Source organism: Sphingobacterium endophyticum, from assembly GCF_009733535.1.
Classification (GTDB): domain Bacteria; phylum Bacteroidota; class Bacteroidia; order Sphingobacteriales; family Sphingobacteriaceae; genus Sphingobacterium; species Sphingobacterium endophyticum.
On record NZ_SMMI01000003.1, the window covers coordinates 461374 to 519044 of the forward strand.

The window sequence follows — 57671 nt, forward strand, 5'->3', positions numbered from 1 at the left end:
AGGAAAGGCAAAAGTGAAAGAAACTACAGTTGAATGGCAAAAGCATTATGCTGAAGACATGGGAAAAAGCAAAGAAGAAATTGCTAAAATCAATAAACCAAGAAAAGACATTTCTTTAGTTGCTGATGGTGTTCTTGTTGTAAAATAGATAAAAAGACTTATTTTGGAGGCTGCAAATAATATTGCAGCCTCATTTTTTTTATTAATCTAACGCTAATGTCGGTTTTTCAACCTGTTTCATGCCAAAGCATCAAGATAGGCTCAAGACTTTTGACCTTTGAGTCTCCCAAAGTTATGGGAATACTTAATCTTACTCCTGACTCATTTTATGATGGTGGAAAACATAGCACTGTAGAATTAGCTTTGATACAGGCTAAAAAATTAATAGATGAAGGTGCAGATATGATCGACATTGGAGCTTACTCAAGTCGGCCTGGCGCTATGGATATTTCTGAACAAGAAGAAATAGATCGAGCTATTCCTTTTATTGAAGCTTTCCGCCAATATTTCCCAGAAATGATACTTTCTATCGACACCTTCAGGGCGAAAGTTGCTGAAAATTGTGTAAAGGCAGGTGTACATATCATCAATGATATTTCCGGTGGTACTTTAGATGAAAATATGTTTGAAACTGTAGCCAAATTACAAGTACCATATATTCTGATGCATATGCGGGGAACACCCTCAACTATGCAAAAATTAACAGATTATAAGGATGTGGTCAATGATGTTGCTGAAAGTCTAGGTGTTCAAATTGCGAAACTGAGACAGTTAGGCGTAAAAGATATTATTTTAGACCCTGGTTATGGCTTTGCAAAAACTATTGATCAAAATTATGAACTCCTATTGCGTGTTAATGAATTGCATTATTTCGGATTGCCAATCCTCGGGGGTATTTCCAGGAAATCTATGATTTATAAAAAAATAGGATTAAAACCCAATGAGGTTCTCCCCGGAACTATTGCGTTAAACACGTTGTTATTGGAAAGAGGTGTGCAAATCCTCAGAGTTCATGACGTAATGGAAGCCAAACAATTAATTAACATATTTTACTAAAATTATTTTGAAGAAAACTAGAGATATCGTTACGATCGGGTTTGCTTTATTTGCCATGTTCTTTGGTGCTGGAAACCTGCTATTACCGCCCTACATCGGGATACAAATCGGAGATCATGTTTGGATTACCATTTTAGCTTTTGGATTAACTGGGATATTACTCCCTTTCTTTGGGATACTCTCTGTTGTTAATTCTGGAGAATCATTTCAAGACTTAGGAACTAGAATCAATAAATTTTTATCTCCGGTATTAGGAACGGTAATTATGTTGTGCATAGGACCATTAATTGCCATTCCAAGAACAGCAGCAACTACTTTTGAAGTGGGTATATTACCTTCATTTCCTAATTCAGCTCCTATCTGGACATCAATCGCTTTCTTTGCAGTAACTTGGCTATTGACCATATCACCCTCCAAAGTTGTAGATATCATCGGAAATTTCCTCACTCCATTATTATTGGTATTATTAATTTCTTTAATTGCATTGGGTATTTTTAATCCAATGGCCGATTATAACGACACAACCTTGAGTACTGCCGAATCTTTTACTTTAGGATTTGTAGATGGATATCAAACACTAGATGTTCTTGCCTCTGTAATTTTTGCAGGAATAATAATCACAGCTTCAATTTCAAAAGGATATAGTACGGTTAAATCTAAAAATCAAGTAGTAATTGCTGCAGGGATCTTGGCTGCTTCTTGTTTGTTTATTATATATGGAGGCTTAATTTATTTGGGAGCAACTTCAGGAATAGAGGATTTGGCTATAAAGAGGTCGGAATTATTGATCCTTATTTCTAGAGCCATAATGGGACCATTTGGAACCATCGCTATTGCCATTAGTATAGCATTAGCATGTTTGACAACTGCAATTGCCCTCACTTCGGCAGTTGGATCTTTCTTCTCAGAGTTGACTAATGGAAAATTAAGCTATAAATTATTGGTAACGATTTGCTGTATAGCATCATGTATTTTATCCATCACAGGTGTGGATAATATTATTTCCTTTGCTTATCCCATTTTGACTTTTATATATCCTATTGTGATTACATTGGTTTTATACACGGTATTTTTTGGACCATTTGTAAAAAGCAAAGAACCTTATGTAGCTGCACTAATTGGATCCAGCATAATTGCTGTCTTGTCCTTATTTAAGCAAATGAACCTGCTAAGCACAGAGACCATAGCTACTTTGAATCATATTCCATTTTTTGAATATGAGTTGGGATGGGTAGTTCCCTCATTTGTTTTGTTTTTGTTAGGTCTATTTTTATCTAACCGGAAGAAAGAAATCGTAAATTAAAAGTTTTTCAAAATAAAAACCCCTCATTCCAATATTCCTAATAATTAGTTTCAGAATATTAAAATTAGGGGTTTTATTATGTAATCTTTATTGTGTTATCTTACAATACTTCCTGCAGAGATATCGGTGTTAGGTCTTACAAAATCTAACCTTCCATCAGCATCTTCGGCCATAAGAATCATTCCTTGAGATTGAATCCCTTTAATTTCTCTTGGCTCTAAATTCACCAAAATCGAAACCTGTTTTCCAACAATTTCCTCAGGAGTGAAATACTCGGCTATTCCCGAAACAACTGTCCTCTTGTCAATTCCTGTATCAATGGTCAGCTTCAATAATTTCTTAGTTTTTGCTACTTTTTCCGCGGTCAGGATTCGACCAACACGGATATCCATCTTCATAAACTCGTCGAAATTAACATTAGCTTTTTGGGCTGCCTTTGGTGCGGCCAATGCATTGCTTGCTTTTGCATTAGCTAATTTTGTCAACTGAAACTCAACTTGCTCGTCTGTAATCTTATCAAATAACAATTGTGTTTCTCCTAATTGATGTCCCGACTCTAAAAGATCTGATTTGCCTGCCTCATCCCAGTTCTTTGCTGAAAGATTTAACATCTCGAAAATCTTAGTACTGCTAAATGGTAAAAATGGCTGTCCTAACAATGCCAAATTAGCTACGATTTGACCAGCTACAAACAATACTGTTTTTACTCTTTCTTCGTCATTTTTAATTACTTTCCAAGGCTCTTCATCAGCAAGGTATTTATTACCTAAACGTGCGGCATTCATAAATTGTGCTAATGCCTCGCGGAATCTATATTGAGATAAAGATTGTTGTATTAACCCCGGGAATGTTGATAATTCCTTAAGTACTTCTTGATCCGATGCTGTCAATGGAGAACCTAATAATACTTTGCCATCAAAGTATTTATGTGACAAGACCATAACCCTATTGATGAAGTTCCCTAAAATAGCAACCAATTCATTATTCACTCGCGCTTGAAAATCCTTCCAGGTAAATTCGCTATCTGATGTTTCAGGCAAAATGGAAGTTAACATATAGCGTAATTCATCTTGCTTCCCAGGAAACTCTTCCAAATATTCATGTAACCAAACAGCATGGTTTCTGGAGGTCGACAATTTATCTCCTTCCAGATTTAAGAATTCATTAGCAGGTACATTTTCAGGCAGAATATAGTCTCCATGTGCATGTAATATCGCTGGAAAAATAATACAGTGAAATACAATATTATCCTTACCAATAAAATGGATTAAAGTTGAATTGTCCTCAGGATTAACTTGTTGCTTCCAATAATGCTCCCAATTTTTCCCTTCATCAATTGCCCATTGTTTTGTTGCAGAGATATATCCAATAGGCGCATCCAACCAAACATAAAGCTTCTTACCTTCTGCTTCATCTAACGGAACATCTACACCCCAATCCAAATCTCTAGTCATTGAACGTGGTTGTAATCCTGATTTTAACCAAGATTGGCATTGACCAAAAACATTGGACTTCAATTCATCCTTCTTACCTTCTATTAACCATTTCTCTAACCATGGTTGATATTTATCCAAAGGCAAATACCAATGTTTGGTTTCCTTAAGAACAGGTGCTTTACCGCTTAAAGTAGATTTTGGATTAATAAGATCCGTTGGATTCAAAGAAGTTCCACATTTCTCACATTGGTCTCCATATGCTCCTTCATTTCCGCAATGTGGGCAAGTGCCTACAATATATCGGTCCGCTAAAAATTGATGATATTCCTCATCATAATATTGTTCTGAGTAACGCTCAATAAACTCGCCTTTCTCATAAAGGTTCAAGAAAAATTCTTGTGAAAGCTGATGGTGAATTGGTTCTGAGGTACGGTGGTAAATATTGAACGAAATCCCAAATTCTTCAAAACTATCTTTAATCTGCTGATTGTATTTATCAATAATTTGCTGTGGTGTAACACCCTCTTTTTTCGCTTTTATGGTAATTGCAGCACCATGCTCATCAGATCCACAGACATAAACAACATCTTTATTGTTTAATCTTAAAAATCGTACGAAAATATCTCCAGGGATATATGCTCCTGCAAGATGACCAATATGCAATGGACCATTGGCATATGGTAATGCCGAGGTGATGGTATAACGTTGTTTACTAAATATATCCAATGTGATCTAGAATTTATGTTTCTTAATAGCCTGTCTTGGCTTAGTCAACAAAGATAAGGCAAATTGAAGTATTCTGCTATCTCTTCTAACATTTTCATGCATAAACCAAAAAATAAAATTATTATTTCTTATTTTTCAATTCTTGATCTATGGTAATTATAGACTTTTTGAAATTAGGTACATTTGTATGCAAATAATTTAACTAACAAAGACACAGATGAAAAATTCAAGGACAGACTTAGGGCTTTTAATAATCCGAATCGGATTCGGATTAACAATGATCGCATTTCACGGATTACCTAAATTAATGGGTGGACCAGAAAAATGGACGGCAATTGGCAAATCTATGCAGAACCTAGGAATTGATTTTATGCCAACTGTTTTTGGATTTTCCGCTGGACTAGCTGAATCATTAGGATCTTTGTTATTGATGTTGGGATTATGGACTAGACCTGCAGCGACTGTTTTAGCGTTGACTATGTTTGTCGCAGCAGCGAACCACTTAGCAAAAGGGGATGGACTTTCAGGGGCTTCCCACGCCATTGAATTCCTTGTAGTCTACATTGCTTTCGCAGTAATGGGGCCAGGAAAATTAAGTATCGACAAAAAATAATCTTATTCTATATAAAAAGAGAAAGCCATCCTTTAAGGAATGGCTTTCTCTTTTTATATAGTAAAATTTTTTATCTAAAAACAGTTGCATGCCAACTATCTTTAAATGGAATTTCCCATTTTTCGTTGAATTCAGATTCAGTTTGTGCTAGATTATTAAAGACAATCGTATCAGCATTCACCTCTCCTTCTTTACAGAGCGCCTCAAAGATTTCACGAGAAACTAATTGAATATTATTTTCATTATCCCGATATGAAATGAGTGTACGATTAAATAATCCAATATTTAATTCTTCTTCCAATTCTTTTAAAATACGAACTGATTTATCGATTGAACAACCGGTCACCTGAGCAATTTCTTCATCGACTGTTAATACAATAAATAAATTATATTTAATTTCAGCTTTTCCAGCCAATTGGCTTCCATGTGCTGTCCACTCTACGATAAAAGAATCTAATTTAGATTGTGCCTCTTGTAGTTCCGGCTGAGTAAAAAATCGATCAGCCTGATAAATCCATACCTTTTTCATATCTCTATTCTTTAATGAGTGTAATATGGGGATATCATTATATATACGATAACTCCAGTTACAGCAACATACAACCACATCGGATAAGTTATTCTAGCTAACTTTTTATGCCGTTCATAGGCCCCTGCTATCCCTCTAACAAAAGTAAATAATACGAATGGAATTATGATAATGGATAAAATGATATGCGTCACAAGAATGAAAAAATACACATATCTAATAGTCCCCTCTCCTCCGAAAGATGTTGATTCAGATGTCATATGGTAAGCAACATACATGATCAAGAATGCAGAGGAAAAAACCATGCAGAGTTTAATTAGGTTCTCATGAAGCTTCACATTTCCTCTTTTAATTGCTGAAACGGCAATAACCAAACAAATGGCTGTTAATCCATTAATTGTTGCATAAATGGGTGGGAGAAAGCTTAATGGTTGTACATCATATCCCATCTTTGGCAAATTAATTCCAAACAAGGCTGCCACGGCCAAAGGAATAATGATGGATAAGGCCCAAATAATCCCTTTATACTTTTTTTCTTCTTCTGTCATTGCCATATTACTTCCGCTCTATTTTTAATGGGTTATTTCTAATCTCTTCTACTAACTGTACTTTAATTTCATCCTCGAGCCTATCAAGTTCAGACCGAAGGCTGATATCATAAAATCCTCTAATTCTTTTTTCAGAATCCAATAATACAAATTGATTGCTGATAACGAATTTAGAACTATCACCCTGTACAGGCATTGCTTCAATCAACATTGAAGATCTAGCAAATTCAAAAATATCAACACTTGGCTTATTTACAACAAACCAGTGCGGACTCATACCTTTTTTATAAGGCTCAATAAATTTTTGAAGATCTTCTGCCTTGTCATGGGGATCCACCGAAATAGAAAACAATTGAACTTTAGGATTTTCTTTAAACCGGGTGGCAATGCTGGACATATCATGAACCAACTGCTTAGATAAACCTTGGTCACGTGTATAGAATAGATGAACAACCGATACTGATGTGTCATTCCCTAAAAGAGTTACAGGCTTATTGTCATAATTCCTGAATTCTACCGGTTCTAACTGATGAAAAATTGTGTCCGGGATTTCCCTTCCCATCACACGGCGCATTTCACCAGAAAGCTTCTTTTCGCCAAATACAGGCAATTTAATGTACTCATTAGAGCCCATTTTATTGACCAGTATATATAAAAAACCTGGCACAAATAAAACAAGTGCCAGGATTATTAATTTTGATATATTCTTTGAACGAGTACTTTTACTCATTACTTATCTGTTTATTTATGAGGAAATATCGGTTGATGTGTAAATGAATCATGCAGGTGTCCTCCTTCTATCATCATTAGAACAATGAAATAGATAATAAAAAGAAATACAATTCCTACCGTCAAAATAAAACCAGATTTTTCAAATTTTAAGTGCATAAAGAATGCAACAATGTAAAAAGCCTTCACTAAAGTAAGAACAATATAAATTACATTAAGCATAGTACCTTTGTGAAGGATACCCCAGTGGTGCACAAAACCCAATGCAATTAAAAACTCTAATGCCGTTAATGCTAATAGAATAAAGAAAACACTCCAAATACGTTTCTTATCCATTCCTTCGCCATGCGCATGCGCATCGTGGCTTTCTATATGATCGTGATTACTCATGTTCGATAATTTTAAAAATCTTTATTAATTAGATTAAGTAGAAGAAGGTAAATACGAATACCCATACTAAATCCACAAAGTGCCAATACAAACCAACTTTTTCAATCATTAAATAAGAACCTCGGTTTTCAAAGGTATTATTTAAGGTCATGCACAATACAATAATGTTCAATAGGATACCAATAGATACGTGGAATCCGTGGAAACCAGTAATGGTAAAGAACAGATTAGAGAATTGTAAAGCTGCAGTATAAGAAATTTCTTTGGTGAAGTAAGGCTGTAAAGCTTCAATAATAGCATTCGGATCGGTTAATCCAGTTGCTGGGTTACGTCCAAACCAAAAGCCTTGATGGTGTAGGTGTGACCATTCTATAGCCTGACATCCTACGAACATCAAACCTCCTAAAATTGTCCACAACATCCATTTAACAACCTCCTGTTTAGAATTTCGATGTCCAGCTTCAACGGCAAGAACCATTGTCACAGATGACATAATCAAAATAAAAGTCATGATACCCACAAAAACTAGTGGCTGACCCGATTCTGCAATGCCCGGTATAGATTGGAAAATCTTATCGGCATCAATCCAAGTAGGTTGTGCATATTTTTGAGCACCATAATAAATCAAGAATGCAGAGAATGTAAATGCATCTGATACTAGGAAAAACCACATCATGATTTTACCATACTCTAGGTTCCAAGGTGATTTACCTCCGCTCCAAGGTCCTTCTTTTACCTTATCCAATTGCGATACTGTTGTACTCATTGTTTACTGTTATTGATTCAAAAGTAAGAAAACATAAATATATATCCATAATAGTCCTAGAAAATGCCAAAATATTGAGGCAAGATCCATCCGGAAAACATTGTTATCGATAGGGATGTTTTTTAACGCCCCAAGATAACATCTAACCAACACCAATATTCCGGCTATGATGTGGGCCAGGTGCAAACCTGTAAATATGTAAATGAACGATTGTGAAGCGTTGCTATTCACAAAAGTAATCCCTCTGTTAAATAATACCGACCAAGCTTCTACTTGCAACCAAAAAAACACGATACCTAATACAATCGTAATCAGTAAATATGTTTTCTGCTTCGAAATTTGACCAGCTTTTACCGCTTTAAAGGCCAAATACATTGTTAAACTGCTCAATACTATAACTGCGGTACTATAGATAAATACATGAGGTAAAATAGTTTTTATCCCTTTATCTACTCCGCTAGCTGTGTAAACTATAAACCCACTGGTCAGAGCGGCAAACATCATGAACATACCAATCATCCCAAGCCAAAGATTAAATTTCTTTGCCTTCCTTGATTTTAATAGTTCTTCGTTATACAACTCTTCCTTATCCATTGCAATCTGTAATTCCATTTTTTATTTAAAAGGTATAAAATCAAACAACAATACTAATTGGGTAAGTGGCAAATAGGCAAATGATGTAAACATAATTTTCTTTGCCGTACTTACTTCCATTTTTTGCAAGTGTTGAAATCCGTACCAAGTGAATAATAATCCTCCAGCTAATGATAATAGCGTGAAGACCCATCCTCCTATACCAAAGTACATTGGTAGAAAACCAACCGGAATCATTAAAACGCATGAAATAAAAATAAACCATGCTGATAACTTATCCGTTTTAGTCGTCGGTAATAACCTAAATCCTGCCCGCTTATAATCTTCATCCGTCACCCAAGCGATGGCCCAAAAGTGAGGAAACTGCCAAAAGAACTGAATTGTGAAGAGTACAAGTGGCGTAATGACAACGGCCGCTTCACTAACTTCTGAATACGCTAGTCCAAATCCTGCTGATTTAAACGCAGCATAATATCCTATCAATGGTGGCAATGCTCCCGGAATCGCCCCAACCCAAACTGCAATTGGAGATTTCTGTTTTAATGGCGTATAAACAAACGCATACAAGAAAATCGAAAACACTGAAAGCAATCCAGCAATAAAATTCAATTCTACCAAGATTAACGTTCCGGCAATTCCCATAAACACACTTAATATTAAAGCTTGTCCTGTGGTCATTCTTCCTGCTGGAAGAGGTCTATCCTCTGTACGCTTCATCAATTTATCAAGATCACGCTCGATGATCTCGTTAAATCCATTCGCAGCACCCGTAACCAAAAACCCTCCGATTGTTAATAATGCCCAATTAAACCAGATGATATCTCCTTGCTGTGTCGCTCCAATTAAAAATGAAATTGATGCAGAGAACACAACTGTTAGCGTAAGCCTCAGCTTGACAAGTTTGTTAAAATCTGAAATAAATCCCTTCATAATCAAAATATTTCCCTAAACAACTTCTTGATTTGTATTACCTACTGGTTTATTTAAGATCAACAATAAATAATATTGTGCTCCAACCAATAAGCTTGCTACAACCAAATGAACTGTTTGTGCTACAGCGGGAACATGAAACCTTGCCAATATAATCCCTGATAACATTTGAATACAAACCAATACCAATGAAATCTTAGCATACTTGAACTGAACTGTATTAATTAGTGCAGATGACCTAAGCTTGAAGTATAAAAATACGACCAGTGCTAAAGTAATGTATGCAAGTATTCTGTGAGTATGGTATGGCATTCCTATAGAATCAATCCATTCACTACGTTGAACTCCTTGTTGATTTAAATGATCGATAATCTCTCGAACATCTGTACCAAAAACCACCTGTATTACCAATATCAAAAGTGAAATAAAGGTAATCCAAGTAAAGCTTCGATCCGAATTTTTCAAGAACGTATTATTCCTTAATTTAATAGCCCAATAATAAGTTTGAATTGCTATACAAACAATTACTAAGGCTAATAACATATGAATGGTGATTACCCAAGGTGTAAGGTTCGTAGATACTACGATAGAACCTAACCAGGCTTGTATCACAACGACAATAAGATTAAGAACGCTCCATATTGCTATGGCTTTTTTCTTTTTCCAATAAGTAAAAGAATAAATTGCTGTAAACAGCATACAGAAACCGGCTAAAACTCCAGTTAGACGATTAATATATTCAGTCCAAGTTTTTGCAGCATTAAATTCCTCATGCTCAACAATGGTATCATCATGTCGAATCTGATCTGCTAAATGTGAATACCCAAAGGCTTCAATCATTTTGGCAAAACGCTCATTCTTCTTGATTCTCCCCTCTACATAATGCTGTTCATAGCCTTCAGGCAATTGTGAAACATCTGTAGGAGGAATAATTCTGTTGAAACATTTTGGCCAATCCGGACAGCCCATTCCTGAACCTGTACTACGGACAATACCTCCTGCTGTTATTACTAAGAAAAGAACGATAATCGTGATCTTGTTTATCCGTAAAAAACGCTTTTCAGCTGCTGGATACATAGATCTCTCCTTTTACATTTATAAAGTCTAAAGAGAGGTAGGTATTAACCTACCCTTCTTCTTCTCTGTTATGCTCGCGATTGTAAGCCTTTTGTGCTTCAATACCCGCTTCATTTCCATCCCAGTCATGTAATAAGTTTGAACTCATCGTCTGTGAAAGTGGTGTACTTTGAGGAATAAAGTCCGCATCATTTCCTGGCTTACTGTAATCATATGGCCAACGGTAAACGGTAGGAATTTCTCCTGGCCAGTTTCCGTGAATATGTTCTACTGGAGTAGTCCACTCCAAAGTGTTCGAATTCCAAGGGTTTTGTGGAGCACGCTTTCCGCACCAAATTGATGAGAAGAAGTTCCACAAGAATGCTACTTGTCCAATTGCCGAAACTATCGCTGCCCATGTAATTAATAAGTTTACAGAAACCCATTTCTCCATGAAAGGAAATTCAGTAAATGCATAGTAACGACGTGGTACACCATCTATACCCATGAAGTGCATAGGGAAGAATACCAAGTAAGCTCCAATAAATGTCAACCAGAAGTGGAAATAACCTAAACGCTCATCCATCATACGTCCAAACATCTTAGGATACCAGTGATAAACCCCACACAACATACCAAAGATAGATGCTGAACCCATTACCAAGTGGAAGTGAGCTACAACAAAATAGGTGTCGTGTAAGTTGATGTCTAAGGCTGCATTACCTAAATATAATCCTGTTAAACCACCTGATACGAAGAATGAAACCATACCAATAGCAAACATCATCGCTGGAGTAAAACGGATGTTACCTCGCCATAATGTTGCAATATAGTTGAAAGCTTTTACTGCTGATGGAACCGCAATAATCAACGTCGTAATCATAAATACACCACCCAAGAATGGACTCATACCCGTTACGAACATATGGTGACCCCATACAATAAATGATAATACCGTAATACCCACTAATGAATAAACCATCGCATGGTAACCAAAGATTGGTTTACGTGAATTCGTAGAAATTACTTCTGAAGTTAAACCTAAGGCAGGCATAACTACAATATATACCTCTGGGTGACCTAAGAACCAGAACAAGTGTTGGAACAAGATTGGAGACCCACCTTCATTCGGTAAGATCGTTCCTTGAACAACTAAGTCTGATAAATAGAATGAGGTTCCTACTGAACGGTCAAAGAATAATAATACTACCGCAGAAACTAATACTGGGAATGATAACAAACCTACAATAGCTGTTAAAAAGAAAGCCCAAATAGTTAAAGGCATTTTCCATAAATCCATCCCTTTAGTACGCAAATTTAATACTGTCGAAATGTAGTTTACACCGCCCAATACCTGTGATGCAATAAATAAAGTCATGGAAATTAACCATAAGGTCATACCCAAACCTGAACCAGCAATCGCTTTTGGAACTGCTGATAACGGAGGATAAATCGTCCATCCAGCCGATGCAGGACCACTCTCTATAAAGAATGATGCAATCATGATAACACATGCTACAAAGAAGAACCAGTATGATAACATGTTCATCAATGGAGATGCCATATCACGTGCCCCTAATTGATAAGGAATCAATAGGTTACTGAATGTACCTGATAGACCTGCTGTTAGTACGAAGAAAACCATCATCGTACCATGAATCGTAACCAAGGAAAGGAAAAAATCCGGCCTTATACGACCACCTTCTGCCCATTTGCCTAAGAAAACCTCAAGAATTGGAAATTCCTCATCTGGCCACGCTAATTGAATACGGAATAAGATCGAAAGGATCATGGCGAAAACCGCCATAATGATACCAGTGATCAAGAACTGCTTAGCAATCATCTTATGATCTTGACTGAAGATATACTTCGTCAAGAACGTCTCATGATGGTGATCATGTGATCCGTGATGAGCTGCGTCGTGCGATATAACTGTAGTTGACATATTCTATTTAAAATTCTCGGTTATATTTAATTTATTGAAGCCGCAATACGTTCATCCTTCTTTTCTGAACCTTCAGTTTGTGCAAACTCTTTTTGAAGATCTTCTGTGAAGAATTTAGCCTGTTTACTTAACCACTCCTTGTATTCTGCTTCAGTAACTACTCTTACATTTTTCTGCATGTTGTAATGTGATTCTCCACAGATTTTCGCACATAACATAACGAAATTGTATTGTGGGTCATTCATCTTATCACGCATCTCATCTGTCGTAATAGTCGGTGTAAACTGGAAATAGTTGGTCATTCCTGGTACTGCGTTAATTTGAACACGGAAATCAGGAATATAAAAAGAGTGAATAATATCTTTTGATAAAATATGGAAGCGAACAGGCTTATTTACTGGAATTACAATTTCATCCCCTTTAACATCATCCCATGCATTCTTATCATTATAATCAATACCGTATGAGTTCAATGGAGTTGTTAATTTATAATTACGCTTTCCGAATTCTCCATCTGTTCCAGGGTAACGAACAGTCCACATAAATTGCTCTCCCAATACTTCAACTTGTAATGCCGATTTCTTAAGTTCTTCCGGAATGTTCGTAATCGAACGCCAAGTAAAGAAACCAAATAATACTAAAATTGTTAATACAACAGCTGGAACAATCGTCCATAAACGCTCAATCGCATCATTATGTGGATAGAAATACGCTTTGCGTTTTGCGCGCATTCTATAGATATAGGTAAAAGTCATTAATGCAATGTGAACCAAGACTAAAACAACAGTAATAATTACTGTAGTAATGATAAACATTCTGTCAATATCTTTACCATGTTCAGTTGCAGCCGGCCTCCATGACCAACTTCCCCAAACTGCATATCCGTACCATACAAATCCTAAAAAGCCAACCAAGAATACAAATAATAATACCGCTTGTAAGGTATTGTTCGCTAATGGATTATATTTTCCATTAACTTTCTTAGTTAAAACATAGATGGATTGAACCTTTCCTATAACTGCAACTACAGTACATAATACTAAGAATAGAAGAATGTAATAAGTCAAGTTCTTATATACTTGAGGATCAATTTTCTTCTCTTCTTTCGTTGTTGTTGCTGTAGGAGTTGTAGTACTGCTAGAGCTACTACTCGCCGATACAGTAGCCGAATCTGTTGCTGCAGTTGTTGCAGCTGAGTCAGCAAGTGCAGCAGTTGAGTCTGCCGTAACTGCAGGAGCAGCTACTTGCTCAACCTTTGCTGTATCTGATGCCTGTTCCTGAATAGAAGCCATTGCAGGAGCAACAAATAATAGGTTAATAGCTAATAAGCCTCCTAATAAGGACTTAAATCTGTTATGTAATTTAAACTTCATCTCTTATAACACGTTTGAACGTTATTTCAACTTAATCTCTATTAAATTTGGTGATGTAAACTCTCATCCAAGAATGGATGGTTTTTCGGAACTAAAGGATGTTTGCTTAATTTCGAAAGAACCAAGAAAGTAAATATTCCAACAAATCCAATTGCAGTACCAATTTCGATAAAACCAAAACCTCTGTGTGACTCTACGGTACCTGGCATAACCATAATATAATAATCTAACCAGTGTCCGCATAGTAATACAATAGCAACGATCAACATGATGTTTTCTTTACGTTTCGCATCACGGTCAACTAATACTAATAATGGAGCTACAAAATTAATTACAATGTTAATCCAAAACCATGGCTTGTATTCTGGCTCCCAACGTTTATAGAAATAAACAGTTTCTTCCGGAATATTTGAATAATAAATCAACATAAATTGAGCAAACCATACATACGTCCAGAAAATAGAAAAACCAAACATTAATTTACCTAAATCATGTAAATGATTTTCATTAACCCATGACATATATCCAGCTTTCTTAACTAAGATTAAGATAACTGTAATTGCAGCAAGACCACTAACCCACATCGCAGCAAAGTTATACCAACCAAACATAGTTGAGAACCAGTGTGCTTCTAAGGACATTATTGTATCAAATGACCAAATTGGAGTAGTAAATCCGAAGATTACCAAAAATATTGCAGATAATTTAAAGCTCTTTTTGTATGAAGTTAAGCCACCTGCTAAATCTTCATTATAAGACAATTTAGCTAAGATAAAGGCGAAAATGCTGTAGCTTCCCATGAAAAGAATCTGACGGATTAAAAATCCCGGAACATTTAAGAATGCCGCTTTCCCTGCAACTAATTTATCGTAATTAGGACTGTTTGGATCTGTCAATCCTTCAGCATGCCAGTGGTGGTATAAGTTATGCGTAGTTAATCCTAAAGCAACAATAACTAATAAAATGATTGATGCTATTGGAAGAATGCTTGCCATTGCCTGTGGAATACGAATTAATCCTGCAGACCATGCTGATTGAGTTACTAACTGTAAGGCAACAAAAAATGCTCCAGCTGCACATACACAAGTAAAATAATATCCCATCAATAATAAATTGGCATATGTACGCTCAACCATTATATGGTCACTGGATAGTAAGCCAAATGCTATTGCGGCTATTCCTACAACGATCGCAACTAAACTCAGGACCTTAGCGATACCTGCGAATTGAAATTGCTCGCTGAAATTATAATCGTGATGATGATTGTGAGTTCCCATTTATAATATCGATGTTAAATTATTTCTTTTGTAATTCGTGAACAAACATTACCACTTTCCAACGGTCTTCTGGTGAAATCTGCGATGCGTGTGAACCCATAGCATTATATCCATAAGTAATGGTGTGATAAATTTTACCATCCGTTAATTCTGACATCTGACCACCTCTAGATGAAGGCGTTCCTGATGATTTCTGGAAAGATGGTGGCGGAGGGAAATTCTCCAAAGCACGCTTACCTCTTGAATCCTCTACTTCTCTATCCTTCGTTATTGTTCCGTCTCCAGCTCCCTCTTTACCATGACAAACCGCACAGTATGTAAGGAATAGAGTTTCTCCTTCTTTCAAGTTCTCCGCATTCGCGATAATAGGATTTTTCAACTCCAACCCCGCACGCTCATACTCTTCTACTGAATTCCCATATTCGAAACGCTCAAAACCAATCGGATTTGATCCTTGTGGCGGCGTTTGGGCTGTACTATTATTCTTAAAGTTCTTATTCGGTTGATCCGGATTAAATGCTATCGGATCATACATATTACGCGAGAATTCCCACCCTGCACTGCGAGTTGTACCATCTCCGCATGAAGAAACAACTGCTGTTAAAGCAACAGCAACACATACAGTTCCAAGAAAATTCTTCTTATTCATAACTAACATATTTTCTTTCATTGTATTTAACTTCTACTGCTCCTGCTTCTTTCAACAACCCATCGATTAACGTATGGTCCGTGTTTTCTTGAGCATCAATCGCAATAATAAAACGATCATCCGTTGCTCTTAAATCCATTACGCGTGGTGCACGTCCCGGAAATAAGTGGTTACGGAAGAAAAATGTTGCAACCATACCTAAGGCACATAATAAAATCGTAACCTCAAAGGTAACCGGCACAAAGTTCGGTAATGGCATCGATGGCTTTCCACCAATATTCATAGGCCAGTCATATGACATTGTATAAAACAATAAACTGAAACCTAAAACTGTACCTAAAGCACCAAAAATAAAGGCTGCAATCGGTAATCGTGATGGTCTTACTCCCAATTTTGCCTCAATCCCGTGGATCGGCATCGGAGTAAAACAATCGTAAATGCTAATGTTGTTTGCTTGCAACTTGTCAATCCCATGCATCATATCATCAGGATCAGCAAAACTACCTAGTATATATTTTGTATTGCTCATTGCTATTATTTTTGATGTAATGCTTTAATATCAGATTCTGTTACCGAATCGTATTTCTCTAATGAATCTCTGAAATACTCAACTTGTTCCTCAGGGAATGCACCCTCTTTAACAAGCTTAGTTTTATGTTGTAAACTTGAGCTTTTCAATAACAATTTTACCTCTGCAATTGCAATACCTGGTAAGAAACGAAGGAATAACAAGAATAGAGTAAAGAATAAACCAATTGATCCAACGAAAATACCCACATCAACCCATGTTGGATAAAACATCGCCCATGATGATGGTAAGTAGTCTCTGTGTAAGGAAGTAACGATAATTACAAAACGCTCGAACCACATACCTATATTCACTACGATAGACAATACCCACGAAATCGGAATACTTGTTCTAATCTTTTTGAACCAAAATAATTGTGGAGAAATCACGTTACAAGTCATCATCGCCCAATATGCCCATGCATATGGTCCAGCAACACGGTTTGCAAAAGCATACATTTCATATTCTGAACCTGAGTACCATGCAATAAATAATTCCGTTAAATATGCAATACCTACGATTGATCCTGTAGTCATGATAATCTTGTTCATGGCCTCAATGTGGAACATCGTAATGTAATCCTCAAAGTTCATTACTTTACGTAAAACTAATAATAGTGTTTGTACCATCGCAAAACCCGAGAAAATCGCTCCAGCTACGAAGTATGGAGGGAAGATCGTCGTATGCCAACCTGGAATTACAGATGTCGCAAAGTCCATAGATACGATAGTGTGTACCGAAAGTACAAGAGGAGTAGAAATACCGGCTAAGATTAATGAAACAATTTCAAAACGTTGCCAAGTCTTCACAGATCCGTTCCAACCAAATGAAAGAATAGAATAAACTCTTTTCTTAACACCTGAAGCGCGGTCACGTACTGAAGCAATATCTGGCAATAATCCACAGTACCAGAAAACTAAGGATACCGTGAAATAAGTAGAAATTGCGAAGGCATCCCATACTAATGGTGAGTTAAAGTTAACCCATAATGACCCAAATTGATTTGGAAGTGGGAAAATCCAATATGCTAACCATGGACGCCCCATGTGAGCAACTACATAGGTAGCAGCACAGATAACGGCAAAGATAGTCATCGCCTCAGCCGATCTGTTAATTGAATTACGCCAGTTCTGACGGAAAATTAATAATACTGCGGAGATTAAAGTACCAGCGTGACCAATACCAACCCACCATACGAAGTCGGTGATGTCCCATGCCCAACCTACTGTCTTGTTTAACCCCCAAGCGCCGATACCCGTCCAAAACGTGTATCCAACACTTACAACCCATAACATTGCACCTAAGGCTGCAACGGTAAAACCGATCCACCATGCTTTGTTTGGTTTATTTTCAACCGGAAGTAAGATATCATCTGTAATCTTTGCATAGGTGATATCCTTGCCGGTGATTAATGGTTCTCTTAATATTGATTCGTTATGCGATGACATAGTTATTTTATTTCAGTCTAGAATAAATTATGCTTCAAATGTGTTTCTTACCTTCGTCATATAACCAATATTTGGTTGTACGTTGATTTCCTCAAGCACATAGTAAATACGCTCGTTGCGTAATGCTTTTGAAACCTCTGACTCCGGATCGTTTGCATCTCCAAAGATGATTGCGTTCGCTGAACATGCCGCTTGACAAGCCATATGAATGTCGCCATCCTTAACTTTGCGGTTCTCAACTTTCGCTTGCAACTTACCTGCTTGAATACGTTGGATACACATTGAACATTTCTCCATAACCCCACGTGAACGTGTAGTAACATCTGGATTCAATACTAATTGTGTGAACTCGTTATTTAAGTAATTGTCAAAACGAGAATCATTCCAGTAGTTAAACCAGTTGAAACGACGTACTTTATATGGACAGTTGTTCGCACAGTAACGTGTACCAAAACAACGGTTATAAGCCATGTGGTTAAGACCTTCTGATGAGTGAACTGTTGCTAACACCGGACATACAGTCTCACATGGTGCGTGCTCACAGTGTTGACACAACATTGGTTGGTAAACAACCGTTACATCCTCATAGTCTAAACCATCTGCCTTAGCTATTTCTTTCTCTTTCGTTAATTTTGAATCACCTGCATTCAATGTATAATAACGGTCGATACGTAACCAGTGCATTTCACGACGACGACGAACCTCATCACGCCCTACTACCGGCACGTTGTTCTCAACGTTACATGCAACAATACATGCACCACAGCCCGTACAAGCATTTAAGTCAATCGCCATCACCCAACGGTGACCAGGTTGCTCAAACTTATTCCATAAATCATACGTTTGGTGCGTATCTGAAAAACGACCAGACTCCGAATTAGGATCCTTTAAGTAATTTGCAAATGACGTTTCACGAATAATGTTACGCCCCTCGATTGTATGATGTGTTTGAGTTTGTGCTAATTCATATATTCCTGAAGCCTTAGATACTGAAGCTTTTGCCGAAAATTGAATTGTTCCATTTACTAAACTAGCAAATGGATAGGCATTTACACCTACATTATTTCCTGCCTTACCAACTTTGGTACGACCATAACCAACAGCTACCGAAACAGTACCTCTTGCTTGACCTGGTTGTAACAATACCGGTAAATCAACTTTATATCCATTAGCTTCAACAGTAACTTTTCCTGTTTCCTTTACTCCTAATTCCTCAGCATCTGCCGGGTTAATTGCAGCAAAGTTATCCCAAGTTACTTTAGATACTGGATCAGGCAACTCTTGCAAATATGCATTGTTTGCCCAACGACCATCTCTAATGTTTGGAGACTCGTATACTTTTAATTCAACTCCTCCAGCGATACGCTTCGCGTCAGTTGCAATTGCCGCAGCTGCTGCATTCACATCTACATTTGCTGTATATGCGGATCCAGTCGCTGAACCTTTGTAAATAAATCCTTGTTGTAAAACGTCTTTCCAAGCTTTTCCTGTTCCTGCCAAAATATTAGCTTCCCAGTTCTCTTTTACAAAGTCATGAATCGGCTTGTTAACTCCTGCCCAATTAATTAAACTTTGCTCTGCTTGACGTGTGTTAAACACTGGGTTAATCGTAGGTTGAACAATAGTAAACAACCCTTCTTTTGCTGAAGCATCACCCCAAGACTCTAAATATGTGCTGTTTGTTGCTATTGCTTTCAATTCTGATGCTGTCTCATCTGCACGATCTGAAAATGAAACTGTATAATCTACTTTTGCAATCGCAGCCTTTACATCATCAACCTTGAAATAATCGTAAACTGGGTTCGTGTTCCAAAAAATCGCAACCCCTACTTGACCAGCTTTTGCTGCACTCAAGAAAGATTGGAATGATGAATCAGAACCTTGATGTTGTTTTGAGAAGTTATCTAGATCGATAATTGATCCATAAGCGCCAAGTGCAGTGTTAATAGCATTGGTCAAGGCTTGAACGTTGGTATCATTTGAACCTGATACAACAACAGATGTTCCTCTTGCATTTACTAATTCTTTTGCTGCTAATGCAATCGCAGTTTTTGCTTTAGCATGATTTGTTCCTCCAGCTACAGATTGACCTGTAATTGCATTGTACAAACTAATCAATACAGCACCTTCCTCTGAAGGCTTAATCGCGATACGAACATCAGCATTTGAACCTGTCATCGAAAGACCTGATTCAAATTGAATATGACGTGACATTTTACCACCTTTTAGCGATTTATGATCACGATTTTTAATATAATCTTGTGTATGCTCCTCACCTGCTAACCAAGTGCCTAAGAAATCAGCCGCTACTGATACAACAACCTGTGCTTTATCAAAATGGTAGGAAGGAATCACAGCTTTACCAAAGGAAGCTCTGTTTGCTTCTATAATACCGCTATATGATACAGCATCAACTTGAACATGCTGTGTCGAAGGATATTTTGTCGCCAACGCAGCAATCGCAGCCAAAGATGATGGGCTGTTGATCGTATTGGATACAATAGTAATTTGTTTTCCTGCTGATTGTGCTTTATTTAATGCATCAACTACTGCTTGATCTAATTTTGCCCATTCTACATCCTTACCTCCAATTTGAGGATTCTGTAGTTTAGACATATCATATAAATCAAGTACCGATGCTGTTGTCGCTGAATCTGTACCTTGATTTAGACCAATTGCATTTGGATTTGCTTCCAATGAAATAGGTCTTCCCTCTCTAGTTCTTACAATAATACTCTGACCATTGAAGGATGAAGCGTAGAAGTTAGGGATACCTGGTGTTACTTCTTCAGGCTTGATTACATAAGGTACTGCCTTATGAATTGGCGTACGGTTACAAGCTGCTAAGGTAACAGCACCTAATCCAAAACCTAAAGCTTTTAAAAAGTCACGACGAGGTGTCTTGGTACTTAAACCAGCTTCATTTAACACATCTTCTACGGGAATAGGCTCAGCAAACTCACTCTTGCTTCCTTCAACAAAAGCAGGAGTTTGATTCAATTCCTCTAAACCTTTCCAATATTTTTTATTGCTTTCCATTTAAGCTATATATAAGATTCCGTTATTCTAAATTAATTTATTAATAGTGACATTTACCACACTCTAATCCACCGATCATAGCTGCTGTCATTTTCTCACCCTTTTTTAACTTGTCGTGAGCCTCAATCAATTGATCATAATAAGCATTATCTGTATTTACAGATGTCTCTTTGTGACAGTCAATACACCATTTCATTGTAAGTGGTGAATATTGGTAAACCTCCTCCATATCTTGGATTGGTCCGTGACATGTTTGACATTCTACTCCTGCAACTACCACGTGTTGTGAGTGGTTGAAGTAAGCGAAATCTGGCAAGTTATGGATTCTAACCCATTCAATAGGTCTTGTATTGGTACCGTATGATCTAGATTCTGGATCCCAATCTACAGCACGGTATAATTTTGCAATCTCAGGAGATATATTTCCATCGTAATGATCTGATGCAGTAATTGTGTTGTGACAGTTCATACAAACATTTGCAGATGGAATCGAAGCATTTTTAGATTTAAATGCACCGCCGTGACAGTATTGACACTCAATTTGATTGACACCGGCGTGAATCTGGTGCGAGAATTTAATCGGTTGAACCGGCTTGTATCCTTCGTGAACTCCTACATTCCACATTGTTTTCCATCCAGCAACTCCTAATAAGCCCACTACCATCAATACAACAAAGAAAACTAACTTCTTGTTCTTTAAAAATGCTTTCGCAAATTTTACAGATCCGCTCTCACCTTCTTCATCAGTTTTTGCTTGTGCTGCATCAATCGAAGCTTGATTGTTTGCAATAACTCGCTCTAATGTTTTTGTAACTCTGTTTAATGCAAAGATGACAGCAACAGCAACAACAAATAAAGCGATCAATCCAATGATCATTAAATTGTTTGCATCTGAACTTGCTGAAGAACCTCCCGCAGCAGCTGGATCTGCAGCAGCTTTCTCTTTTTTCTTAGCTTCTTCTGCTTGTAAGTAAGCAATGATATCCTTAATATCACCTTCTGAAAGGCTTGCATAAGGAGCCATTGTAGTCGCATACTCTGCCTTCAATGCAACAGCCTGCTCATCTCCTGAATCAATCATCCCCTGCGGGTTGTGGATCCATTTAACAATCCATGCCTCATCTCGGCGCTCTGTCAACCCAGCCAAATCTGGACCGGTCAATTTTTTACCAACAGCGTGACATGAATTACACGCATTCGACTTGAATAGCGCTGCACCATTCGCAGCATCTTGCGCCTGCGTGGTAGTAGTAACGGCAAATAACAATACCAAACTGATTGATATTGACTTCGCAAGTCTTCCCAAAACGGATGAGATATTTCTCATATTTAGCACTTTATACTATTTTATGTGTAATAATTAATTGTTGACTCTCCAGTACATGTACTCAATACCGTACAAAACAATGCACAAAAGTATAACTTATTAAGCAATCCCTGACAATTTGATGACGTAATTTATCAATTTATAATCATTCTAAATAGCTCTGCTAATACCTCTCTATATCATTACAAATTAACATTCACCTGATTTTTCCCTGTGCTTTTTTTTGTAAATTAGCTTCATGACAAGAGCGATATATTGTATATTATTTTTAATTATATTATCTGGTTGTGCCCATTCACAATCAAATACGAATTCGAAAATCATGGAAGACAGCAAAAAATACAACAAATTAACTGCCGAGGAACAATATGTAATCCTCCACAAAGGAACTGAAAGACCTTTTACTGGTGAATTATTGGATAACAAAGAAAAAGGAACTTATGTTTGCAGACAATGTGATGCCCCACTATATAAATCTGAAGACAAATTTGAATCGCATTGTGGCTGGCCTAGCTTTGATGATGAAATTCCTGGGGCAGTAAAAAGAGAAACTGATGCCGATGGAATGAGAACTGAAATTTTATGTGCCAAATGTGGCGCACACCTTGGCCATGTTTTTGAAGGCGAAGGTTTCACCTCCAAAAACACAAGGCATTGTGTAAACTCTATTTCAATGAAGTTTGTTCCAGCGACTCCTCAGAAATAACTGAAGATCCTCGGACTAATAATTCACTAGGAATTACAATCTTTTGTAATTCCTTATTTTTTCCCTTAATCTCATTCAATAAGGTATGAATCAACTCATTTGCAATGGCCGCTGTATCTTGAGTAACTACACTAATTCCAGGCTCATATAATTTAAACAACGTATGATCATCAAATGCAACCATCTTAGGCAATTTCATACCAAACTTCTTAACTGCTTTTAATCCATCAATTGCTAAGTAATTCGTCGCAAATAATACGGCATCCAACTTATTCGTACTGATGAATTCATGAATCTGATCCACCGAAGAATCTTCCACCTCATCAATTTTTACCTTTTTGATAAATGCCTGTTGCTGAAATTCATCAACAGCTTTCATATAGCCCTCCAATCGATCACGCATCTGAGTCTGATTCGAATAAAGGGAAACAAAGCCAACTCGCTTATTTTGTTGATTCTCCAATAGATGTTTCGTGGCGTCAAATGCTCCATTAAAATTATCCAAAACAACATAATGCGTTTCTAATTGTGGAATATACCGGTCGAATAAAACTAGTGGAACATTGTTCTTTATCAGGTTGGACAAGGTATCCTCTAATCCCTCAGGTGGTGTAATAATATATCCATCAACTTGTCTGTCATAAAATAATTGTATTAATTCACGAGCTTTGGTCTCATCATTATCCATACTACAATAAATGATATGATAACCATTATCATAGGCAATGCGCTCAATGTATTTTGCAACATTGGAAAAGAATGGATTAGAAATATCTTCTACAATCAATCCTAATATTTTGGATTGACCCGTGCGTAAACTTTGCGCCAACTGATTGGGCTTATATCCCACTTTCTTTACATAATCTAGGACTCGTTTCGTTAACCCTTCGCTGATTCTTTTCTCTTTGGCTTTTCCATTTAATATGAATGATACGGTAGTTACAGATACGCCCAGATTTTTGGCGATATCACTTATTAATATTCTTTTTCTCATGTTAGGTTAATAATACTGCTATTCAAATTCTATCAAATATATAAACTAGGCTAAATTTTAGCAAATAATTGCTAAAGATTTTGCTAAAAATGTGGCTAAAAGGGTTTATTAGGTTTAAAAACGTACATTTGTAAGCGTACACTACTTATAACGGTATTTATGAACTTACATTATAAATCTCTAGCAATAATTTTTGCAGCGACTGCTGCATTGCTCTCTAACCCCGCTAAGGTAACTGCTCAACAATATACAAAATATGTTGACCCTTTCATCGGAACTGGTGGGCATGGTCACACCTATCCCGGAGCAACGGTACCCTTTTCCCTTGTTCAACTTTCACCTGATAACGGAAAAAATGGTTGGGACTGGGTATCTGGATATCATATCAGCGCTGATTCTATTGCTGGATTCAGCCATATGCATCTAAGTGGAACTGGAATTGGAGATTGGCTTGATATCGCAATCATGCCTCTTAATAATCCTTCAAATCAAAATAATCTCGATACCAAAGTGAAATTTTCGCATAGCAATGAAAATGCAAGTCCAGGTTATTATGAAGTCAAATTGGACAACGGTATTCATGCTCAGCTTACAGCTACGGAAAGAGTTGGATTGCATCATTATACTTTCCCAAACAATACAACACCAACAATCAGATTGGATTTGGCACATGCCTACAATTGGGATAGACCGATGGATACAGAAATAAAAATTATTAATGATAGTACCGCTATTGGTAAAAGATATTCTTATGGCTGGGCAAATAAACAACATATTTATTTTGCAATACGATTTAACAAACCATTCAAATCTTATTTATTGAATGGAGAAAAATCAAATAGCAAAACCATCGCTCAAGTAAATGAAAACAGACAAGGTCCAATAAATGCTGTTAATGCCCAATTTATCTTTCCAAATCAACATCAAATTGAATTAAAGGTCGCTTTATCAACAACTTCTGAGCAAAAAGCAATTGCAGCATTAAGCGAAATTCAATCTTGGGATTTTAATGTTGTAAAGCAAGAAGCTGAAGCGAAATGGGAAAATGAATTATCGAAGATTAAAGTAGAATCTGCCGATGAAAACCTTAAAAAAATATTTTACTCAGCATTATATCATACCGCAGTCTCCCCTACTTTATACTCTGATTCCGACTCAGAATATAAAAACTATAAAGGAGAAGTACATCGTATGGTAAACAATGGACAGCGATATACCCTGTTCTCCTTATGGGACACATTCCGAGCCTTAAAACCATTATTTACCATCACACAACCTGAACGATATACGGATATGATGAATAGTATGTTGGCCTTTTATGATGAAAATGGTTTATTACCGGTATGGGATTTAAGTACATTTGAAACGAACACCATGACTGGATATCATGCTGTACCGGTCCTTGCTGATGCGGTTTTAAAGGATATTCCGGGCATTGATCATGAAAAAGCCTTCAAAGCTATGCTTGCTAGTGCCAATCAAAAGATCCGAGAGGTGCCAGATTATATACAATACGGATATGTTCCCCAAGATGTAAATGGTGGTTCCGTTACATCAACTCTTGAATACGCTTTCGATGATTATTGCATTTCCCTTGTTGCTAAAAAACTAGGAAAGAAAGCAGAATATGAAGAATATACTTTAAGAGCAAAAAATTACATTCATCTGTTTGATCCAAACAGTGGGTTTATGCGCGCCAAATTGAAAAATGGAAAATTCATCGAACCATTTGACCCATTCTATTCTGAACATGAATTCTCAAAAAGCCAATATATCGAAGGAAATGCTTGGCAACATTCGTTCTTTGTGCCGCATGATGTTAGAGGATTAGCTAAATTATTCCCGAAAAAGGATGGTTTGGACAAGATGCTGGACACCCTCTTTACGGCTCCTTCTTACTTCACCGGAGAAAATCAGTCTCCAGATGCCAGTGGATTAATTGGCCAATATGCACATGGAAATGAACCAAGTCACCACATTGCCTATATGTATTCATACTTGGGCAAACCTTGGAAAACACAGGAAAAAGTTAGAGCAATTATTGATTCAATGTATCATGAAAGACCTGATGGATATGCTGGAAATGAAGATGCAGGCCAAATGAGCGCTTGGGCAGTTTGGTCTATGATGGGCCTATATCCCGCTTCTCCTGTAAATGGTGAATATGTATTTGGTAGTCCGGTACTCGATAAAGCACAAATTAAAATGCCTGGAGGCAATGATTTTACCATTGTAGCAAAAAATAATTCTAAACAGAATAAGTACATAAAATCAATTACTTTAAATGGAAAACCTTACCATAAATCATATATCACCCATGCAGATATGATTAAAGGCGGAACATTAGAGTTTCTAATGAGCGATATCCCAAACAAAAAATTTGGAACAAAAAAGAAATCATTACCAACTTCAATGGATAACTAAACAAATTGCAGAATATAGCGTTTTGTCATATAATAGCCTTGGGTACGCTTATTGATATCTAAGGGAAAGGAGATTTAAAAATGAATGAATTAAACAATAACATCAATATTAAAGACATTCAAGACGATAGTAATAATCAGGATTTCTACAAAAACTTTAAAGAAAAATTGATTGAGGTGGAACAATTCCCTACCATCTATACCTTTAAATTTATTGTTAAAACTGATTCTGATCAAGCTGAAGAAGTAAAAGCTATATTTACACATGCTTCCGCTAAATTTTCAGAGAAAAAATCATCTGGAGGAAAGTATACATCAATCTCCATCGAAAACTATGTTAACAGTGCAGATGAGGTAGTTGATTACTACAAAAAAGTAGGTGAAATACAAGGTGTAATGATGCTATAAAATAAAGAGGGATGCCAAAATGGCATCCCTCTTTATTTTATTCTTTTATTTCAGACATCGCTTTTTCCACTGCTACAGCATCGTTAAAATCGACTTTTCTTTCTTTTAACCGAACGTACAAATTCCCTGGGATTATCATATACCGATATTTAATTTGGCTTCCCAACAACAACAAGGCCCCTCCATCATAAACCATTCTATAAATCACAATTTCGCTCTTTTTAAGCTTGAAACTAATTGTACTCATCCGACCTCCTGGTCTGCTTGTAAATGGTAAAGGGAATGGTCCACCACCATAATCAAGATACATCATTACTACTGCCGAAGACATAACGGCGTCTGTAATGTATGGCGAGTAGATATGAGCTATCCGTAAATTAGTTCCATCCATGACAGTGTCTTTTACCCTAACTGCCGTTTTCCAACCAGAATACAATACTCTAGCTTCAGCTTTTAGATTCGTACCAACTCCCCATCCTGTAGCAGATTTTGGACCATACAAAACCATTTGAGCCGTGTTGAAATAAAAATCACCTACTTTTCCTAAGGATGCTGCAGGAATTGTCGTTCCGGATAGAAACTGTGAACCATCCCTCCCGTTAGTTCCATTCGTACCATTTTTTCCATTAGTACCATCTTCACCTTTGATATTTGTTGCTTTCCCCCATCCTGACGCTGTTTTTGGACCATATAAATCACTTGTAGTCGTCCTAAAATAAAAATCACCTACTTTACCAAGCGTAGCGGCTGGAACTACTGTCCCACTGTAGAACATCGAGCCATCTGCTCCTTTTGCTCCGCTGGCACCTATATCGCCTTTATCACCTTTTTCTCCTTGGGGACCTATATCACCCGTATCTCCCTTCTTACAAGATCCCGACCCAAATATTATTAAGGCCATCAAAATCATTAGAATTTTAGTTTTCATAATCTTATTATTTAGTTCTTAAACACCATTGGCAGAACTAAACTAATTGATTATGATTCGTTAAATCAACGAAAATGAGCAAACGATCTTTAATATTGAGTGAAATAACAGATTCAATGAGCAAATATTTTATCCTTTACTAAACCTTTGTGAAAATCTCCCTCCAAATATTAAATAGTCAGATGATTTGTTCCTTTCTTCAATTGATACTCTTTTATAGTATCTCCAAATTTCACTTTGATTTTACCAGATGTTTCAGATTGTACGGCAAAACTTGTTACTTGATGATTTTCCCATTTGAAACTCAATTTATAATTTCCCCTAACTTTAATCCCCGAAACTGAGCCATTAACCCAACTTTTAGGAATAGCAGGTAATAGGACGATTTCAGCATTTTGGGATTGAACCAACATTTCTGCAAGTCCTGCTGCTCCCCCAAAATTACCGTCAATTTGAAACGGGGGATGGGTGCTGAATAAATTGGGCAAACAGGTCTTCCCAATCAGTTCCTTTAAATGTGCATTTGCACTTTCCCCATCGAACAACCTAGCATAAAAATTTACGATCCATGCCTTGCTCCATCCTGTATGTCCACCACCTGCAGATAATCGATTTTCAATCGTCTTTTTTGCAGCAGAAAAAAGTTCAGCTGTATTCGGATTAATTGAATTTCCGGGATATAACCCTAACAAATGAGACATGTGACGATGGCCAGGCTCTACTTCTTTGTAATCCTGGATCCATTCTTGGATCGCTCCAGATTTCCCAATGCGTATCGGCGGCAATTGTTTCCTAACTTGTTCAACCCTTGTAATCAAATCCTTATCCGTATCTAGCACCTTGGCGGCCTGTTCAAAATTATCGAATAGCTCATGAATTATTTGGATGTCAATTGTACTTGCATAGGATAATTGAGATTTCACAGTTTTGCCGTTAACCACGGTTTCAAATTCATTTTCAGGAGAATGTGATGGGTTCGTCACTAAAAAACCCTCCGGAGATTCAACCAAGAAATCTAGAACCCATAATAATGACCCCTTTATAATCGGGTAAGCAACATCACGAAGATATTGTTCATCTTTACTAAATGCGTAATGTCTGTAGATTGGAAATGTCATCCATGGACCTGCCATAGGTGAAACTCCCCATACTCCATCCGCAACACCTGTCCGGCCAAACGGGTCTGTTAAATGGTGAATAGTCCATCCTTTGGCCCCGTACATTTCTTTGGCTGTTTGTGCCCCCGGTTTAGTAATTTCTTTCATAAAATTTGCCAGAACCACACTTGTCTCTCCTAAATCTCCGGTCTCCGCGGGCCAATAATTCATCTGCAAATTAATATTTGTATGAAAATCCGAATTCCATGGTGCCTCATAATCCTGATTCCATATACCTTGTAGATTTGCAGGTAGTTTGCCCGGAGCACGACTTGAGGACATCAAAAGGTAACGGCCATATTGATAAAATAAAACTGGTAGTCCAAAGTCTTCCGTTCCTTTGGAAAATTCTTTTAATCGCTGATCGGTTGCCAATGTATTTGAATTACCATTATTGATGGAAATCCCTACCCGCTCAAACATGGATGAATGCTCCTTGCTGTGTATTCCTAAGAAATCCTTATTAGCATTCCTATGTAAACTTAACAGATGGTTGTTAAGGACACTTAATGGATCGATGGAGGAATCAACATTGAGAAGGGATATATTATAATCCGTGTTTCCACTATATGCTATTAATATATTCTTTACATTTTTAAATTTAATACTGTTTCCATCAGTTGATTTAACTATTTCATAGGCCCCATCCGATTTCAAAATTTTAACTCCGGCAGCAAATCGCATATGTGACCCGGCAGGACCTGAATCTGCTTTCATAGAATCAAGGATTTGACCGACATAATAGATACCATCCTTCCATGAACCATAAGATTTGACATCCCGAGCTCGATCTAATGTTACCTCAAATGAAATGGGTTCATCTGATGTCCAACTAAGAAAAAGAGCATCATCAGGCGCTGATATAAACGACCGTTGGACAATCTTGTTACCCTTATTTAAAAAGGAAGTAACATGAACGCCTTGATTAAGATTTAAACTCCTAGAATATTCTTGAATATCACTTTCTATAAATGAATAGTTGATCTTTAAATTTCCTAATGGTTGATAGGAACGAATTCTTGAAGGTGTTCCAACCATATATTTAGTCGCAAGCTCTTTTGCCTCATCAAATTGGCTCTTAAAAATTGCATCTTGAATTTCTTTCAGATGAATTGCAGACTCTTTGTTGTTATTGTTTATCTGGCTGCCAGCCCAAACACTTTCCTCATTCATCTGAAACAGCTCATGATCATAGCGTCCATGAACCATAGCCCCCAATCGACCATTGCCCAAAGGAAGGGCCTCAGTCCATTTTGACGCTGGTTGTTTATACCATAGTTTTAAGGCATTATCCTGAGCAGAAAGTAGAACAGGAAAAATGATTAGGAGTAGGTTTATAAGGTTTTTCATAAATAAAAATACAAAATAACCATATCAATGGACGTAACAATTAAAAAACAATAAAGCCAGAGCAAACGCCCTGGCTTTATCATTTTTATATCCTCAAAACATAATCCAAAAGTCTATTAATCAACTATCTAGACTCTTTTGTCTTATGTCTTATGTCTATTGTCTACCCCTCTTTCGGCTTATCTTCTTTTGGAGGACGTGGCAATAATGCTTTACGAGAAAGCTTCATTTTACCTTGTTTGTCAACATCCAAAAGTTTAACAGTCACCATATCACCTTCTTTGAAGACGGCATCCATTGTTTCTAGACGCTTCCAATCAATTTCAGAAATGTGTAAAAGACCATCTTTACCTGGCATGATTTCAACAAACGCACCAAATGGCATGATTGACTTAACTTTACCTTCGTAAGTTTCACCAATCTCTGGTTTTGCAACGATAGCTTTGATTCTCGCCAATGCAGCATCAATAGCTTCTTTATTATCAGCGAAAATTTGAACAACACCTTTGTTATCTACCTCCTCAATGGAAATAGTAGCACCTGTTTCACGTTGCATTTCTTGGATAATTTTACCACCAGGTCCAATTACAGCTCCAATAAATTCTTTATCAATTAGAATTTGAATAATACGTGGTGCATGTGGTTTATAGTCTTCACGTGGACCAGAAATGGTTTTTGCCATTTCTCCTAAGATATGTAATCTTGCTTCCTTCGCTTGATCTAAAGCCTGTGTAAGTACTTCCCATTTAAGACCATTGATTTTAAGGTCCATTTGACATCCTACGATACCTTTTGAAGTACCCGTTACTTTAAAGTCCATATCCCCTAAGTGATCTTCATCACCTAAGATATCTGAAAGGATTGCATATTTTCCAGTTTTTTCATCTGTAATCAATCCCATAGCGATTCCTGAAACAGGAGCAGCAAGCTTAACACCCGCATCCATCAATGCTAAAGTACCGGCACAAACTGTAGCCATAGATGAAGAACCGTTGGATTCTAAAATATCAGAAACTACGCGGATCGTATATGGATTATCTTCAGTAGGAAGAACTTGTTTCAATGAACGCATCGCTAAATTACCATGCCCTACTTCACGACGACCCGGCCCTCTATTTGGCCTAACCTCTCCAGTTGAAAATCCCGGAAAGTTGTAGTGAAGAATAAACTTATTGTATCCATGGAAGAAGGCTCCATCAATCATTTGCTCATCATCCTTAGCTCCTAAGGTTACTGATGTCAATGATTGAGTCTCTCCACGAGTGAATATAGCTGATCCGTGTGCAGCCGGTAGATAATCTACCTCGGACCAAATTGGACGAACAGTACGTACATCACGACCATCTAAACGAATTCCTTCATCCAATACTAAATTACGTACCGCATCATACTGAACATCATGGTAGTACTTCTTCATTAAGAACGCTGTATCCTCATCAATTTCCTCTCCCAATGTTTCAAAAAATGCCTTTCCAATTTCTGCAAATCTTTCTGTGCGATCATGTTTGGAAGATCTTGATTTCGCAACTTCATATACTTGTGCATAGGTAGCAGCATAAACTGCATCTTTCAATTCTGGATTTGAAGGCTCATGATTAAAATCACGCTTCTCTGTTGATCCAACTAAATTCGCTAATTCGATCTGTCCAGCTACTTGTTTTTTAATTGCTTCATGTGCAAAAGCAATGGCTTCTACCATTTCTTCTTCGGAAATCTCTTTTGCCTCACCCTCTACCATGACGATATCTTGTGCAGATCCAGCAACTATAAATTCTAATGATGCTTTCTCTAATGCTGAAACTGTTGGATTAATTACTAATTCACCATCAATTTTAGCAACACGAACTTCTGATATCGGACCATTGAATGGAATATCTGAAACAGCAATTGCAGCTGATGCTGCTAATCCTGCCAACGCATCTGGCATAATTTCTTTATCCGCAGAAATTAAACTAACCATAACTTGGGTATCAGCATGGTAAGTTTCTGGGAATAATGGACGTAACGCCCTATCAATTAAACGTGAAATCAAAACTTCATAATCTGAAAGTCTAGCTTCACGACGTAAAAATCCTCCTGGAATACGACCTGTTGCCGCATATTTCTCTTGGTAATCTACTGATAATGGTAAAAAATCTACCCCTGTTTTTGGCTCTTTTGAGGAAACCACAGTTGCTAGCAACATTGTGGACCCTTGTTTTAATACAACTGATCCATCAGCTTGTTTCGCTAACTTACCTGTAGACAATTCAATAGGGGCCAATCCGCCACCCATCTCAATTGTAACTTTCTTTTCGTTATAACTCATTGTGTTTTCTTTGCGATGCATTTTGCCTCTAATATCATGCATCAAATTAATTTTAACATTTTTAATCGCACAAAGGTAACTAAAAATTTATTGCGTAAACATATCCCCAATAAATTTTAAACCAACTCAATTCCAATTAAAATCAAAAGGGGGCTTTGACTCTTGTCAAATCCCCCTTTATGAAGCTCTTTACAGATTTTACTTATTTGATAATATCACGTAAGCCTAAGCCTTTGATGATAGCACGGTATCTATTGATATCCTTTTTGTACAAATAAGCTAATAATGAACGACGTTTACCTACTAATTTTTGTAGTGAACGTTGTGTGTTAAAATCTTTTCTGTTTGATTTCAAATGCCCAGTTAAGTGAGCAATTCTTTTTGTAAATAAAGCTACTTGTCCTTCTGCAGAACCTGTGTTTTCAGCCGATCCTGCAAATTCTTGGAAGATATCAGCTTTGTACTCTTTACTTAAATACATTTCGTGAATAATATTAAAGCGTTAAAAAATTTATTAATTGGCTGCAAAGTTAACATCTTTCGACCAAAACAAAAAATTTATTATTCAAATATTCATTACAATAAGACCCTGCTCCTTAAACCTTTACATAGATTTTCTTCTGATCAAGCCAATAACAGATCGCCCACATGAACCCTAAAAAGCAAAGTGAATATGCAAAGGAGCCAATTTCCGGTGGACCTGGCAATTGCGCACATACATGATTGTAAAACCAAGAAAGGGGCGTCGTATAAATCTCCTCGCCTGATTCATTAATCCCATTTGGAATCCTAATAAGCCCTAATGACTTTGGCAACAACCCGCTTAAAACAAAAATAAACAATGGGTTTTTCCCAAAAACATCAAAGAATTTTGTTACCCAATTCTTTACTCCTTGCACCTCTATATACCAAATCATAGTGCCAATAGTCAAAATCCCCAATCCGGTTGTATAGAGCACATAGGAACTTGTCCATATTTTTTTATTAATTGGAAATCCTAATGACCAAGTCCAGGCCAAAACCAATAATATAAACCCTGTCACGAACATTCCTGACAATAATTTAAAATGAGGCTCATTGCTTAAAGGAACTTTTGTCCAAAGCCAATCCACTTGGCCTTGCTTTTTTATAAATACTCCCGCCAAATAACCGAATACAACCTGAACAACCGCTGGCAAAGCACTCATTAACCCTTCAGGATCAAATGGAACTCCTTCCCCTTTATACATGTGTGCTTCACTGAGTATTTGCTTATCAACAGCAGTACCAAACCAACCTTCCAACGAATAGGGATCTCCCGTCCCTAACAAGGCACATAATCCCCAATAGCCAAATAAAATTACTGCTGAAATATAGATTAAGGATTTGGGCTTAAAGTAATAAGCCAGAATCGATGCAAAAAAATAAGCAATTGCAATTCGCTGAAGAACCCCTAATATCCTAACTCCTCGGTCAGGATCTGTACTACTCACCCATTCCCTAAACTGCAATGCTCCATCCGACCATTGAACAAATGGAAACCAATTCAATCCTAAACCTATTAGAAAAATAAGGACGGTCCTTTTAATAACTTTCTTCCAAAATATTTGGTCACCTGCTTCTTGCAATCTTGGGATTACAAATGACATGGCGTTCCCAACAGCAAATAGGAAGAATGGAAATACCAAATCCGTAGGTGTACAGCCATGCCAAGGGGCATGCTTTAATGGTGCAAACATATGTGACCAAGTCCCTGGATTATTAACCATTATCATTAAGGCAACTGTTGCTCCCCTAAAGACATCTAAAGAATAATAGCGCTGTTTCATAATTTATATCCTACCGAAGTTACAATTAAACAGTCATAAAAACGCATTAGCCGCTCTTTAAATTTAGTAAATAGGCATAAAAGCGCACAAAATCACCTAACATTCTACACGATTTTAATTTGACAGCCTACACTTATTAAAAAAATTAAAAAGTATTTGGAAGTTATTATTTAATTACCATAACTTTACCGAAATATTAACAATTATTTAACCTTGGATAGCCTAAAATTATCGATTCTTAAGCGGTTGTATTTTTCTAATCCGCAATCGATTGCTGAACTCAGTTCTTCAATCGGTAAAAGCGTTCCTAATATTACCAATGCCGTTAATAAGCTATTACAACTTAATTTAATTGAACAAGACGGCCTTGCTCCTTCAACCGGAGGAAGACGAGCTGCACAATTTGTTCCTAATGAATCTCAACTGCCGCTTATCATATCTGTTGCAATTGACCAATTCTACACTTCTGTCGCTGTCGTTGATTTTAAAAACCAATTTAAAACTGCAATCAATACCAAAGGAATTGATATCAAAATAGAGGATGCTTACAGTAAAATTGTTGAATTAATTAAAAACACCATTAAGGAAATAGACACTTACAATGTCTACGGAATCGGCATCACCATTCCAGGTTTTGTTGATAGTAAAACCGGAAAAAACAATTCCTATAGCAATAACTCTCCTTTTTACGACCTAAAAACAAATATTCAGAAGGAATTTAACCTCCCAACTTTTGTTGAAAACGACTCTTCAGCAATTGCTATTGCTGAACATACTTTTGGAATAGCGAAGAACATTGAAGATGTCATGGTGGTAAACCTAAACTGGGGTGTAGGGCTTGGAATGATCCTCGACAATGAACTTTATCGTGGGCATTCAGGATTTGCAGGTGAATTCAGTCATATTCCCCTATCTGACTCCAATAAATTATGTTCATGCGGCAAAAAAGGTTGCCTCGAAGTAGAAGCATCTCTTATGGCAGCTGTGGAATCGGCGACTGATGCATTAAAATCTGGAGAAGGTTCTTCTCTACAAAAGTTTTTTGAAACACAAAATTATATCACAGGTGATCAGCTTTTAAATGCGGCTAACCAAGGAGACCAACTAGCCATGGAAGCCATCAATCGGATCGGATATATGCTTGGAAAAGGTATCGCAACATTAATTCATATCATTAATCCTCAGATGGTCGTCATCAGCGGAAGAGGATCTAAAGCTAAAAGTGTCCTTTTACCTAAAATTCAAAGTGCTGTATTGGAATTTAGCATTCATAGACTCTCAAAAAATACAAGCATAGAGTTCTCAAATACGGAAAACATACAATTATTGAGTTCAACCTGTATCTGCATCTTGAACGCAGACAAGAACATCTATAAAACACAATTAATAGACTAATTACTTAAATCATCAACAAATGAGCAAATTTTACGCTAAATGTTGCAGTATAACCCTGATTATGCTTCTTAGTATAACGACGTTATTTGCACAACAAACTGTTACGGGGAGAGTAACAGATCCAAGTGGAGAAGGCCTTGCTGGTGTGAGTGTGACTGTTGTTGGAACCAACAAAGCAGCTCAAACTAACATGGATGGTAACTTTTCCATTCAAGCCAATAATGGCCAAAAACTACGCTTTACAAGTGTAGGCTTTCAATCTCAAGAAGTTGCAGTGACTTCGACAACCGTAAATGTTTCCCTTCAGGAAGATGCCGGAAACATTGACGAGGTGGTTGTAACCGCAATGGGTATTAAAAGAGCACCTAAGGAATTAGGTTATGCGATGAGTACCGTAGAGGCAAAAGAATTAACGAAAACTGGTTCACCTAACGTTGCAGGCGCTTTGTACGGTAAGGCTCCAGGGGTACGTATTTCTTCATCCCCAGGTGGTGCTACTTCAGGTATCAATATCAATATCCGTGGTACTAACTCGGTGACCGGAAGTTCTCAACCTTTAATCATTATCGATGGGGTACCTATGAGAACAACAGCTTTTAACAACTCTAACTATTGGGGTGACCAACGCGCAAGAGGTAATGGATTAGAAGACCTGAACCCTGAAGATATCGAATCAATCTCAGTTTTAAAAGGTGCTTCTGCAGCTGCATTATACGGTTCTGAAGCATTAAACGGTGTTGTAATGGTTACTACAAAATCTGGAAAAGGTGGTCAGGGAGTAGCAATTGACTTTAATGCTACTTATACTCATGATCAAATCGCTTATCTTCCAAGATTCCAAGACGTTCGTGGTCCGGGTTATTCAATCGAATATTCTGATGCCGGTCAAAAAGAAGATAAATTCTTCTACTATGATCAATCAATGGCAATTGATGGAGTAACTAGAGGAGTATTAGGTGCAACAATCAACTATGGACCTAAATTTGACGGCCAACCGATTATTTCATGGGATGGAAAAGTTAGACCATATGTAGCACAAAATTCGTACGATAAGTTCTTCAACAATCCTAACAACACGATTTTCAACTTGGCGTTGAGCAATACTACTGATAAGTCAAATACAAGGTTCTCTTTAACTAGACAAGATAACCAAATGACATCCCTAGATTCTTATAACAAGAAAAATATCGCGAGTATTAACTCAACATTTAAATTTTGGGACAAATTGACTACCGATGTTGTTGTAAACTACATCAACCAACATACGCATAACAGACCGTTCATGACTGATCGTATGATCAATAACTTTACAGGGATGATCTCTACTTTTGATAACCCTGAATGGTATTTAGATAAATATCAAACAAGTCTTGGTTATAAATATGTGGTGGGTACAAACTCTCAAAGCTTAACTCCAGGTGAAAATCTAATCTATAATGGATATAAAACCGATGTTTTAGATTTTATGTGGAACACAAAAGCAAGACAGTACGATGAATACTCAAACAGAATCATCGGTTCATTCACAAATACTTGGCAAGTTACTGAGGACTTCTCTGTTCGTGGAAGGTTTTCTGCTGATATGACAAACTTGAAAACTGATGACAAACAGCCAAACGAACAACCATTAGCATTTACTAACGGTGGTTTTTATGGCCTAAGCAACCAAACTGCTAACGTCTATTATACCGATTTATTGGCTACATATTCTAAACAGATTACCGATAATGTAAAATTAGGTGCTATGGTCGGATATACCGCAACAAGCTCTGAAACTACAAATATGTCAACGAATACGGATGGTGGATTGAGTGTTAGAAATTGGTATGATGTAAGTGCTTCAATTAACCAAGGTAGAGCTTCTTCTTCAAAATTGAATACATTAAGAGACGCAACATTCGGTTCAGTAAACTTTAACTTTAAAGATTTCTGGTTTGTTGAAGGTACTTTGAGAAGAGAAAGAATCTCAACAATGCACCCGGATAACAACGTATTGTACTATCCTTCAGTAAATACCAGTATTATCCTTTCTGAAGCATTCCAAATGCCTGAATATTTTGATTATGCAAAACTAAGAGGTTCTTATGGTATTGTGGGTAAATACCCAACAGCATATCAAAGTGCATTAAGTTATACTCAATATACTTTGGGTAATCAAGGTTCCGGCACTTCTGTACTCTATACACAAATTCCTACTTCTTCTTTCGGAAATGAAAAAATCAAACCTGAAAATAAACATGAGATGGAGTTTGGTATTGAAACTAGATTGTTCAAAAATAGATTAGGATTTGACATTACTTATTACAATGGTAAAATTGTAGACCAAATCTTAAACTATACGCTTCCTAATACTTCAGGTGCTTCTTCAATCTTAGCAAACGTTGGTACTTTAAGAAATAAGGGTTGGGAATTTGCAATCACAGGTGTTCCTATTCAAAATGACAACTTTAAATGGAACACAGTATTAAACTTCTCTATGAATAAAAACATGGTTGAAGAATTACCAGGTGGTGCTTCTCAGTTAATGCTTGCTGATTACGATGGTGCAGCTGCACAATTGGTTGCTAACGTAGGTCAGTCAATGGGGGACATTATGGTACACCCTTACGTTTACGATGCTTCCGGAAAGAAAGTCGTTCAGGATAATGGTCTTTACCAATTAGATGCAGATGCTTGGGTTAAAGCTGGAAATGCAATGCCTAAAGCTGTGGGTGGTTTAATCAACACATTTACGTATAAAAACTTTACCCTTGACGCATTAATCGATTTCCGTTGGGGTGGTCATGTCATGCCAACTGGTATTAACTGGATGAAGAGCCGTGGTTTATTAGAAGAAACTCTTACAGCTATGGACACTGAACATGGCGGTCTTAGTTATTATCTAAAAGATGGCAAAGGTATTGCTACCTCTGGAAGTGCTGGCCCTAATGGGGAAAAGGTATTTACTGATGGTATGTTGATGGATGGTGTTCTAGCTGATGGATCGACTAACGGCAATATCATTTCTCAAGCTTATTATTACGCTCAAACTTACAACTGGGGTGGACCTCAATACTCCAACTCGAATTATGGATTGTATGTTGAGAAAAATAACTACATCAAAATGAGAGAACTATCTTTAGGATATAGACTTCCTAATACATTTTCTAAGAAATTAAGAGCTAAAAACTTAACTATTTCTGCTTTTGGAAGAAACTTATTTTTCCTTTACAGATCGGTTAAAGATTTAGATCCTGAGCAAATGACAGGTGGTTCATTCTGGGTTAATAACGTTACGAACGCAGGTACTGCTCCTGCAACAAGAACTTATGGTTTCATGTTACGTGCTAGCTTCTAAAATTATGAAAACAACAAAATTATTCGTGATAGCTGGTTTACTGACAGCATCACTTTCAACGATAACATCTTGTAAAAAAGGTGACTTTGATTCCGACTACCGTGATCCTTCGAAGGTAACTGAGGCTACAATAGAAAAACAATTTGCCGGAATACAATATGGATTTATTGAACTGGTAGTTCCTACCTATAGAAATTACTTCGTTACACTTTCTCCAACAATTCATAGATATGTTCAAACAATAGGTTGGGCTAATGCTACAGATCATCTAACTCCAGGAATGGCGGCAATTAATGACCGTTGGGAAAGATATTACAAAGGCCTAGCTCAATTCAAAGAGTTTGAAAAAATCTATAATGCAAGCCCTGATGCTGAAAAACAACTTAAAAAAGTGTTTTATTTGACATCAAAAATCTTCTTTTATGATTTAACCCAACAACAAGTAGACCTTCATGGAGATATTCCTTGGTCTGAGGCAGGTCTTTTGAGTACAAATGGTGGTGATTATACAATCTCCTATCCGAAATATGATAAAGCTGCTGATATCTACACTAAAATGCTTGATGATTTAAAATCGATCAGTAATGAATTGAGCAGCTATACATTACCATCTACGGTAACTGAATCATTCAGAACCCAAGATTTAATAAATTCTGGTAATGTAGACTTGTGGAAAAGGTACTGTAATTCACTACGATTAAGAATGCTAACTCGTGTTTCAGGCAATGCACAATTCTCTGCTAGAGCTACGCAAGAAATCAATGAAATCATCAACAGTCCAACGAAATTTCCATTGGTTTCTAAAAATGATGAAAACGTTCAGTTAGATATCTTTAATAATGCTTCTGATGTAAATGCTAGAGGTTTCCAAGATGCTATCGAAAGCTGGAACAACAATATCGCTGGAAAGGTGATGATCGATCACATGCTTTCAAAAGCAGACCCTAGGTTACCGTTTATGTTTGAACCTGGTGCAGGTGCTAAAGGTGAATTTATCGGTCTTGATCAATCTCTTCCTGGGGCTACACAGTCTGCTCAAATTGCAGGAACACCAGCTAATCCAAGCAAAATTGCAATTTACAACAGATCAACTTATTCTCGTAACCAGAATTTTCCTGGAATATTGGTGACAGCATCTGAAGTTAATTTCTTGCTTGCTGAACATTTATTGAAAACTGGAAATGCCGCATCAGCTAAAACTAACTTTGAAAACGGTATAAAACAATCTATCGATTTACAAGTAAGACTTAGAAATGTGAGCAACAATAGTTTGGTTGCAAAACCCGAAGCTCCTGTAGCTGCTGACATCAATAAATATATCGCTAATATCGGTTGGGGTACCAACAATACGCAATTAATTGCAATGCAAAAATGGTTACACTTCAACATTATTCAATCTGTTGAAAACTGGTCTGAGGTGAGACGTTTGAACTATCCAGTATTTGCTTTTAGAATTGAATCTTCAGATTTTCAAAAGACTGTTCCTGTTAAATGGAATATTCCTCAATCGGAAGTTACTTACAACACTGAAAACTACAATGCTGTAAAAGATCAGGATAATGTGAATACCAAATTATTCTGGGACGTAAATTAATTTTACCAATCCAATCCATAGAAAAAGCCACAAATTGTGGCTTTTCTTTTATGGTCACTCCTAAACTTAATACAATGAAGAAATCAAAATTATTTACCGCTGCTCTTCTATTAACTTCCTCTCTAGCATTTGGACAAGCCCATAATGTATCAGCAGGATACCAAAAACCTTCTGACCCCGATGTGCTACAAAACTTAGAAGAATGGCAGGATATGAAATTCGGCCTTTTTATGCATTGGGGGACTTACAGCCAATGGGGAATCGTTGAAAGCTGGAGTATATGTCCTGAAGATGAAGGTTGGACACAACGCAAACCGGAACATGGGAAATCCTATTACGAATATGTCAGAAACTATGAAAACCTACAGAAAACGTTTAACCCTGTCGACTTCAACCCTCAAAAATGGGCAGATGCCGCAAAAGCAGCAGGGATGAAATATGTCGTATTCACAACGAAACACCACGATGGATTTGCCATGTTTGACACCAAGGAATCCGACTATAAAATCACCGATAAAAAAACTCCTTTTTCTACAAACCCAAAAGCTAATGTAACCAAAGAAATCTTTAATTCTTTCAGAAAAGACGGTTTTAAAATTGGGGCGTATTTCTCTAAGCCAGACTGGCATACAGAACACTATTGGTGGTCTTATTTCCCACCTAAAGATAGAAATGTTAATTATGACCCTACAAAATATCCTGAACGTTGGAATAACTTTAAAAACTACACTTATAACCAAATCAATGAGTTAACCTCTGAATATGGAAAGGTCGATATTTTATGGTTAGACGGAGGCTGGGTAAGACCTTTCAGCACAATTGATCAATCTGTTGACTGGCAACGCGGAATAAAAGTTGAACAGGATATTGATATGGATAGAATTGGAGGTATGGCGAGAAAAAACCAACCTGGAATTATCGTGGTTGATCGAACTGTTCCTGGAAAATGGGAAAACTATGTAACCCCCGAACAAGCAATCCCTGAACATCCGCTAGATATTCCTTGGGAAAGTTGCATTACCATGGGAAATTCATTCTCATATGTTCCAAATGATCAATATAAACCAACAAAAAAAATCGTGGAAACACTGGTAAAGATTATTTCTAGAGGTGGTAATTATCTGATGAATATCGCTCCGGGTCCTAATGGTGATTTTGATCAAGCTGCATACGATCGATTGGAAGAACTTGCTTCTTGGATTAAAACAAATGAATCTGCCATTTATGCTACTCGTAGTATCGCTCCCTACCATGAAAATGAATATTATTACACACGCAGTAAGGACAATAAAACCATTAACGTTTTCCATTTAACTGAAGGTGAAACTTATCAGGCACCAAAAACATTTTCATTTCAGCTTCCTCAAAATAGTAAGGTTAATACTGTAAAAATCCTCGGGCATCCAGGAAAAGTGAAATGGTCTTTAAAAGACAATACGATTACAGTTCAAAATTCTGCAAAGAATTTAAGCTATGCTACGGCAATTCAGGTCACACTAAAATAGAAGTTTGGATACAATTTCCTATTTTAACAGATAATTTAGGAATTGTATCCATCTTTAAACCAATCCTTATGAAAGTCTTCTATTGCATTTTTCTATTGTTTGTTGTTCCTTATTTCTCATTAGGACAAATTCCTAATGCAAAAATATTGAAATCAGAGTTTATATTTGAACAAGGGAAATATTTTGCACAATGTCATGCATCCAGCATAGAGGAGGCTAAAAACGGGAATTTATTAACGACTTGGTTTGCAGGGTCGCATGAAGGGAATCAAGATGTAAAAATTTGGGGATCTATTTACAACGGAAATAAATGGTCAGCACCACAAGTTTGGGCAGATGGAATTGCAGATAAGACCTATCCTTGTTGGAATCCTGTACTCTTTCGAAAAGAAGCTGAGTCTACGATCTACCTTTTTTATAAAGTTGGTCCAAATCCTAGAGAATGGTGGGGAATGATGAAGACCTCAAAGGACAATGGAAAGACCTGGTCTAAACCTGAAAGATTGCCGGACGGGATTTTAGGCCCTATTAAAAACAAACCTAAAGAATTAGCAAATGGATCCGTAATTGCGCCATCCAGTGAAGAGTTATCTGAAACAAGATGGTTAGCCCATGTAGAAATTGCAGATGCTAAAATGAAAAATTGGAAAAAAATCCCAATAGACCATGAATCCTCCTTTAATGTAATTCAACCTAGCATTGTCTTTCATCCGGATAATAGCATCCAGGTTCTTTGCCGAAGTCGAGAAGGTTCCGTGTTTACATCTTGGTCAAAAGACCAGGGCAAGTCCTGGTCAAAACTCGAAAAAACAAACCTAATCAACCCCAATTCCGGAACAGACGCCATTGCAGTCGGCAACAACTATTGGATTGTTTACAACCCCGATATCCCCGGAAAAGAATGGTGGGAAGGAAGAGCAAAATTAAATATTGCTTACTCTAAAGACGGCCTAAACTGGGAAAAATTCCTAGCCCTCGAAAATAACGATAAAGGTGAATTTAGCTATCCCACAATTTTCCAGGATTCTAAAGGTAAAGTCCATATTACTTATACCTACGATCGAGTAAATATTAAACATTTGATAATCGACCCAAAATAACCTTTCTCTTCTTTAAATCGCTTTGGTTTTTTCTTTCAGCCATGCTTTCTCACTATCATCCAATTTTGGAGATAGGCTTTCAAACACCCAGTCATTATACTTATTCAACCAGGCTATATGTTTTTGATCTAGTAGTGACTTATCAACGAGATCAGTAGCAATATAACAAATCGTTAAAGTCTCAAAATCCATGAATTCACCGAATTGGTTGCTTTCAATTACTTTGGATAAGACCAGATTTTCAATCCGAATTCCATATTCCCCTTCTCTATATAGCCCGGGTTCAATGGAAGTAATCATTCCCGCTTCCACTGGTATATCAATTGCCGCCATATTGAAAACTTGTGGACCTTCATGCACATTTAGGAAGAATCCTACACCATGACCTGTTCCATGTCCATAATTTCTAAAGGTTTCCCACAATGGTCGTCTTGTAATAGCATCAATGGAGTATCCTTTCGTTCCTTTTGGAAATACCGCCACAGATCCATCAATAGTTCCTTTGAGTACGAGCGTATAATCTGTTTTCTCTGCTTCCGTGATATTGCCTAATGAAATAACACGGGTGATATCGGTAGTTCCATCTGTATATTGACCCCCGGAATCAACCAACAATAATCCTTCTGCTTTTAAAGAGGAATTGCTGGTTTCAGTTGCTTTGTAATGCGGTAGTGCGCCATGAGCCCTATAACCTGCAATGGTATCAAATGAAATATCGACAAACCCTTCTGAATCCGCTCTTAATTGTTGAAGTTTTTCTGCAATAGAAATTTCAGAAAGCGCTCCTGAACTCACGTTTTCCTCAACCCATTTAAAGAATTTTGTCAACGCAACACCGTCCTTTATCATAGCGTTTCTCGTATGAGAAATCTCAACCTGATTTTTAATGGATTTTAAAGCCGTGGAAGGGTTCATGTCTTCCAAAATTTCAACTTCTGCAGGAACAGAATCATAGATTGCAAAACAAGTCTTCTTTGGATCTAATAATATTCTTTTTGCTTGAAGATTCTTTACTTTTTCAAATGCCTCCTGATAGTTTGAAACTTCAATACCCGCATTCTGTAACGTTGAAATATCTGTTGCAGATAACTTATTGTCTCCAATAAACAGAATATTCCGCTCTTGTTCGATCAATAAAAACCCCAAGACAACGGGGTTACAGTGTACATCATTCCCACGGATATTTAAGATCCATGCTAAATCATCTAATGAAGACACAAAATGCACATCCGCTCGTTTTTCCTTTAATTTCTCTTTTACAGCTGAAATTTTATCTTCAGTAGATTGACCTGTTGTATTTACATCAATTAAATACGCACGTTCTTGAGGAAGTTCTGGTCTATTTTCCCAAATATTGTCCAATAAATCCAGATGTCCATTAACCAATATTCCTAATGGCTCTAGTTCATTTTGAACAGCCTGAGCTACCGCAACTGAAGCTAGGTTCCCATCAAAGGCAACTGTATCACCAGACTTTAAATGTTTAGAAAGCCAGGTCGCATATTCAGCACGTCCTTGAACTTGAAGTTTCACCAATTCAAATCCTGTTCCCGCTAATTGTTCTGCAGCCTGAACAAAATATCTTGAATCCGTCCATAGCCCTGCAAAATCTTGAGTGATCGCTAAGGTACCTGCGGAACCGGTAAATCCCGATGTCCAGGCAATGCACTTGTATCTCTCCGGAAGGTATTCGCTAATATGTGGGTCTGAGGAAGGAATTATATAGGCATCTACACCCTTTTCTTTCATCTCTTGACGGATGGAAGCTAATTTCTCGATGTATTTCATTATGTTATTTTTAATAATCCTCGCAAGTTATAAAAACTCTCACAATTAATACATTCACTTCATCATACATTTGAAATTTTACAATTTAAATGTACTACTTGTGCAGTAGATTACGATATTTGCTACCTATGAGAAGATTTTTTTCATTTTTTTATTTCCTTACGGTATGTAGCTTAGTAAGTGTACACACATTACAGGCTCAAGGGGTAAAATCAAAAGTTCAAACAGCATTTGAAACTTTTAGTAAGAACCCATCTCTTAAAAATGGTATGGCTTCCTTGACTGTCATTAATTCTAAAACAGGCGAGGTTGTTTTTGATAGTAATAATCAAATCGGCATGCCAACCGCATCTACCTTGAAAGTCATCACTTCCATTACCGCACTTGATCTTTTAGGCGCTGACTTCACGTTTCAAACCGATCTTTCCTACACCGGAACAATTGATTCCCTGGGAACTTTAAATGGTAATATCATTATTGAAGGTAAAGGTGATCCTACACTTGGAAGCGACCGCTATCCAGAAACGAAACCTGAAGTATTATTAGCAAAATGGAAAGATGCCATCGTAAAAGCTGGCATTAAACAGATTAATGGAAAATTAATCGCTGATGACAAGCTCTTCAATGGATATGACGTTCCAGGAACCTGGATGTGGACTGATATCGGAAACTATTATGGCGCTGGTGTATCTGCGTTAAATTGGAAAGAAAATAAACAGGGGGTAAACTTTACGGTTAGTAGACCTGGACAGCCAGCAAAACTAAACCCTGTGAAAACCCCGCCCTTCTATACTTTGATTAATGAAGTAAAAACAGGATCTAATGGTTCTGGAGATAATGTATATGCTTTTTCTGCTCCCTACTCTACCGAAGTATATTTGAGAGGAACCTATGGCGCTGACCTGAAAAAAACAATTGAAATATCAGTGCCTGACCCTGCACTCGATCTAGCTTATTCTTTAGCAGAAACATTAAGCCAAGATTCCATTTTAATTTCGGATACTGTAATTACAGCGAAACGATTATTGAATATGGATTCCCTGTCCCTTATGGACGGTAATAGAAACTTACTTCTCTCTGTAAAGTCGCCAAGATTAGGAGAAATTGTACATTGGTTTAATCAAAAGAGCATTAATCTTTATGGAGAATCTTTGTTGAAGATTATAGGCGGGATATCTGCAATGGATTTCAATACTGAAAGTGCAGCTTCCTTAGTTTCAAAATACTGGCAAAATAAGCTTGCAATCGATCCTAGTGCGATAAACACCTTTGATGGATCGGGATTATCTCCACAAAACAGGGTAACGACTTTGGCAATGGGCAAGATTATGCAGTATGCTAAAGAGAGACCATGGTATGATGAATTTTTAAAATCTTTGCCCAACATTAACAATACCAGCATGAAAAGTGGTACTATTGGCGGAGTTTTAGGATATACAGGCTATCAGAAGGCTAGTGATGGGCAAGAATATACGTTCGCATTATTAGTGAACAATTACCAAGGCCCTGCTGGTCAAATGCGCCAAAGAATGTTTAAATTATTAGATGTATTAAAGTAGATTATTACTAGGTAATAGTCATGAATATAAGTATAAACCAAAATTGTAATGAGTAACATCAACAGAAAAAAAGACGCTTTAAATTACCATGCAATGGGGCGTCCGGGCAAAATCGCAGTGGTTCCAACGAAACCTCACAGTTCCCAAAGAGATCTTTCTTTGGCGTATTCCCCAGGGGTAGCTGAACCTTGCTTGGCAATTGCAGAAAATAGCGAAGATGCTTATAAATATACTGCCAAAGGAAACTTGGTAGCCGTAATCAGTAATGGTACTGCCGTATTAGGCTTAGGTGATATCGGTGCTCAAGCTGGTAAACCCGTAATGGAAGGTAAAGGATTACTTTTCAAAATCTTTGCTGATATCGATGTCTTTGACATCGAATTGGACACTAAAAATGTTGATGAATTTGTAAATATCGTAAAAGCCTTGGAGCCTACTTTCGGTGGTGTAAACCTTGAAGACATCAAAGCTCCGGAATGTTTTGAAATCGAACGTCGATTAAAAGCCGAAATGAATATCCCTGTCATGCATGATGATCAGCATGGAACGGCAATTATCTCTGGTGCTGCATTGATTAACGCTTGCGAATTACAAGGTAAAAATATTGCTGAAGTAAAAATCGTAGTTAACGGAGCTGGTGCTGCAGCTATTTCATGTACGGCAATGTATGTGGCTGTAGGAGCTAAAAAAGAAAACATTGTCATGTTGGATAGTAAGGGGGTAATACGTAAAGATCGCGAGACCTTAGATCCAACAAAAGCTGAATGGGCTACAGATCGTGATATACATACTTTAGCAGATGCCGTGAAGGATTCCGACGTTTTCATTGGACTTTCAGCAGCGGATGTATTAACGCAAGACATGCTAAAAAGCATGGCTCCGAAACCGATCGTCTTAGCAATGGCGAACCCGAACCCTGAAATCGCTTATGCGCTTGCTATTGAAACTCGTGATGATTTAATAATAGGTACTGGCCGCTCTGATTTCCCTAATCAAGTTAACAATGTATTAGGTTTCCCTTATATCTTCCGTGGGGCTTTAGATGTTAGAGCAACCGCTATTAACGAGGAAATGAAAATCGCAGCAGTAAAAGCAATTGCTGAATTAGCTAAACAACCGGTTCCGGAAGAAGTAAATATAGCATACAACACCAATAACCTTCGCTTTGGAATTGAGTATGTCATTCCTAAACCAACTGACCCACGTTTGATTACTGAAGTTTCTGTAGCTGTTGCAAAAGCTGCCATAGAATCTGGGGTAGCACGTAAAGTCATTGAAGATTGGGATGCTTACCGCGACGAACTTCGTAAACGCTTAGGAAAAGATGATCGATTGGTTCGCACAATCACGGCTAAAGCAAAATCAAATCCTAAACGCGTTGTATTTGCAGAAGCAGACAACTATAAAACGCTTCGTGCTGCTCAAATCGTAAAAGAAGAAGGTATTGCTTTCCCAATTTTATTAGGCAACCAAAACAAAATCAACGGTTTAATTAAAGAATATGGCTTCGAATTGGATGGAGTTGATATAATTGATCCTCAGTCAGAAATTAAATCTGAACGATTTGAAAAATATGCTGATCATCTGTACCAAAAGAGACAGCGCCGTGGCATCAATAAATTAGATTCTCGTAAGTTAATGACGAACAGGAACTATTTTGCTGCAAGTATGGTTGAATTTGGTGATGCGGATACATTGATTTCTGGTCTTACAAGGAATTATGCATCCACCATACGTCCAGCTTTACAAGTAATTGGTGCAAAACCAGGAAGTAGAGTGGCTGGAATGTACATTATGTTGACTAGCCAAGGTCCTCTTTTCTTTGGGGACACAACGGTAAATGCCAACCCTAATGCACAGGAATTAGCTGATATCTCAGTCTTATTAGATTCTGCTGTAAAACGCTTTAATATCAAGCCAAGATTAGCAATGCTTTCTTATTCTAATTTCGGTTCCAACGATGGTGATATTTCTGACAAAGTAAGAGATGCTGTAAAAATCTTACATAAAGAACATCCTGAAATTGTTGCTGATGGTGAAATCCAAGCAAACTTCGCATTAAATAAAAATCTATTGGCAGATAACTTCCCATTCTCAACTTTGAATGGAGAACCTGCGAATACCTTAGTTTTCCCTAACCTCGAATCTGGTAATATTGCATACAAATTATTGCAGGAGGTAGGTAATGCTGAAGCTGTTGGTCCTGTACTTTTGGGAATGAACAAACCTGTACACGTTCTTCAATTGGATAGCTCGGTACGTGAAATTGTCAACATGGTTACAATTGCTGTTGTAGATGCCATTGAACATGAAAAAGTATTAAACAATCAATAAGCATAGCTTATGTACGAATATTTTAAAGGAAAACTTGTATTTAAAGCTCCCACCCACGTCATTTTAGAAGTGGGTGGGATTGGCTATTATTTGCATATTTCCCTAACCACCTACAGTTTAATTAAGGATAAAGAGGATTGTAAACTTTATGCTTCCTTCCAGGTTCGCGAAGATTCTCAAACACTTTTTGGATTTGCAACCGAAGCTGAAAGACATTTATTTCATCACCTTATCTCTGTTTCTGGTATCGGTCCAAATACAGGAAGGATGATGCTATCCTCGATCACACCAGAAGAAATACAGCAAGCTATTGTTGCAGGTCAGGTGAATGTGATTCAAAAAATTAAAGGTATTGGCCCTAAAACAGCACAAAGAGTTATTCTGGAACTTCAGGACAAATTGAAAAAACAAGGCCCTGATGCACTTATTCCGTTACCTTTAAGTAAACCTTCTTCCTCCGAAGAAGCACTTACCGCATTGGTCATGTTAGGATTTCCAAAAGCTCAAGCCGAAAAAGTACTCCACGCAATTTACATCGCTGAACCCGAACTAACCGTCGAACAACTCATAAAAGCCGCATTGAAAAAAATGTGAGGTAGTATATAGTATTTAGTAGTTAGTATTAAGTAGTTAGATGATTGGCAAGGGTTATATATAGTCACTTATCAAACTTTACAAAATCTAACTACTAAATACTCAATACTAACTACTTATAAAAAAATCTAACTACTAAATACTTTATACTCAATACTCTTATGTCTTATGTCTTATGTCTAACTACTAATTACTAAACAATGGAAAACTTAAATATTTCAAAAGGTACTAAAGAACAACAGTATCAATCACTTATTCCTCAAATTAAAGGATTGTTAACTGGAGAAAACAATGTTGTTGCCAATATGGCAAATATCGCAGCAGCTCTAAAAGAACAATTTGATTTCTTTTGGGTTGGATTTTATTTGGTTGAAGGCAATGAATTGGTTTTAGGTCCATTTCAAGGTCCTGTTGCATGTACAAGGATTGCTTACAATCGTGGTGTTTGTGGCACTGCATGGGCAAAAGAAGAAACTCTAATTGTCCCTAATGTTGAGGAATTCCCAGGCCATATAGCATGTAGTTCGCTCTCTAAATCAGAAATTGTGGTTCCTATTCTTAAAGACGGTAACTGTATTGGAGTTTTAGACGTCGACAGCAAAGAACTAAATTCATTTGACTTAATCGATAAGCAATACTTAAAAGCTATTCTTGAACTCTTTACATCTCAGTAAAGATTATTATATTTGTGCTACCAAAATCATTAACTATTAACCAAATATGGCAGCACCAAGGACATTGTCTTTATTGAATTTCTTGATTGTAGCATTGAATTTCCTTTGGATAGCAATTTTAGAAAATGCAATTCTTTTTGACTTTACGTTTACGGACACTATTGCCTTTTACCCCTCTTATTTAACGCCCGCTTTTTTTACCTATAAAATTTGGTCATTCATCGCTATTTCAATGATTTTGGCTGCTTATTTTATGTTCAGAGGCACTCAAGAACCTCACTACAGCAGCAATACCATAAAAAAAGTTGAAAAAATAGATTATCTCTTAATATTAAACCAAATGGCATTAGGGTTAAGTATGACGTTAAAGCATAATGATTATTTCTTTTGGTCGATTTTATATACAGGGGTATGTTTAATTACGGTTCTAATAATCAATAATAGAATTCATATTCAGAAATTAACTTCCAATTCATTAACACGTTATTTTATCAGGTTAGGATTTGGAGTTTATACCGGCTGGATTATGTTTGTTTTTGGATTTAATTCTGCCGTAATTCTTTCAAAATTAAGCCTTCAATTGGGAGAACAACAATTCTTCTTTTTAAATGTTGCTGTACTTCTTTTGGTTACCTTGGCTATGGTTATATATTCATATTACTACTTTCTACCTTCAGTATCAGCAGTATTAGTCTGGGGTTGTTATGGCGTTTATTATCAGGCTAATCTATCTGATATTTCTGATCGTCACGATATTAAACCTTACCTTATTTTTGCCATGCTTATTGGAGCTATTTTTACCGCTTATAACTATTATAGATGTAACGTAAGAAGAAATCAAATAAACATTATGATGGAAGAGCCTCCTTCCATACCTTAACCGATTTATCGTCGCTTACAGTAATTAATCTATGATTTGCCCATATAAATGAATTTATCGAAAGATAATGGCTATCATATCCTCGATCCCTAGAAATATTTTTGATCAATCCTAAATCTTCCAAACGCCATATTTTTATCGATTTGTCGCGACTTACTGTTGCCAATAATCTTTTCTCTGGATTCAATGCAATACCATATACTGTAAACATATGTGGAATAACTTCCCTTTGAATCTCAAGATTTAGATCTAGCTGGAATAGCTTCGCATCCCTGCCGCCTGTAAATAGCCTATCATTAAGGTCAAATTGTATACTGGTTACAGGTAGTTCATGAATCTTTTTCCGGGTAATTTCCTGAAAATCTCCAGCTTGATATAAATAGATAAAGCCATTTTTATCACCGAAAGCAATGAGGTCTCCACTATTTGATACCTCTATCACTCGAACTGTTGTCTCGGAAATTTTAAAACGATACAGTAATTCAAAATTACCCAGGCTCCATACATAGGCATAGCCTTCTTCTCCAATAGCTATCAATTCCTTTTTCTCAGGAATGGTTTTAATCGAAAAGATAGCGCCCTTCTCAGTTTTAAGATTGGCAACTAAGCTTTGATTTATTGTATCTACGATCATTAATTGCCCCGACCGTAATCCTATTGCTAGATAATTGCTTTCAGGAATTGAATATAAGGAATAAACCGAACTGCCAACCTTACAAAGTATCCTTCGAAAGCTCATACTTTCCAAATCCCATTCCACAACCCCTTTATCATTTCCTCCTGTAAATAAAGTATTTGGATCGGTAGCAGATACTGCTAATGTATAGATAGGATTCTGATGACCCGTTAAGGTACCTAATAGCTCAATATCCTTATTTTCATTGTTCATAGTATACAAAGATAACCTTGTTGGATCAGGATATTATTGGTGCCTACCCTCCAAATTCTTGGCTATTACTTCCAAATTCATTCCTTTTTCCTTTAGTAGGACGATTAGATGGAACAGCAAATCCGAAGTTTCATTTATAAAATCATTTTCTGATTCTGTTAATGCTGCAATTACAGTTTCTACAGCTTCTTCTCCAACTTTCTGAGCAATTTTATTAATCCCTCTTGATCTCAGTCTATTCACATAAGATTCATCGTTTGGAAAATCAATACGATGCTGAACTATTCGCTCCAATTGAAGAAGGAAATTTTGATTAAATTCCGTATTAAAACAACTACGGCTTCCCGTATGACAGGTAGGACCTATAGGATTTACCTTAATCAATAGGGTATCCTGATCGCAATCAAGATGTGTACTGACAACATGAAGAAAGTTTCCGCTCTCCTCCCCCTTAGTCCACAATCTGTCCTTACTCCTTGAAAAGAAGGTTACTTTTTTCTCTTCTTGAGTTTTCGCCCAGGCTTCCTCGTTCATATATCCAAGCATTAAAACCTCTAGGGTCTGATAGTCTTGAATTACAACAGGAACAAGGCCCTCGCCTTTATTAAAATCAATAATCATGTTATCAGTATAATCAACGTCTAACGGGAATCCCATTAACGTGCAATGTTTCTTTTAATTCTGGAATCAGAATCTCACCATAGTGAAAAACTGAAGCCGCCAAAGCAGCATCCACCTGTGCTTGCTGGAAAACATCAACAAAATGCTGCTGATTCCCCGCTCCGCCTGATGCTATCAATGGAATGTGAATGGTATCATTGATCTTTTTTAAAAGTCCATTATCAAACCCATTCTTTGTCCCATCGTGATCCATAGAGGTAAGGAGAATTTCTCCAGCACCCCTATTTTCAGCTTCTTTAATCCAATCTTCCGTTTGGATATCCGTTATATCACGGCCTCCACGCAGATGCACATAGTTCTTTCCATCTACAAAACGTGTATCAACTGCTAATACCACAAACTGTACCCCAAATGCTTTAGCAAATTCATCCAGTAGTTGGGGATTTCGAACCGCAGCAGAATTAATTGATATTTTATCTGCTCCTGCATTCAATAGGACATCGGCATCTGATAATTCATTAATACCTCCCCCAATTGTAAAGGGAATATTTATTTGACTGGCAACAGCTTTAACAAGATCCACTGTAGTTTTTCTACGTTCGTGGGTCGCTGTAATATCTAAGAATACCAACTCGTCTGCACCCTGTTGCGAATATTGCCAAGCCAATTCAACCGGATCACCAGCATCCCGAAGATCAACAAAATTGACCCCTTTGACCGTCCGCCCATCCTTAACATCCAAACATGGAATTATTCGCTTTGCCAGCATCTTAAAAACTAATTAATGCCTTTAAATTCCAATCCTTGATTTCTTCAATCGTAATTCGGTTCTCGTAAATGGCTTTTCCCACAACAACAGATTCCATTTTCCCCAGGTTATTCAATTCTTCAATATCCTTCATCGAACTGATCCCTCCAGAACCTATCAATTTAATGATCGGTGAATGATCCAATAATTTCTTATACAATTCTACGCCTGCACCTCCTAATTTTCCATCTTTACTGATATCTGTACATAGAAAACGATAGAAACCCAATCCTAAACATTTATCAATGTATTCAATCAATTTAATGGGAGAACTTTCAAGCCAACCCGAATATTTAATGACCTCATCCAAAACATCAATGGCAATAACAATATGATCTGCATATTTTATTCTGCCTTCATTTAGTTTGCTAAGCTCTTCTAGAAACGTTGGATTTGTAATGGCTTGTGTCCCTACAATAACGCGATAAACTCCTGCATCTACTAACTCCTTAACCTTTTCAATGCTGCGAACCCCTCCGCCATATTGAACTTTCATCTCAGTTCTTCTAATAATCTCAAATAAATATTCTTGATTGCTAAAATCACCTTTTGCTCCATTTAAATCAATGATATGAACGATTTCGGTACCATTCGCATGGTATTTATCGATTTGCTCTTCTAAGGTTATTGGATAAGTGGTAACATCTTCATAGTTACCTTCTCTTAGGCGGACAACCTGTTTGTCCAAAACATCAATTGCAGGAATAATATACATAGTCTAAAAAAATTCATTTATAATTCATTAAAATTCAGTAACAACTGTTCCCCAACTTTCCCAGATTTCTCCGGGTGAAATTGTACAGCCCAAAAGTTGTCGCGCGAAATTGCTGCCGAAAACGGCAATCCATAGTTACATGTGGCTATGCCATAGGTCAATTCATGCTCAATGTAATAAGAATGAACGAAATAAAAATAGGAATTATTGGGAATATCCTTAAATAGAGGGCAATTATTTTGAAAATCAATGCTATTCCAGCCCATATGTGGTACCTTTTCTGCGACTCGACCTTCAAAATGTAACGTCTTTAATGGTATGATACCTAACAGATCAGCATTACCTTCCTCAGAATAGTCCGTTAACAACTGCATTCCTACACAAATCCCTAAAACCGGTTTCTTTAATGACTTTATCGTCTCCGAAAGTCCCGATTCCACTAATTTCTGCATAGCTGCGCCAGCATGTCCTACCCCCGGAATAATAATCTTGTCGTATAGATCAAAATCTGTTGGACTATTGATCATCCCATACGAAATGTCCAAACGCTTAAGTGCTGCTGTTATCGAAAATATATTCCCGGCACCATAATTAACTATTCCAATCATAACCCCTATTGATAAAACCCCTCAAATCCAATTTCGTTTTTATAATAATCCTTTTGTACTCGGAAGTTGCATATTGTCAACATCACGACGAACGGCTTTTTTGATCGTCTTTGCAAAAGCCTTAAAGATAGCCTCAATTTTATGATGCTCATTTTCGCCAGTTGCCTGAATATTCAAATTAGATTTTGAAGCATCCGAAAAGGATTTGAAAAAATGGAAAAACATCTCCGTAGGCATGTCCCCAATCTTCTCACGCTTGAATTCAGCATTCCAAACAATCCAGTTGCGACCGCCAAAATCTATGGCTACCTGAGCTAAACAATCGTCCATAGGTAAGGTATAGGCATATCTTTCAATCCCACGCTTATTTCCCAATACCGATAAAAAGATTTCTCCCAATGCAATACCGGTATCCTCTATCGTATGGTGCTCATCGATATGTAGATCTCCTTTTGCCTTGATCGTTAGGTCCAAAGCACCATGACGGGCCAATTGATCTAACATATGGTCAAAGAAGGGTAGGCCAGTCTCGATATCAGACTTCCCACTTCCATCTAAATTCAATTTAATATAAATATCTGTTTCGTTGGTCTTACGATGATGTTCGCCAGTACGACTTCCCAACTTCAAGAATTCATAGATTGATTTCCAATCACTGGTTTCCAATCCAATGGAATCTTCGCAAATTTCAACATTTTCATGTTTTCCCAATTCATCATTATTTCTCAACCAGATTACTTTTGCGCCCAGATTCTGTGCTAATTTAACATCGTTCACCCGATCCCCAATCACAAAAGAGTTTGCCAGATCATATTTCGAATCATCAAAATATTCCTTCAGCATTCCTATCCCTGGTTTGCGGGTATCGGCATTTTCGTGTGGAAATGTCTTATCAATATGCTCTCTCACGAAGGTTACACCCTCCCCAGCAAAAGTATCCAATACAAATTTATGTACCGGCCAAAAGTTCTCTTCAGGATGAGAAGCTGTTCCCAAGCCATCTTGATTGCTCACCAAAACGAGCTCATAATCTAATTCCTTCGCAATTTTCGGCAGATACTGAAGTGCTCCTGGATAAAATTTCAATTTGGCAAATGAATCAATTTGCTCGTCTTCGGGCTCTAAAATCAATGTCCCATCCCTATCAACAAACAAAACTCTTTTTAACTGATCAGCCATTATTCCTTATTTATAAAATTGTTGGATTTCTTCTATTAGTCTCTCGTTTTCTACTTTGGTCCCTACTGTAATTCGAAGGCAGCCTTCACATAGGGCGACTTTTGACCTGTCACGTACAATAATACCACGGTCTACCAAAGAAGCATATAATTCTCTCGGTTGTTCTAATTTCACTAAAATAAAATTAGCATCTGAAGGTGTAATATGTTCAACCTGCGATATCCCACTTAATTTCTCTGCTAATATTTCGCGTTCCTCAACGGTCGTCTTGATCCATGCGTTGACCATTTCAACATTTTCCAATGCCTCAAGAACTAAATCCTGTGTCGCCTGATTAATGTTATAGGGTGGTTTGATTTTATTAAATACTTCAATAATCTCTTTACTTGCAAACGCCAATCCTAAGCGCAATGCAGCTAATCCCCATGCCTTTGATAAGGTTTGTAGTACTACCAAATTTGGAAATTCTGCTAGGGCATGCGTGAATGATTTTTGCTTAGAATAATTGATATAAGCCTCATCAACAACCACTAGTCCTTTGAAATTTAGTAAAAGTGTTTCAATATCTAGTGGATTAATACTATTCCCAGTAGGATTATTGGGCGAACAGATGAAAATCATTTTCGTATGCATATCCAATGCTTCTGCAATTCCATCCATATCCAATTGGAAATCCTTCGTAAGGTTTACCTTGCGAACTTCTACATCATTTATATTGGCCGACACCTCGTACATTCCGTATGTTGGGGGCACTAAGATGACATTGTCTAATTTAGGAGTACAAAAAGCTCGGTATAGAAGATCTATTGCTTCGTCTGAGCCATTTCCTAAAAACATATTCTCAGCCGGAACACCTTTGATCTTCGACAATTTCTCTTTAACGCGATGTTGTAGTGGATCCGGATAACGATTGTAATCATGTGGAAGTGGAGAGCCAAAAGCGTTCTCATTAGCATCCAAAAAGATTGATGCTTCTCCCTTGAATTCATCTCGTGCCGAAGAATACGGCACCATTTTCTTGATATTATCTCGAAGTAGTCCGGTTAAGTTGAATGACATGGTATTAGTCTAAAAATTTCGAGCTGTAAATATGGGTAAAATTATACAAAATCACTAAACTAAAAACCATTTCCCCTCAACAGACAACTCTGTTTTAGGAAATATATGCTGAGCTTCCTCCAATAAAGGCTGTAAGGTTCTATATCGCGCTGAATAATGTCCTAACAAAAGTTTTTTAACATGTGTTTCCTTTGCAATTTCAGCTGCTTCTAAGGAAGTTGTATGAAATGTTTCCTTTGCCCGATCTACCATATCATGCAAAAACGTGCTTTCATGATATAATAAATCAACTCCTTCAATGGATTTTAAATAAATCGGATGCCTTACCGTATCCGAACAGAAAGCATAGCTCCTGGATTCCGGGGCCGGCAAGGTCAATTCACAGGCAGGATATTTGTTCCCCTGTGGATCTTCGTAATCAATCCCCTTCTTGATGGAGGCAAAAAATACTTTTGGTATTTTCAGCTCCTCCACTTTCTCTGCGATTAAAGTCGCTGCACGCTTCCCTTCATCGAATCGAAATCCAGTACACGCAATCCTATGAATTAATGGAAAAGAACTGACCGTTAACATGCGGGATTCATAGATAACCTCTTCTTTTTCCGGATTAGTAGGATGAAAAATGATTTGATAACGGATTACCGTCTC

The 57671-nt window shown here is 37.2% G+C and carries 49 protein-coding genes (2 of these 49 only partly in view); 17 read left to right on the forward strand and 32 right to left on the reverse strand.

The features are described 5' to 3' along the window. The 3 genes from E0Y80_RS04980 to brnQ all read left to right on the forward strand — a co-directional run. Positions 1-148 carry the 3' portion of a DUF4920 domain-containing protein gene (locus tag E0Y80_RS04980; protein WP_156306294.1) on the forward strand. The gene continues 332 nt to the left of window position 1, outside the view, so the window shows 148 of its 480 coding nt (coding positions 333-480); its start codon lies beyond the left edge, outside the window; it ends in the stop codon at positions 146-148. A 68-nt stretch (positions 149-216) separates the two neighbouring features. After that, complete coding sequence (gene folP / locus E0Y80_RS04985) at positions 217-1056, forward strand: dihydropteroate synthase (protein WP_156306295.1); 840 nt, start codon at positions 217-219, stop codon at positions 1054-1056. Positions 1057-1063: 7 nt separating this feature from the next. Next, a complete protein-coding gene (brnQ, locus tag E0Y80_RS04990) occupies positions 1064-2359 on the forward strand; it encodes a branched-chain amino acid transport system II carrier protein (RefSeq protein WP_156306296.1) in 1296 nt (431 codons plus the stop codon). A 95-nt stretch (positions 2360-2454) separates the two neighbouring features. Here brnQ and metG read toward each other — a convergent pair whose 3' ends face one another. Beyond that, a complete protein-coding gene (gene metG, locus E0Y80_RS04995; RefSeq protein ID WP_156306297.1) occupies positions 2455-4521 on the reverse strand; it encodes a methionine--tRNA ligase in 2067 nt (688 codons plus the stop codon). A gap of 217 nt (positions 4522-4738) precedes the next feature. On the opposite strand from metG, the gene E0Y80_RS05000 reads away from it, so the two are divergent. After that, entirely contained in the window at positions 4739-5134 is a 396-nt protein-coding gene (locus E0Y80_RS05000; protein WP_156306298.1) for a DoxX family protein, read from the forward strand. A 70-nt stretch (positions 5135-5204) separates the two neighbouring features. On the opposite strand, the gene E0Y80_RS05005 is transcribed toward E0Y80_RS05000, so the two are convergent. From E0Y80_RS05005 to E0Y80_RS05080, 16 genes are read right to left on the reverse strand one after another with little or no spacing between them, the layout of a single operon-like run. Beyond that, on the reverse strand, positions 5205-5663 hold the full coding sequence (locus E0Y80_RS05005; protein WP_156306299.1) for an ABC transporter ATPase: 459 nt from the start codon (positions 5661-5663) through the stop codon (positions 5205-5207). Between the two features lie 11 nt (positions 5664-5674). Further along, positions 5675-6217 (reverse strand): DUF420 domain-containing protein, encoded by a 543-nt coding sequence (locus E0Y80_RS05010; protein ID WP_156306300.1) that lies wholly within the window; start codon positions 6215-6217, stop codon positions 5675-5677. A 1-nt stretch (position 6218) separates the two neighbouring features. Continuing rightward, positions 6219-6941, reverse strand: coding sequence for an SCO family protein (locus E0Y80_RS05015; RefSeq protein WP_156306301.1), 723 nt, complete (start codon positions 6939-6941; stop codon positions 6219-6221). 11 nt (positions 6942-6952) lie between these two features. Beyond that, positions 6953-7330: a cytochrome C oxidase subunit IV family protein gene (locus E0Y80_RS05020; RefSeq protein WP_156306302.1), complete on the reverse strand. Its 378-nt coding sequence runs from the start codon at positions 7328-7330 to the stop codon at positions 6953-6955. Between the two features lie 28 nt (positions 7331-7358). Further along, the gene (locus E0Y80_RS05025) at positions 7359-8096 is read right to left on the reverse strand and encodes a cytochrome c oxidase subunit 3 (RefSeq protein ID WP_156306303.1); all 738 of its coding nucleotides are present in this window, start codon (positions 8094-8096) and stop codon (positions 7359-7361) included. A 9-nt stretch (positions 8097-8105) separates the two neighbouring features. Further along, a complete protein-coding gene (locus E0Y80_RS05030; RefSeq protein ID WP_231595929.1) occupies positions 8106-8708 on the reverse strand; it encodes a cytochrome c oxidase subunit 3 in 603 nt (200 codons plus the stop codon). A 3-nt stretch (positions 8709-8711) separates the two neighbouring features. Next, positions 8712-9620, reverse strand: a complete 909-nt coding sequence (gene cyoE / locus E0Y80_RS05035; RefSeq protein ID WP_156306304.1) for a heme o synthase — start codon at positions 9618-9620, stop codon at positions 8712-8714. A 15-nt stretch (positions 9621-9635) separates the two neighbouring features. Beyond that, on the reverse strand, positions 9636-10697 hold the full coding sequence (locus tag E0Y80_RS05040) for a COX15/CtaA family protein (RefSeq protein WP_156306305.1): 1062 nt from the start codon (positions 10695-10697) through the stop codon (positions 9636-9638). Between the two features lie 49 nt (positions 10698-10746). Beyond that, positions 10747-12621, reverse strand: a complete 1875-nt coding sequence (locus E0Y80_RS05045) for a cytochrome c oxidase subunit I (protein WP_394350218.1) — start codon at positions 12619-12621, stop codon at positions 10747-10749. A gap of 26 nt (positions 12622-12647) precedes the next feature. Beyond that, positions 12648-13994: a cytochrome c oxidase subunit II gene (locus tag E0Y80_RS05050; protein WP_231595931.1), complete on the reverse strand. Its 1347-nt coding sequence runs from the start codon at positions 13992-13994 to the stop codon at positions 12648-12650. A 41-nt stretch (positions 13995-14035) separates the two neighbouring features. Beyond that, a complete protein-coding gene (locus E0Y80_RS05055) occupies positions 14036-15271 on the reverse strand; it encodes a quinol:cytochrome C oxidoreductase (RefSeq protein ID WP_156306306.1) in 1236 nt (411 codons plus the stop codon). A 19-nt stretch (positions 15272-15290) separates the two neighbouring features. Continuing rightward, positions 15291-15920: a c-type cytochrome gene (locus E0Y80_RS05060; protein WP_317163519.1), complete on the reverse strand. Its 630-nt coding sequence runs from the start codon at positions 15918-15920 to the stop codon at positions 15291-15293. Then, positions 15913-16449 carry a DUF3341 domain-containing protein gene (locus E0Y80_RS05065; protein WP_156306308.1) on the reverse strand — a complete coding sequence of 179 codons (537 nt, stop codon included), beginning with the start codon at positions 16447-16449 and terminating at the stop codon, positions 15913-15915. Before E0Y80_RS05065 ends, E0Y80_RS05060 begins: the two co-directional genes overlap by 8 nt. 5 nt (positions 16450-16454) lie before the next feature. Next, entirely contained in the window at positions 16455-17936 is a 1482-nt protein-coding gene (gene nrfD, locus E0Y80_RS05070; protein ID WP_156306309.1) for an NrfD/PsrC family molybdoenzyme membrane anchor subunit, read from the reverse strand. Positions 17937-17963: 27 nt separating this feature from the next. After that, complete coding sequence (locus E0Y80_RS05075; protein WP_156306310.1) at positions 17964-20975, reverse strand: TAT-variant-translocated molybdopterin oxidoreductase; 3012 nt, start codon at positions 20973-20975, stop codon at positions 17964-17966. Positions 20976-21015: 40 nt separating this feature from the next. Continuing rightward, entirely contained in the window at positions 21016-22302 is a 1287-nt protein-coding gene (locus E0Y80_RS05080) for a cytochrome c3 family protein (RefSeq protein WP_156306311.1), read from the reverse strand. A gap of 238 nt (positions 22303-22540) precedes the next feature. Between E0Y80_RS05080 and E0Y80_RS05085 the strand changes: the two genes are divergently transcribed. Next, positions 22541-23008, forward strand: coding sequence for a methionine-R-sulfoxide reductase (locus E0Y80_RS05085; protein WP_156306312.1), 468 nt, complete (start codon positions 22541-22543; stop codon positions 23006-23008). Here E0Y80_RS05085 and E0Y80_RS05090 read toward each other — a convergent pair. Then, on the reverse strand, positions 22968-24002 hold the full coding sequence (locus E0Y80_RS05090) for a LacI family DNA-binding transcriptional regulator (RefSeq protein ID WP_156306314.1): 1035 nt from the start codon (positions 24000-24002) through the stop codon (positions 22968-22970). The genes E0Y80_RS05085 and E0Y80_RS05090 overlap by 41 nt on opposite strands. 159 nt (positions 24003-24161) lie before the next feature. Between E0Y80_RS05090 and E0Y80_RS05095 the strand changes: the two genes are divergently transcribed. Then, complete coding sequence (locus tag E0Y80_RS05095) at positions 24162-26426, forward strand: GH92 family glycosyl hydrolase (RefSeq protein ID WP_156306316.1); 2265 nt, start codon at positions 24162-24164, stop codon at positions 26424-26426. An 80-nt stretch (positions 26427-26506) separates the two neighbouring features. Continuing rightward, positions 26507-26833 carry a DUF493 domain-containing protein gene (locus tag E0Y80_RS05100; protein ID WP_156306318.1) on the forward strand — a complete coding sequence of 109 codons (327 nt, stop codon included), beginning with the start codon at positions 26507-26509 and terminating at the stop codon, positions 26831-26833. Positions 26834-26870: 37 nt separating this feature from the next. On the opposite strand, the gene E0Y80_RS05105 is transcribed toward E0Y80_RS05100, so the two are convergent. The 5 genes from E0Y80_RS05105 to E0Y80_RS05125 form a co-directional block, all read right to left on the reverse strand. Then, positions 26871-27761: a collagen-like protein gene (locus E0Y80_RS05105; RefSeq protein WP_156306320.1), complete on the reverse strand. Its 891-nt coding sequence runs from the start codon at positions 27759-27761 to the stop codon at positions 26871-26873. Positions 27762-27931: 170 nt separating this feature from the next. Continuing rightward, positions 27932-30268 (reverse strand): glycoside hydrolase family 95 protein, encoded by a 2337-nt coding sequence (locus tag E0Y80_RS05110; protein ID WP_156306322.1) that lies wholly within the window; start codon positions 30266-30268, stop codon positions 27932-27934. A gap of 163 nt (positions 30269-30431) precedes the next feature. Further along, positions 30432-32576, reverse strand: a complete 2145-nt coding sequence (gene pnp / locus E0Y80_RS05115; RefSeq protein ID WP_156306607.1) for a polyribonucleotide nucleotidyltransferase — start codon at positions 32574-32576, stop codon at positions 30432-30434. Between the two features lie 202 nt (positions 32577-32778). After that, positions 32779-33057, reverse strand: a complete 279-nt coding sequence (gene rpsO / locus E0Y80_RS05120) for a 30S ribosomal protein S15 (RefSeq protein WP_156306324.1) — start codon at positions 33055-33057, stop codon at positions 32779-32781. Positions 33058-33172: 115 nt separating this feature from the next. After that, positions 33173-34384, reverse strand: coding sequence for an acyltransferase family protein (locus E0Y80_RS05125; protein WP_156306326.1), 1212 nt, complete (start codon positions 34382-34384; stop codon positions 33173-33175). Positions 34385-34597: 213 nt separating this feature from the next. On the opposite strand from E0Y80_RS05125, the gene E0Y80_RS05130 reads away from it, so the two are divergent. The 5 genes from E0Y80_RS05130 (at position 34598) to E0Y80_RS05150 (ending at position 43315) form a co-directional block, all read left to right on the forward strand. Beyond that, the gene (locus E0Y80_RS05130; RefSeq protein ID WP_197091486.1) at positions 34598-35779 is read left to right on the forward strand and encodes an ROK family transcriptional regulator; all 1182 of its coding nucleotides are present in this window, start codon (positions 34598-34600) and stop codon (positions 35777-35779) included. Between the two features lie 19 nt (positions 35780-35798). Then, entirely contained in the window at positions 35799-39116 is a 3318-nt protein-coding gene (locus E0Y80_RS05135; protein ID WP_156306330.1) for a SusC/RagA family TonB-linked outer membrane protein, read from the forward strand. Positions 39117-39120: 4 nt separating this feature from the next. Then, the gene (locus E0Y80_RS05140) at positions 39121-40710 is read left to right on the forward strand and encodes a SusD/RagB family nutrient-binding outer membrane lipoprotein (protein ID WP_156306332.1); all 1590 of its coding nucleotides are present in this window, start codon (positions 39121-39123) and stop codon (positions 40708-40710) included. A gap of 74 nt (positions 40711-40784) precedes the next feature. Then, positions 40785-42215, forward strand: coding sequence for an alpha-L-fucosidase (locus E0Y80_RS05145; protein WP_156306334.1), 1431 nt, complete (start codon positions 40785-40787; stop codon positions 42213-42215). Positions 42216-42283: 68 nt separating this feature from the next. Then, a complete protein-coding gene (locus E0Y80_RS05150) occupies positions 42284-43315 on the forward strand; it encodes a sialidase family protein (protein WP_156306335.1) in 1032 nt (343 codons plus the stop codon). A 12-nt stretch (positions 43316-43327) separates the two neighbouring features. Here E0Y80_RS05150 and E0Y80_RS05155 read toward each other — a convergent pair whose 3' ends face one another. Further along, complete coding sequence (locus E0Y80_RS05155) at positions 43328-45103, reverse strand: aminopeptidase P family protein (protein ID WP_156306337.1); 1776 nt, start codon at positions 45101-45103, stop codon at positions 43328-43330. Positions 45104-45231: 128 nt separating this feature from the next. Here E0Y80_RS05155 and dacB point away from each other — a divergent pair, with 128 nt between their 5' ends. The 5 genes from dacB to E0Y80_RS05180 all read left to right on the forward strand — a co-directional run bounded on the left by dacB (position 45232) and on the right by E0Y80_RS05180 (position 51144). Then, complete coding sequence (gene dacB / locus E0Y80_RS05160) at positions 45232-46662, forward strand: D-alanyl-D-alanine carboxypeptidase/D-alanyl-D-alanine endopeptidase (protein WP_156306339.1); 1431 nt, start codon at positions 45232-45234, stop codon at positions 46660-46662. A gap of 48 nt (positions 46663-46710) precedes the next feature. Then, on the forward strand, positions 46711-48996 hold the full coding sequence (locus E0Y80_RS05165; protein ID WP_156306341.1) for an NADP-dependent malic enzyme: 2286 nt from the start codon (positions 46711-46713) through the stop codon (positions 48994-48996). 9 nt (positions 48997-49005) lie between these two features. Next, positions 49006-49590, forward strand: coding sequence for a Holliday junction branch migration protein RuvA (ruvA, locus tag E0Y80_RS05170; RefSeq protein ID WP_156306343.1), 585 nt, complete (start codon positions 49006-49008; stop codon positions 49588-49590). Positions 49591-49790: 200 nt separating this feature from the next. Continuing rightward, positions 49791-50264, forward strand: a complete 474-nt coding sequence (locus E0Y80_RS05175; protein WP_156306345.1) for a GAF domain-containing protein — start codon at positions 49791-49793, stop codon at positions 50262-50264. A 46-nt stretch (positions 50265-50310) separates the two neighbouring features. Beyond that, positions 50311-51144 carry a hypothetical protein gene (locus tag E0Y80_RS05180; protein ID WP_156306347.1) on the forward strand — a complete coding sequence of 278 codons (834 nt, stop codon included), beginning with the start codon at positions 50311-50313 and terminating at the stop codon, positions 51142-51144. Here E0Y80_RS05180 and E0Y80_RS05185 read toward each other — a convergent pair. The 8 genes in view from E0Y80_RS05185 to E0Y80_RS05220 are tightly spaced (at most 54 nt apart) and all read right to left on the reverse strand, a layout consistent with a single transcriptional unit that may run on beyond the window. Continuing rightward, complete coding sequence (locus tag E0Y80_RS05185; protein WP_156306349.1) at positions 51113-52033, reverse strand: WD40 repeat domain-containing protein; 921 nt, start codon at positions 52031-52033, stop codon at positions 51113-51115. The genes E0Y80_RS05180 and E0Y80_RS05185 overlap by 32 nt on opposite strands. Before the next feature lie 33 nt (positions 52034-52066). Further along, the gene (gene hisIE, locus E0Y80_RS05190; RefSeq protein ID WP_197091494.1) at positions 52067-52654 is read right to left on the reverse strand and encodes a bifunctional phosphoribosyl-AMP cyclohydrolase/phosphoribosyl-ATP diphosphatase HisIE; all 588 of its coding nucleotides are present in this window, start codon (positions 52652-52654) and stop codon (positions 52067-52069) included. Between the two features lie 13 nt (positions 52655-52667). After that, positions 52668-53423 (reverse strand): imidazole glycerol phosphate synthase subunit HisF, encoded by a 756-nt coding sequence (hisF, locus tag E0Y80_RS05195; protein WP_156306351.1) that lies wholly within the window; start codon positions 53421-53423, stop codon positions 52668-52670. Position 53424: 1 nt separating this feature from the next. Continuing rightward, on the reverse strand, positions 53425-54177 hold the full coding sequence (locus E0Y80_RS05200; RefSeq protein WP_156306354.1) for a 1-(5-phosphoribosyl)-5-[(5-phosphoribosylamino)methylideneamino]imidazole-4-carboxamide isomerase: 753 nt from the start codon (positions 54175-54177) through the stop codon (positions 53425-53427). Positions 54178-54194: 17 nt separating this feature from the next. Continuing rightward, positions 54195-54785: an imidazole glycerol phosphate synthase subunit HisH gene (gene hisH / locus E0Y80_RS05205; RefSeq protein WP_156306356.1), complete on the reverse strand. Its 591-nt coding sequence runs from the start codon at positions 54783-54785 to the stop codon at positions 54195-54197. A 39-nt stretch (positions 54786-54824) separates the two neighbouring features. After that, positions 54825-55964 (reverse strand): bifunctional histidinol-phosphatase/imidazoleglycerol-phosphate dehydratase HisB, encoded by a 1140-nt coding sequence (hisB, locus tag E0Y80_RS05210; RefSeq protein WP_156306358.1) that lies wholly within the window; start codon positions 55962-55964, stop codon positions 54825-54827. Positions 55965-55970: 6 nt separating this feature from the next. Continuing rightward, on the reverse strand, positions 55971-57023 hold the full coding sequence (hisC, locus tag E0Y80_RS05215; RefSeq protein ID WP_156306360.1) for a histidinol-phosphate transaminase: 1053 nt from the start codon (positions 57021-57023) through the stop codon (positions 55971-55973). Between the two features lie 54 nt (positions 57024-57077). Further along, positions 57078-57671 carry the 3' portion of a ribonuclease Z gene (locus tag E0Y80_RS05220; RefSeq protein ID WP_156306610.1) on the reverse strand. It continues 318 nt past the right edge of the window, so 594 of the gene's 912 nt are visible here — the last part of the coding sequence; its start codon lies off the right edge, out of view; the stop codon is at positions 57078-57080.

Coding starts and splice junctions, on each gene's coding strand:
- folP (WP_156306295.1), top strand. CDS start 217: ATGTCGGTTTTTCAACCTGTTTCATGCCAAAGCATCAAGATAGGCTCA.
- E0Y80_RS05000 (WP_156306298.1), top strand. CDS start 4,739: ATGAAAAATTCAAGGACAGACTTAGGGCTTTTAATAATCCGAATCGGA.
- E0Y80_RS05005 (WP_156306299.1), bottom strand. CDS start 5,663: ATGAAAAAGGTATGGATTTATCAGGCTGATCGATTTTTTACTCAGCCG.
- E0Y80_RS05010 (WP_156306300.1), bottom strand. CDS start 6,217: ATGGCAATGACAGAAGAAGAAAAAAAGTATAAAGGGATTATTTGGGCC.
- E0Y80_RS05015 (WP_156306301.1), bottom strand. CDS start 6,941: ATGAGTAAAAGTACTCGTTCAAAGAATATATCAAAATTAATAATCCTG.
- E0Y80_RS05020 (WP_156306302.1), bottom strand. CDS start 7,330: ATGAGTAATCACGATCATATAGAAAGCCACGATGCGCATGCGCATGGC.
- E0Y80_RS05025 (WP_156306303.1), bottom strand. CDS start 8,096: ATGAGTACAACAGTATCGCAATTGGATAAGGTAAAAGAAGGACCTTGG.
- E0Y80_RS05030 (WP_231595929.1), bottom strand. CDS start 8,708: ATGGAATTACAGATTGCAATGGATAAGGAAGAGTTGTATAACGAAGAA.
- cyoE (WP_156306304.1), bottom strand. CDS start 9,620: ATGAAGGGATTTATTTCAGATTTTAACAAACTTGTCAAGCTGAGGCTT.
- E0Y80_RS05040 (WP_156306305.1), bottom strand. CDS start 10,697: ATGTATCCAGCAGCTGAAAAGCGTTTTTTACGGATAAACAAGATCACG.
- E0Y80_RS05045 (WP_394350218.1), bottom strand. CDS start 12,621: ATGTCAACTACAGTTATATCGCACGACGCAGCTCATCACGGATCACAT.
- E0Y80_RS05050 (WP_231595931.1), bottom strand. CDS start 13,994: ATGAAGTTTAAATTACATAACAGATTTAAGTCCTTATTAGGAGGCTTA.
- E0Y80_RS05055 (WP_156306306.1), bottom strand. CDS start 15,271: ATGGGAACTCACAATCATCATCACGATTATAATTTCAGCGAGCAATTT.
- E0Y80_RS05060 (WP_317163519.1), bottom strand. CDS start 15,920: ATGAATAAGAAGAATTTTCTTGGAACTGTATGTGTTGCTGTTGCTTTA.
- E0Y80_RS05065 (WP_156306308.1), bottom strand. CDS start 16,449: ATGAGCAATACAAAATATATACTAGGTAGTTTTGCTGATCCTGATGAT.
- nrfD (WP_156306309.1), bottom strand. CDS start 17,936: ATGTCATCGCATAACGAATCAATATTAAGAGAACCATTAATCACCGGC.
- E0Y80_RS05075 (WP_156306310.1), bottom strand. CDS start 20,975: ATGGAAAGCAATAAAAAATATTGGAAAGGTTTAGAGGAATTGAATCAA.
- E0Y80_RS05080 (WP_156306311.1), bottom strand. CDS start 22,302: ATGAGAAATATCTCATCCGTTTTGGGAAGACTTGCGAAGTCAATATCA.
- E0Y80_RS05085 (WP_156306312.1), top strand. CDS start 22,541: ATGACAAGAGCGATATATTGTATATTATTTTTAATTATATTATCTGGT.
- E0Y80_RS05090 (WP_156306314.1), bottom strand. CDS start 24,002: ATGAGAAAAAGAATATTAATAAGTGATATCGCCAAAAATCTGGGCGTA.
- E0Y80_RS05095 (WP_156306316.1), top strand. CDS start 24,162: ATGAACTTACATTATAAATCTCTAGCAATAATTTTTGCAGCGACTGCT.
- E0Y80_RS05100 (WP_156306318.1), top strand. CDS start 26,507: ATGAATGAATTAAACAATAACATCAATATTAAAGACATTCAAGACGAT.
- E0Y80_RS05105 (WP_156306320.1), bottom strand. CDS start 27,761: ATGAAAACTAAAATTCTAATGATTTTGATGGCCTTAATAATATTTGGG.
- E0Y80_RS05110 (WP_156306322.1), bottom strand. CDS start 30,268: ATGAAAAACCTTATAAACCTACTCCTAATCATTTTTCCTGTTCTACTT.
- pnp (WP_156306607.1), bottom strand. CDS start 32,576: ATGAGTTATAACGAAAAGAAAGTTACAATTGAGATGGGTGGCGGATTG.
- rpsO (WP_156306324.1), bottom strand. CDS start 33,057: ATGTATTTAAGTAAAGAGTACAAAGCTGATATCTTCCAAGAATTTGCA.
- E0Y80_RS05125 (WP_156306326.1), bottom strand. CDS start 34,384: ATGAAACAGCGCTATTATTCTTTAGATGTCTTTAGGGGAGCAACAGTT.
- E0Y80_RS05135 (WP_156306330.1), top strand. CDS start 35,799: ATGAGCAAATTTTACGCTAAATGTTGCAGTATAACCCTGATTATGCTT.
- E0Y80_RS05140 (WP_156306332.1), top strand. CDS start 39,121: ATGAAAACAACAAAATTATTCGTGATAGCTGGTTTACTGACAGCATCA.
- E0Y80_RS05145 (WP_156306334.1), top strand. CDS start 40,785: ATGAAGAAATCAAAATTATTTACCGCTGCTCTTCTATTAACTTCCTCT.
- E0Y80_RS05150 (WP_156306335.1), top strand. CDS start 42,284: ATGAAAGTCTTCTATTGCATTTTTCTATTGTTTGTTGTTCCTTATTTC.
- E0Y80_RS05155 (WP_156306337.1), bottom strand. CDS start 45,103: ATGAAATACATCGAGAAATTAGCTTCCATCCGTCAAGAGATGAAAGAA.
- dacB (WP_156306339.1), top strand. CDS start 45,232: ATGAGAAGATTTTTTTCATTTTTTTATTTCCTTACGGTATGTAGCTTA.
- E0Y80_RS05165 (WP_156306341.1), top strand. CDS start 46,711: ATGAGTAACATCAACAGAAAAAAAGACGCTTTAAATTACCATGCAATG.
- ruvA (WP_156306343.1), top strand. CDS start 49,006: ATGTACGAATATTTTAAAGGAAAACTTGTATTTAAAGCTCCCACCCAC.
- E0Y80_RS05175 (WP_156306345.1), top strand. CDS start 49,791: ATGGAAAACTTAAATATTTCAAAAGGTACTAAAGAACAACAGTATCAA.
- E0Y80_RS05180 (WP_156306347.1), top strand. CDS start 50,311: ATGGCAGCACCAAGGACATTGTCTTTATTGAATTTCTTGATTGTAGCA.
- E0Y80_RS05185 (WP_156306349.1), bottom strand. CDS start 52,033: ATGAACAATGAAAATAAGGATATTGAGCTATTAGGTACCTTAACGGGT.
- hisIE (WP_197091494.1), bottom strand. CDS start 52,654: ATGATTATTGATTTTAATAAAGGCGAGGGCCTTGTTCCTGTTGTAATT.
- hisF (WP_156306351.1), bottom strand. CDS start 53,423: ATGCTGGCAAAGCGAATAATTCCATGTTTGGATGTTAAGGATGGGCGG.
- E0Y80_RS05200 (WP_156306354.1), bottom strand. CDS start 54,177: ATGTATATTATTCCTGCAATTGATGTTTTGGACAAACAGGTTGTCCGC.
- hisH (WP_156306356.1), bottom strand. CDS start 54,785: ATGATTGGAATAGTTAATTATGGTGCCGGGAATATATTTTCGATAACA.
- hisB (WP_156306358.1), bottom strand. CDS start 55,964: ATGGCTGATCAGTTAAAAAGAGTTTTGTTTGTTGATAGGGATGGGACA.
- hisC (WP_156306360.1), bottom strand. CDS start 57,023: ATGTCATTCAACTTAACCGGACTACTTCGAGATAATATCAAGAAAATG.